Origin of the sequence: Streptomyces sp. NPDC020299, assembly GCF_044387825.1 — a bacterium.
Classification (GTDB): Bacteria; Actinomycetota; Actinomycetes; order Streptomycetales; family Streptomycetaceae; genus Streptomyces.
This window is the reverse complement of record NZ_JBIRWL010000001.1, coordinates 665,871-720,355: the sequence shown is the minus strand read 5'-3', so window position 1 is coordinate 720,355 and position 54,485 is coordinate 665,871. Positions and strand designations below refer to the sequence as shown.

The window sequence follows — 54,485 nt, the reverse complement described above, 5'->3', positions numbered from 1 at the left end:
GACGAAGTGGTCCTTCCGCCCGACGAAGTCCACCGCGAAGCTGCGCACCTTCTCGCCGGGCTCGCCGTGCTCCCCGGACCGGCCCAGCTTGGCGGCGGCCAGCGCGGTGATCGCGCTGGAGTCCAGACCACCGGAGAGCAGAGTGCAGCGCGGGACGTCGGAGACCAGCTGGCGGCTGACGATGTCCTCGAGCAGTCCGCGCACGGTGGCGACGGTGGTCTTCTGGTCGTCGGTGTGCGGACGGGTGGGCAGCGTCCAGTAGCGGTGCTCTCGCAGGCCGGAGCGGTCGACGGTGACCAGGCCGCCCGGGAGCACCTCGTGCATTCCGCACCACACCGCGCTGCCCGGCGTCTGGGTGAGGCCGGCCAGCTCCCGTAGGCCGGCGAGGTCGACCGCGCGGTCCGCCAGCGGGTTGGCGAGGATCGTCTTCGGCTCGGAGCCGAACATCACCCCGTCGTCGGTGCTGGAGTAGTAGAGCGGCTTGACTCCCATCCGGTCGCGGATCATCACGAGCTTCTCGACCCGGGAGTCCCAGACGGCGAAGGCGAACATGCCGTTGAGCCGTTCGGCGACCGCTCCGCCCCACTCCAGGTAGCCGTGAAGCACGACCTCGGTGTCGCTGCGGGTCTCGAACCGGTGACCCCGGCGGATCAGCTCGCTCCTGAGCTCGGTGTAGTTGTAGACTTCACCGCTGTAGGTGAGCGCCACCGGGCCGTCATCGGTGGGCACCACCATGGGCTGGATGCCGCCTTCGAGGTCGATGATCGCCAGCCTCCGATGACCGAGCGCCGCGTGCCGGTCGAGCCAGGCACCTCCGGCGTCCGGGCCCCGGCAGGCCATGGTCTCCGTCATCGCGTCCAGCTGCGTGCGCTGCTGAGTCAGATCCCGGTCGAACGAGATCCAGCCCGTAATTCCACACATCGGCTTGCCTTCCTTCCCCTCGAGTACATGATCCAGAGCACGATCAGGGTTGGAGCTGGTCCGCGCGCCAGCCGGAACCATCACGCTCGTAACGAAGTCTCTGGTGCGACCGGTCTTCCGGTCGGCCTGCCAGACCTCGACCGACCGACACGGCTCCAACAGACAGCCCAGCAGTGATCCTGGCGAGGCAGCGCCGAGCTGCTCCGGCCCAGTTCCCGGGCCTGCTTCCACAACGCGTCCTCGTCCGGCAGCGGCCCGCTCTGGTGCGATGCCACCGACATCGGGTTCGTGCCGACGGGCCGGGCGGCCCCAGGGCGTCGGACTCCTTGTCGGGCAGCGGCCGGGTCGGGCCGCTCACCCTCACCTGGCGGTCGGCTCACGCCCGTAGAAGACGCCCGAGGCCCAGCCCGTGGAGGCCGGCGCCGGCGCCCGGCTCGCGCCCGGCTTTCGCGACAGAGAGTCCGGCGCAGCCCGTACCTTCGTGGCGTTGTCCCTCACGGGCTACTCCTCTTGTATGGGGAACGGTGGTATGCCGAGGGCGGTCGGCTGATGCCGGGTGGACTGGCAGGACCTGGCCGCAGGCCTGCGCGAGTGGGCGGGTGGGTGGGGCCGCGCCGTACGCCGGGCCGGGAGGTTCACTCCGGCGACGCGCCACCAGTGGCGGCTTTGGCGTCCCGCCCGGGGGCTGTCGCGCCTGGCGGATTCCGGGGCCGTCGGCGGCCCGGGCCTTGTCGTCGAACTCCCTAAGGTTGCAGCCTGCTTGTGCGCCAGCCGTCGCCGTGACGGTCGTAGCGCAGCCTGCGGTGCGCCCTGTCCGGGTCCGCGCTCCAGAACTCGACGGCTGCCGGGCACAGCCGGTATCCGACGAACCGAGCCGGGCGGGGCAGCGCGGTACCCGTGGCCGACAGCCGCTCGGCCTCGACGCGCAGGGCCGCGGCGTCCTCGAGCAGCTCGCTCTGCCGGGACGCCGCCGACATGGCGTGCAGGGGGATCGGGCGGCCGAACCACAAAGCGTTCGACTCGGCGTCGGACATCTGCGCCACGGGGCCGGAGAGGATCAGCTGCTGGCCCGTCTCCCGCCAGTAGAGCACGCCGGACGCCCAGCCCGTGGCGGACAGCTCGCGGCCCTTCCGGCTGGTGCTGTGGCTGGTGAACACCAGGCCCTGCTCGGTCGTTTCGAGGACGGCGACGATCCGGTTGGAGGAGCGGCCCTCGGCGTCCGCAGTGGCCAGCGCCAGCGCGAGCGGTTCCCGGACACCGCGCGCGACGGCCTGCTCGATCCATTGCTTCACGAGCGCCATCGGTTCCGGTGGTGGTGCCTCGTATTCGGGGAAGTCGAGACCGATCTCACCGGTGAGACTCTCCAGCCTGCTGGTACCCATCACAACCTCGCTCTCGCGCATTCACACGTAGATGACGCCGCGGGCGACGACAACGCCGTGGCCGCCCACCCGGACGTCGTCGACGTGGTCCCCCGACCCGTGGGCGGTGGCGAACATGTAGGAAGGGCGACCCATGTCGGCCCCCTGGAGGATTTCGATCTCCTGCCCGTACTCAGCGAGTCCGTGCCGGGCGAGGTGGATGGCGAGCGGTCCGGCCGCGGAGCCCGTGGCCGCGTCCTCGACCACGCCGTAGGCCGGCGAGAACATCCGCGTACGCCAGTGCGTGCCGCTGCCGGCGAAGCAGTTGGCGGCCATGTCGGGGAACTGGGCCAGGGCGCGGTGGTCGGGGTCGAGAGCGGACAGAGTGGCCACGCTCGGCAGTCCCACGAAGACGTGGCGGGGCCCGTTGCGGTAGATCTCCACCGGTACGGTCGACCGCTCGACCCCCAGCGCCTGAATGAGCTCCTTGACGCGCTCGTACAGCTTCCACGTCGGCACCGGCTGCCGCATCCGGACGGCTACTCCCCCGTCGTCGCAGAACTCGAACGGGATGATACCCATGGCTGTCTCCAGTCGCAGGGTGTCCGTCTTCTTGACCTCGCCGAGAGCCACGGCCGTTCCGAGCAACGGATGACCGGCGAACGGCAGCTCGTTGACCGGTGTGAAAATCCGGATCCGGGCGTCTGCGCCCTGCTGGGCGGAGAGCACGAAGGTGACCTCCGACAGGTTCATTTCCTTGGCTATGCGCTGCATCCGGTCGCTGGTGAGGTCGTCGGCGTCGAAGAAGACGGCCACGGGGTTGCCTTCGAGCGGAGTGCGGGAGAAGGCGTCCACGACCACGTACTCGTGCATGAGGGTCTCCGTAATGTGTGAGTTGGCCCTAGGCCGTGAACACCGAGCCGGCCCCGTGGAGGGCGGCCACCGCGTACGCGCCCTCCACGACGGCTTCGGCGGTGAAGACCGAGCGGTGGGTCGGCGGATAGCCGATCAGTTCGGACGCCCGGTTCGGCGGGAGGACTTGGGGCCGGTCGTCCTCCCACACCATCACCGCGCCCCACCGGTTGCGGTCCCGGTCCGCCATCCAGAACTTCAGACGCAACCCGCGGACGCCAGCCCATTGCTCGACCGCGTCCTGACGTATGTGCTCCCGGAGCGAGTCGATGGTCGCGGAGGACTGGTCCAGGTCCCACCACACGATGTCAAGCCTCATGACCCAGCGCCCTCCGGATCGAGTCGGCCACGATGCGGGGCCCGTCGACGGTGAGCACCGACTCGGCGTGGAACTGCATCGAGGTGAAACGGGGGCCGCGCAGGGCGTGCACCTCACCGGTCAGTGGGTCGCGGCTCATCTCCACCGGTCCGACGCCGTCGACGTGGCGCCGGTCCTCGGTACTGCGGGCCGCGAACGTGTTGTAGAACCCCACCTGTTCCCGCACACCGAACAGGTCGATCTCCCGTTGCACGCCCTGGTTGGGTGCGTCACGACGTACGAGGTCCAGTCCCAGCCTCCTGCTGAGCACCTGGTGGCTCAGGCAGACGGCGACGAATGGCCGGCGTCCGGCCAGGAGTTCGTCGACCACCGACCGCAGGCAGAGGATCTTCGGATCGTCGTCCGCACGAGGATCGCCGGGGCCCGGGCCCATGACCACCAGGTCGTACCCGTCGAGCGTGGCGTCGTCGAAGCGCTGGGTCGCCACTTGCAGCCCCAGCGATTCCAGCTGCAGGCCCAGCAGCGCGGTGAAGGAGTCCTCCGCGTCGATCACCAGCGTCTTCAGCCCCGCCGGCCGTACCGACTCGGCCACCACCGCCCGGTGTGAGGCGTGGTCCTTCAGCCAGAAGCCCGCGATGTCCGCGTTGCGGCGCCGCAACGCGGACACCACCACCGGGTGTTGTCCGAAACGGGAGGCGCCGCCGGACTGCAGAGCGGAAACGAGCCCGGAGACCTTGGCATGGGTCTCGGCCACCTCCGAGAACGGATCGGAGTGGCGCACGACGGTGGCGCCGACCCCGATCCGGACCCGGCCGCCCGCATCGATGTCGGCGGTGCGGATGAGGATGGCGGAGTCGAGGGTGCGTTCGCCGTCCGTGTCCGTACCGATCAGGGCGGCGATCCCGCTGTAGTAGCCCCGCCCCTGTGGCTCGTACCGGCTGATCACACGCGCGGCGCTCTCCAGCGGGCTGCCGGTGACCGTGGGGGCGAACATCGACTCGCGGAGGATGTCGCGTACGTCGCGGTCGGTTCTGCCGTCGATGAAGTACTCGGTGTGGGCCAGCCGCCCCATCTCTTTCAGGTGGGGCCCGGTCACCCGGCCCCCGCGCTCGCAGATCCGCGCCATCATCTTGAGTTCCTCGTCGAGCACCATGTAGAGCTCCTCGGTCTCCTTGCGGTCGGCGAGGAACTCCGTGACGCCCTGCAGGGTGGGCCCGGCGGGCGGGTAGCGGTAGGTGCCGCTGATGGGGTTCATCACGGCCGTTCCGCCGCTCAGCGAGACGTGGCGCTCCGGGGTGGCGCCCACGAAGGTGCGCTCCCCGGTGTGGATGACGAAGGTCCAGTGCGTGCCCGGCTCCCGGGCCAGCAGGGCGCAGAAGGCGGACAGGGCATGGCGCGGCGAGTAGTCGCTGATGCAGGCCAGGAAGGACCGCCTGATGACGAAGTTGGCGCCCTTTCCGGTGCCTATCTCGTCCGTGACGATCCGGCGTACGGTCTCGGCATACTCGTCGTCCGACGTGTCGAAGTGCTGGTCGACCAGCCGGAGCGGTGTCTGTGGGATGCGGGCCAGGAGTTCGGGCACCGTGGCCGTCTGCTGCGCGGTGACGGTCATGGCGAGCAGCGGTTCCCCGTCGTCGGGGGCGGCGAACCCGCGCTCGGTGAGCTGCCGGTAGGGCACCAGCACCAGGACTTCCTGCCGTGGAACGGGCAAGTTCGCACCGCTGTCGTGGAGCGGGATGTCGGCCAACGACGGGAGCTGGGCCATGTCCCCCACCAGGACGTCGACGGTGGCCGGCGCGGCATGCGCTCCGGGCCGGTGGAGCAGGGCGAACGCGGTCGGCTCCAGGGAGAGAACGCGGTCGAGCGGGGTGCGGTTGGGGTTCTCGGTCGGCGCGCTCATGCCCGGAACACCTCGTCGGTCAGGACGACCGACCCGCAGCGCCGCGCGGTGTAGTCCAGGGCCAGTCGGTGGTCGGCCTCGCAGAAGTCACCGGTGGCGTCGGCGACCAGGAACGGCTGGATGTCGTTGGTGAACGCCTCCAGTGCGGTGGCCAGCACACCGACGTGCGCGTAGACACCGCAGAGCACGAGCTGGTCGCGGCCGGCTGCCCGCATGCGCTCCAGCAGCTCCGAGCGGAAGAAGGCGCTGTAGCGCCATTTGGTCAGGCGCCAGTCGCCGGCGGCGGGCGCAAGCTCGGGCACGACCGCCCGGTCTTCCGGATCCGTGCGCATACCCGGTCCCCAGAAGTGCTTGAGCAGGCCGCGCTCCTGCTCGGTCATCCCGCCGGACTGCGCCGTGTAGACCACCGGCACCCCCTCGGCCGCACAGCGCTCGCGCAGGGTGGCGACATTGTCGATGATCTCGGCGCGCAGCGGGTCGGGGAAGTTCCTGAGGAAGTAGCGCTGCATGTCGTGGATGAGAAGGACCGCCCGTCGGGGGTCAGCAGTCCACTGGGTGACGTTCTCGGGAACGCTCGCGGTTGTGGGCAGGGGGTACGAACGGATGGAAGGTATGCCCTTCATGGTCGGCTTCTTCCGAGAGAGGGAGGATCACCTGGCGTGGTGGGGAGGGACTCCGGGACGTGGGGAGGGGATACGTCGGGGACGCCCCGTGTCGCCGGACCGTCGCCGGAGCGGGCACGTCCTGCTCGGGTGCGTGGGCGGGCTGGTTCGCCAGGAATGGGGGACCAACATTGGGGAGAAGTCGGCGGTGGACAGGCATGCCGGCGCGGGCACGACGTGCGTGGCCGTGTTGTCGGACCGCGCCGGGGAGTCAGGCGCGCGGTGCGGCGATGAGCGCGGTGGTCTCCATCGGAAGCCCGGCGATCCGTTCGACGTCCAGGCCCGCCCGGTCCAGCAGGGACCGGAACCGATCGGCGGAACGGTGCCCGCCACCGGTCGTCATGAGCAGGTGCAGGTCCCACAGCGCGGGCAGCACGGCGGAGCCGTTGTCCACCACCATGCGGTCCATGACCAGCAGCCGGGAGGAGGGGCTGGTCATACTGCGGCGGCAGTGCTCGAACGCCGCGACGGCGTCGTCGTCGGACCAGCCGGCCAGCACCCGGCAGAAGATGTAGACGTCACCGCCGTCCGGTACTGACGTGAACATGTCTCCACCGAAGAGCTCGACCCGGTCCAGGCCGACCGTTCCCGCCAGGTACTCGCGGGCGATCGGGACGACGTGTTCGCGGTCGATCAGTTTTCCGCGGGCGTCCGGGGCCGCTTCAAGGATCACCGAGAGCAGGTGCCCGTTGCCGCCACCGCAGTCCACCACCGTCTTGCCGGAGAAGTCGAAGATCTCCGGTACGTGGTCGAAGAAGAGGTTGCCCGCCTTCATGGTCCGCTGGAACCGATCGGCCAGGTCCGGGTGGCTGTCGAGGTGGCGATAGAGCGGCTCACCGTAGGCCAGCTCGAACCCGGCTGTCGATGTGCGGAAGCACTCCGCGGCACGGCCCCAGGCGGTGTAGAACTCCTCGCCGTACAGCAGGCACATGTCACGCATCGCCCCGGGCCGATCGAGCAGTGCGGTGCTCACCGGGGTGTTGCGGTAACCCGTCTCCGGGCTCCACTCGAACACCCCCATCGCCACCAGCAGCCGCATCAGGCGGTGAATGCCCTGCTCCTCCACCCCCGCCGCCTCGGCGAGTTCGCCGTCGCGAGACAGGCCGGCTTCGATGTGATCGGGCAGCCTGAACTTCGCTGCCGCGTATACGGCCTGTGCGCGCCACCCACCGGTGACGAGTTCGACCACTTCCTGCACGGCCTTCAGATCGTGTTTCATTTGTGAACTCTCCAGGCTTTTGAAACCCTGTGACTGGCCCTATTCATCGCCTTGCGTGAATTTCACCGCTCACTGCCTTGTGAGGAATTCACTGGCTTGGAGCACGCCTCCAAATTATGTGAGTACCGCACCCGCGCGACAACCCCAGAAGATTTCGCAAGAAAGCAGGGGTTGCGAAGGGGGCCCGGCTCCCCGGCGGTGACTTCGTTATTGCGGATCAGTCCGAGGTCACGGCCGATCGCTCGCAGCCCAACTCCCTTGCCGAGGAGGGCATGGACAGCCGCGTGCTGTTCCCGGGTTCGGTCGGACAGGCGGCCTGCTGTCCGCGGCCCCGGAGCAGAGCGCAGTGTTGGACGACGGTCTTCTCGACGGTCTCGGCAAGGTGGGACCAGATGTGCCGCGATCCGCGACATGAACCGTCTCAGGGTCACCGATCCGTCCGGCCTCTAACCTCGCGCTTTCGCGAGTGGGGCTGTCCAGGTCTTGGTCAAATAAGCGGAGAGTGCTCCTGACCTGCAACGATGGGACTTGTCTAAGGGGTGTCCCGTAACTGATCTTCGGCAGCACGAGAGTGGCTGGCCGGGATCGCATCCCCAGGTTCCCTTTGGGGAGGCGCTGACCTCGGTTCACCCCTGCGACCGCACGACGCAGCAACGGGTAGCAGGCGCCTCTGGAGTGACCCCCGAAAATTCCGACACCTGGACGCTGGATGCTTCGTCATCCAGGGGAAGTGATCCAAGGTGGCAAAGCGGAAGAACTGTCCCGAAGAGTTCAAGCGGGACGCGGTGGATCTGGTGCGCTCCTCGACAGACCGCTCCCTCACCGACATCGCCCACAGTCCGGGCGTTCATCTGGAGACCCTGCGAAAGTGGGTCCGCGACGACAAGGCCCGCACCCAGTCGACGGACGGCGGGGGTGATGCCGGTATGACCCCCGACGAGAATGAGGAACTCAAGCGTCTGCGGCGGGAGAACGCCCGGCTGAAGGAGGACAACGAGATCCTCCGGAAAGCTGCCGCCTATTTCGCGCGGGAGACGACACGGTGATCCGCTTCCGTTTCGTTGACGAGTACCGGAGCACCCACAAGGTGAAGCGGATGTGCGATGTTCTCGGCTGGGACCGCTCCGGCTACTACGCCTGGCACCAGAACAGAGAAGCGCGGCAGGAGAAGGCCGATGCGGAAGAGGACCTGGCCGGCAGCATCCGGGCGATCCACACAGATTCCCGGGGAGCCTACGGCGCCCGCCGGATCACTCAGAAGCTACGTGGTCAGGGGCACGTCGTGAACCGCAAACGCGTCGCGCGGATCATGCGGGAGCGTGAGATCGTCGGGATAACGCGCCGGAAGTCGCGGTCGCTGACGAAGCAGGACCGCACGGCGCCGCCTGCGCCGGATCTCGTCCAACGGGACTTCACGGCGCCGATGCCGGGTCATGGGCTGGTCGATGGCCGACCACATGCGCGCGGAACTCGTCGCAGACGCAATCCGGATGGCCCATGCGGGCGGACACACGGCAGGCAACGCGATCTTCCACTCCGATCGCGGATCGCAATACACCTCTCGCCGATTTCAGAAGGTCTTGGCCGAGTTGGATATCCGGCGAAGCGTCGGTCGTACCGGTTCGTGCTTCGATAACGCCGCCGCGGAGAGTTTCTTCGCCGTCCTGAAAACGGAGATCGGCACCACGGTCTGGGAGTCCCGGGCGCAGGCTCGACAGGACGTGTTCCGCTGGATCGCGGAACATTACAACCGGGAGCGGATCCACTCGACCATCGGCTACATCACGCCGTACCAGGCCGCCGAGTGGTCGGCCATTCGCGCGGAGGCCGGATTGGAGTGGTTTGCGTAACTCGGTCACGAGGTGGACGTGGACGCTCGCGAGGTTGACATGGATGACCAGCGGAGGTGGCGGTGCCGCGAGTGTGGCAGTGAGCTCATCCTCACCGGCAAGGGTAAGACGCAGTCGTCGACGGCAAGACGCGATGCTTGGCCAAGGCGGAGGAGTAGGGCTGACAGACGGCTGCCGCCTCTCACACATATCTCACGGACTTTATGAGAGGCGGCAGCCGAGAGGCGGCTGACCTGGTCTTTCCTTGCGCCCAGTGGAACTGATGGACTCCACGGATGCCCCGTAAGCTAGGGGTATGGCCTACGAGATTCCGGTGACGCAAGCCAGGGCTGAACTCGCCGACCTGATCAACCGCGTGGTGTACGGCGGCGAACGCGTCGTCGTGACCCGGCACGGCAAGCCCTTGGTCGCCCTCGTCTCCGCCGCCGACCTGGAGCGACTGGACGCCCTCGACCAGCCGGAGGAGGAGCAGGTGATCAGCTCCCTCTCCCGCGTCCACGAGGCCACGTCCGCCCCCGGCGAACGCCGGCGCTTCGGCATCGCGGCGGAACACCGGGGGCACGAGCGCTCCTAGCGGGGCGCGGTCGGCGCGCCGTGACCGATCGTCCCGACCGGCCCCGGCGGCGTCTCGGGGGCCCGAGGAGGCGCCGGAGAGGGGGTTGAGCGCCCCCATCGTGTCCGCGGCCCCGGCCGCGACGGCTCCGCCCGCCGGAGGAACCGGGTGACGACTGGGGTCGCGGCCCTGACTGATCACGACTCGGTTAACGTCACCGAAACCCGCTCGCACTAGCCTGCCCATCCACGCCAGCAGGGACTTCGGCCCGTGGCCGCGGCAACCGGACCCCGCACGGTCCGGAGCGAGGACGGTGAGGTGGGACGTGCAACTGACCCCGCACGAGCAGGAGAGGCTGCTGATCCACGTCGCGGCGGACGTGGCCGAGAAGCGGCGGGCCCGTGGACTCAGGCTCAACCACCCCGAGGCGGTGGCCCTCATCACCTCGCACCTCCTCGAAGGTGCGCGTGACGGCCGTACCGTCGCCGAACTCATGTCCTCCGGGCGCAAGCTGCTCACCCGGGACGACGTCATGGAAGGCGTCCCCGAGATGATCCACGACGTCCAGGTCGAGGCCACCTTCCCGGACGGCACCAAGCTCGTCACCGTCCACGACCCGATCGTCTGACAGGGGCCGTCGATGATTCCCGGAGAGATCCTGTTCGCCGACGGCCCGGTCGTATTCAACGAGGGCCGCGAGGTCACCCGGATCACCGTCCTCAACGCCGCCGACCGGCCGGTCCAGGTCGGCTCCCACTACCACTTCGCCGAGGCCAACCCGGGACTGGAGTTCGACCGTGCCGCGGCGCGGGGCAAGCGCCTGAACGTCGCCGCCGGCACCGCCGTGCGCTTCGAGCCCGGTATCCCCGTCGACGTCGAACTCGTCCCGCTCGGCGGCGCCCGGATCGTGCCCGGCCTGCGCGGGGAGACCGGAGGTGCCCTGGATGCCTGAGATCTCCCGCGCCGCCTACGCGGACCTGTTCGGCCCGACCACCGGTGACCGGATCCGGCTCGCCGACACCGACCTGCTGATCGAGATCGAGGAGGACCGCTCAGGCGGCCCGGGACTCGCCGGTGACGAGGCGGTCTTCGGCGGCGGCAAGGTCATCCGCGAGTCCATGGGCCAGTCGCGCGCCACCCGCGCGGAAGGCACCCCCGACACCGTCGTCACCGGTGCCGTCATCGTCGACCACTGGGGGATCGTCAAGGCCGACGTCGGCATCCGCGACGGCCGGATCACCGGGATCGGCAAAGCCGGCAACCCCGACACGATGGACGGCGTCCACCCGGACCTGGTGCTCGGCCCTGAGACGGAGGTCATCGCGGGCAACGGGCGCATCCTCACCGCCGGCGCCATCGACGCGCACGTCCACTTCATCTGCCCGCAGATCGCCGACGAGGCCCTCTCCGCCGGCATCACCACGCTGGTCGGCGGCGGCACCGGCCCGGCCGAGGGCTCCAAGGCCACCACCGTCACCCCCGGCCCCTGGCACCTGGCCCGGATGCTGGAGGCGATGGAGGCCTACCCGCTCAACATCGGCTTCCTCGGCAAGGGCAACACCGTCTCGCACGAGGCGATGCTGTCGCAGATCCGCGGCGGCGCGCTGGGCCTGAAGCTGCACGAGGACTGGGGCTCCACCCCGGCCGTCATCGATGCCTCGCTGACCGTCGCCGACCGCACCGGCATCCAGGTCGCCATCCACACCGACACCCTCAACGAGGCCGGCTTCGTCGGCGACACCCTCGCCGCGATCGCCGGACGCGGCATCCACGCTTACCACACCGAGGGCGCCGGCGGCGGGCACGCCCCCGACATCATGACCGTGGTCTCCGAGCCCCACGTGCTGCCCAGCTCCACCAACCCGACGCGGCCGTTCACCGTCAACACCGCCGAGGAACACCTCGACATGCTGATGGTGTGCCACCACCTCAACCCCGCCGTCCCCGAGGACCTGGCCTTCGCCGAGTCCCGGATCCGGCCGTCGACGATCGGCGCCGAGGACATACTGCACGACCTGGGCGCGATCTCGATCATCTCCTCCGACTCCCAGGCCATGGGGCGGGTGGGTGAGGTCGTCCTGCGGACCTGGCAGACCGCCCATGTGATGAAGCGCCGGCGGGGCGCGCTGCCCGGCGACGGGCGGGCCGACAACCGGCGGGTGCGGCGGTACGTCGCCAAGTACACGATCAACCCGGCGCTCGCCCAGGGGCTGGCTCGGGAGATCGGCTCCGTGGAGACCGGGAAGCTCGCCGACCTGGTGCTGTGGGAACCCGCCTTCTTCGGGGTCAAGCCGCAACTCGTCCTCAAGGGCGGCCAGATCGTGTACGCGCAGATGGGCGACGCGAACGCGTCCATCCCGACGCCGCAGCCGGTGCTCCCGCGGCCGATGTACGGGGCGATCGGGCGGGCGCCCGCCGCCAACTCGTTCAACTTCGTGGCCCCGCTCGCCGTCGAGGACGGGCTGCCGGAGCGGCTGCACCTGGGGAAGCGCTTCGTCGCCATCGAGTCGACGCGGGGGGTGACGAAGGCGGACATGAAGGAGAACGACGCGCGGCCTCGTGTCGAGGTCGACCCCGACAGCTTCGCCGTGCGCATCGACGGGGAGCTGGTCGAGGCGACGCCGGCCGCCGAACTGCCCATGGCCCAGCGTTACTTCCTCTTCTGATGTCCAGGGCAGCGCTTCTCGTCCTGGCCGACGGCCGGTTTCCCGCCGGGGGGCACGCGCACTCCGGCGGGGCCGAGGCGGCCGTCAAGGCCGGGCGGATCGACGGGGCCGCGAGCCTGGAGGAGTTCTGCCGGGGGCGGCTGCACACCGCGGGGCTGGTGGCGGGTGCGCTTGCCGCTGCCGCGGCACTCGGGGTGGATCCCGTCGCGCTGGATGCGGCGGCGGACGCGCGGACTCCGTCGCCCGCCTTGCGGGGGGCCGCGCGGCGGCTGGGGCGGCAGATGATGCGGGCCGCGCGGGTGGCCTGGCCGGCCGGGGAGCTGGATGCGCTGGCGCGGGAGTTTCCCAAGGGGGTCCATCAGCCGGTGGTGGTGGGGGTGGTGGCGCGGGTGGCTGGGCTGGGGGGCTTGGATGCGGCGTACTGCGCGGCGTACGAGAGTGTGAGCGGGCCGGCTTCGGCGGCGGTGCGGTTGCTGAGTCTGGATCCGTTCGATGCGACGGGGGTGCTGGCTCGGCTGGCGCCGGAGGTGGACCGTGTCGCGGACCGGGCGGTGGAGGCGGCTCGGCGGGTGGTCGGGGAGGGGGTGGATGTGTTGCCTGCGGGGTCGGCGCCGTTGTTGGAGGTGGGGGCGGAGTGGCATGCGGGGTGGCCCGTGCGGCTGTTCGCTTCGTAGGGGGGCGCCCCCGCCGCCCCTACCCTTCCCGTCCTCCAGGGGCTCCGCCCCTTCGACCCCGCCAGGGGGCTCCGCCCCTGGACCCCCGTTCGGCCTGAACGGCCTCGTCCTCCAACTCCCCCAGAGGGGGGACCCCCAGACGGGCTGACTGATGGAGTTGTTTCTATGCATCTTGATCACACCCGCACTCACGCCACCCCCGCCCTCAGCGCCGACGCCCGCCGTCCCGACGGTGCTCGTCGGGCGTTGCGGATCGGGCTCGGGGGGCCCGTCGGGTCCGGGAAGACCGCCACTGTCGCCGCGTTGTGCCGGGAGCTGCGCGACGAGTTGTCGTTGGCTGTCGTCACGAATGACATCTACACCCGGGAGGACGCCGAGTTCCTGCTCAGGGAGGCGGTGTTGCCGCCGGAGCGGATCGCGGCCGTGGAGACCGGTGCGTGTCCGCATACCGCGATCCGGGACGACATCTCCGCCAACCTCGAAGCGGTCGAGGATCTGGAGGAGGAGGTGGGGCCGCTGGACCTGATTCTGGTGGAGTCGGGTGGGGACAATCTGACCGCGACCTTCTCGCGGGGGCTCGTGGACGCGCAGATCTTCGTCATCGATGTCGCCGGGGGTGACGACATTCCGCGCAAGGGTGGTCCGGGGGTCACCACCGCCGATCTGCTGGTGGTGAACAAGACCGACCTCGCGCCGTACGTGGGCTCCGACCTGGCGCGGATGGCCGCCGACGCGAAGGCGCAGCGGGCCGAGTTGCCGGTGGTGTTCCAGTCGCTCAGGAGCGCGGCGGGCGTGCGGGATGTGGCTGAATGGGTGCGTGGGCGGCTGTCCGCGTGGGTGGCATGAGGGTGCGGGCGACCGCTCGGATCGTCGCCCGGGAGGACGGGCGGGGCGGTACGGCGCTGCCGGTGCTGGAGGGTGAGGGGCCGCTGGCGCTGCGCCGTACCCGGGCGAGCGGGGGCGAGGCGCGGGTCATGCTCGTCGGCGCGATGAGCGGGCCGCTCGGGGGCGACCGGTTCGCTGTGGAGGCGGAGGTGGGGGAGGGCGCCCGGCTGCACGTCGGGTCCGCCGCGGCGACCATCGCGCTGCCGGGGCAGGGGAAGGGGGAGGCCCGGTACGACGTCCGGCTCCGGGTGGCCGAAGGGGGAGAACTACGGTGGCTGCCCGAGCAGTTGATCTCCGCGCGGGGCAGTGACCTGTATGTCACCACCCGCGTCGACCTCGCCGCCGGGGCCCGGCTCGTGCTGCGCGAGGAGCAGGTGCTGGGGCGGGCCGGGGAGGAACCCGGACGGCTCACCAGCCGTCTCACGGTGCGGATCGCCGGACGGACCGTGCTCGACCAGGAACTGGCCTGCGGGCCCGGCGCCCCGGGAGGCTGGGACGGGCCCGCCGTGCTGGCGGGACACCGTGCTGTCGGACAACTCGTCGTAGCACGGCCCGAGTTCGCGCGAGAGCCGGTGGCGGCGCGGATGCTGGGGGAGGGGGCCGTCGTGGCGCCGCTCGCCGGGCCCGCCGTACTGGTGACCGCCGTCGCGGCCGACGCTCTGCGGCTGCGGCGGGTGCTGGACGAGGCGTGTTCCGCTAACGGGACGTGATCATCCGGTTATCGGATTGGCAAAGAAGGTCAACAACCTCTGTTCTCAGACGGCTCACAGCCGCGAGGATCCCCGTGACCATTCGCAGCTATGTACGGGGAGGGGCCCTCTTGAGGGACATCAAACCGAAGAAGCGTGTCCTGGCGCTCGGTTCGGCCGGAGCGCTCGTCACGGCGACCCTGCTGGCCGGCGCCGTCTCGGCGCCCGCGGCCGGCGCGGCCGAGCAGAACGGCCAGGACCGTGAGGGCCGTGGTGCCGCGATCGCCGCGGACCGGGCCGCCAAGGCCGGGATCGACTGGCAGGACTGCCCCGCCGACTGGGGGTTCGAGAAGCCGATCCAGTGCGGCTGGGTCACCGTACCGGTGAACTACGCCGAGCCGGACGGCAAGCAGATCAAGCTCGCCGTCGACCGCATCGGCAACACGGGCACGAAGGAGGAGCGCCAGGGCGCGCTCGTCTACAACCCCGGCGGTCCGGGCGGCTCCGGCATGCGCTTCCCGCGCCGGGTCACCACCAAGAGCGCTCTGTGGGCCAACACCGCCAAGGCGTACGACTTCGTGGGCTTCGACCCGCGCGGCGTCGGCCACTCGGCACCCATCTCCTGCATAGACCCGCAGGAGTTCGTCAAGGCGCCCAAGGCCGACCCGGTGCCGGACACCGAGGCCGACAAGACGGCCCAGCGCAAGCTGGCCCGCGAGTACGCCGACGGCTGCTACGACCGCAGCGGCGGCATGCTGCCGTACATGACCACGCCGAACACCGCCCGCGACCTGGACGTCATCCGTGCCGCGCTCGGCGAGAAGAAGCTCAACTACCTCGGTGTCTCGTACGGCACCTACCTCGGCGCCGTCTACGGCACGCTCTTCCCTGGCCACGTCCGTCGGATGATCGTCGACAGCGTGGTCAACCCGTCCCGCCAGAACATCTGGTACCAGGCCAACCTGGAGCAGGACGTCGCCTTCGAGGGCCGCTGGAAGGACTGGGAGGACTGGGTCGCCGCCAACGACGCCAGCTTCCACCTGGGCACCACCCGCGCCGCCGTCCAGGCCAAGTGGCTCCAGTTGCGCGCCACCGCCAAGAAGAACCCCATCGGCGGGGTCGTCGGGCCGGCCGAGCTGATCTCGTTCTTCCAGAACGCCCCCTACTACGACTCCTCGTGGGTGCCGACGGCGACGGTCTTCGGCAAGTACTTCGCGGGTGACACCCAGGCGCTCGTCGACGCCGCCGCTCCGGACCTGTCCGACACCGCGGGCAACATCACCTCGGAGAACAGCAACGCCGTCTACACGGCCGTCGAGTGCGCCGACGCCAAGTGGCCCACCAGCTGGCGGAAGTGGGACCGCGACAACACGCGGCTCAACAAGGACTACCCGTTCATGACCTGGGCCAACGCGTGGATGAACCTGCCGTGCGCCACCTGGCCGGTCAAGCAGCAGAGCCCGGTGCACGTCAAGACCCACAAGGGCCTGCCGCCCGTTCTCATCGTGCAGTCCACGCGTGACGCCGCCACCCCGTACGCGGGAGCCGTCGAACTGCACAAGAGCTTCAAGGGCTCCCGACTGATCACCGAGAAGGACGCGGGTTCGCACGGCGTGACCGGTCTGGTCAACCCGTGTATCAACGACCGGGTGGACGCCTACCTGCTCACCGGCAAGCTGGACACCGCGGACGTCACCTGCGCCCCGCACGCCACGCCCAAGCCGTAACAGCACCGCACCCGCCACGGCGACGAGGGGCGGCCGGATCTCCGGCCGCCCCTCGGTCGTCCGATGTCAGCTCAGCGGCAGCCGCGGGAAGCGGCGTTCCTTCTCCGCGCGGGCCGCGGCCTGTTCCGCCTTGACGACGGCCGCGTACTGGTCGACGTACTCCTGTTCGGACAGTGACAGGATGGCGTACATGAGCTCGTCGGTGGCCGCCCGCAGGATGGCCTTCTCGTCCTCCATTCCCTGGTAGCGGGAGAAGTCGAGGGGTGTGCCGAAGCGGATGGTGATGGGGTGGACGTGCGGGACGACCCGGCCCGGCGGCTGTGCCTCGAAGGTGCCGATCATCGCGCAGGGGATCACCGGCACCCCGGCCTTCAGCGCCATCACCGCGACGCCGACCTTGCCCTTGTAGAGGCGGCCGTCGTGCGAGCGGGTGCCCTCGGGATAGATGCCGAGCAGTTCCCCCTTGCGGAGCACGCCGAGGCCCTCGCGGATCGCGGCCTGACCCGCGTCCTTGCCCGAGCGGTCGACCGGGATCTGGCCCGCGCTGCGGAAGAAGAACGCGGTCAGGCGGCCCTTGAGGCCCGGTCCGGTGAAGTACTCGGCCTTGGCGAGGAAGGTGATGCGCCGCTTGAGGATGGCCGGCATCAGGAAGTGGTCCGCGAAGGACAGATGGTTGCCGGCGACGATCGCCGCTCCGGAGGACGGCACGTGCTCGAGGCCTTCGATGCGGGGCCGGAAGACCAGTCGCAGTAACGGCCCCAACAGCACGTACTTGAGCAGGCGGTAGAACAACGGGTCGCTCCTCACTCTGGCGGATCGGCTCAACCGCCGCGTTCCAGCAGGTCAACCGGCGCGTTGTGGGGTGTCAGTGTAGGTGGCGACACAGGTGCGCGGAACGGGGCCCGGCCGTATGCGGCCAATCCCGTTCCGGCATCCTGACGGGCGGTCAGGCCGGTCAGTAGGAGGAGCCGCCCGGAGAGCCGCCCGAGGAGCCGCTCCCTCCACCGGTGGTACCGCCACCGACCGTGATGTCCGTCTTCATTCCGAGCCCCTTGTGCCCGTCCACCGGGCAGTACAGCTCGTAGGAGCCCTTCTTCAGCATGACCTTGAGCTGCGCCGACTGGCCCGGCTGGAGACCATGGGACAGCCGCATCTCGCCGCCCGGCCCCTCGATCTCCAGCGAGTGCACGATGTGCCCGTCGTTCTCGGCGACGAAGGTGTAGTCACCGGCCTTGAACGTCTTCGACGACAGCGCCAGCCGGTACTCGGTCAACCGCACGGTCACCGTCGTACCCGCCGGCTTGCCCGCCTGCGACGGGGTGGCCGGCGCCCCGGTTCCCCCGCCGCCCGACCCCGAGTTCCCGCACGCCGTGAGCACAGCGGCCAGCGCCATCGCGCACACCCCCGCCACCGCTCCGCTCCGGCTGATTGTCACAGCCATGGCCCGACCTCCTCGGTCAGCGTGGTGAGAAGTCGGCCCCGGCCGAGACCGCTTCACGGTGGGACCTGTACGGCAGTTCCGGTGCCTCGCCCTGGGCCACCCGGTCGCCGAGCCAGGCGAGGAACGCCACGACGAAGAGTCCCTCGACGAGCAGGGAGGCCGGACCGTACGGGGCCTCCCAGCCGGGCTCGTAGTAGCCGGCCGGCAGGCCGACCGTGCGCGACAGCACAAACCCGACGATCATGCCGAGGCTGACGAGAGTCCCGGTCAGCCAGGCGACCAGGGGGCGCTTCATGACGACCAGTGCCACCGCCACCGCGAGCATGACGGTGCTCCCCACCGCGAACAGGACCCCGATGTAGAACATCTCCTCGAGGTGGTCGGGTACGAGGGCCGTGTGCAGCACCGTGTTGCCGACGGCGCAGCACACCCCCAACCCCGTGAAAGTGATTTCGGCTGCGTGCGGATAGTGCATCGTGACCCCAGGTGTTCCGCCCATCAGGTTGTCCGGAGGTTGTCTCCTGTGAACTGATACGGAATTCAGCCCCGGGCGGATTGCACCTGCCGCGAAACGCGAACTCAGCTCTCCCGGACGAGCACCCGCTCCAACGCGCCCAGCGCGGATCGCAGTTCCTCGGCCGTGATGGTCAGCGGCGGGGCCAGCCGGATCGTGGAGCCGTGGGTGTCCTTGACCAGGACCCCCTCCCGCATGAGGCGCTCGCTGACCTCACGGCCGGTGCCGATCTCGGGGTCGACGTCGACGCCCGCCCACAGCCCGCGCGAGCGGAAGCCGACCACGCCCCGGCCGACCAGATCGGCCAGCCCGTCGCGCAGCACGACACCCAGCTCCGTCGCCCGGCGCTGGAACTCGCCCGTCTCGAGCAACTCGACCACGGCCGTGCCGACGGCCGCCGCGAGTGGGTTGCCGCCGAAGGTGGAGCCGTGCTCGCCCGGCCGCAGCACGCCCAGCACCTCGCGCCGGCCCACCACGGCCGACACCGGCACGATCCCCCCGCCCAGCGCCTTGCCGAGCAGCAGCAGGTCCGGGACGACGCCCTCGTGCTCGACCGCGAGGGTGCGGCCGGTGCGGCCGAGGCCCGACTGGATCTCGTCCGCGATGAACAGGCAGCCCTTGCGGCGGGTCAGCTCACGGACACCGGTCAGATAGCCCTCGCCCGGGATGACGACCCCGGCCTCGCCCTGGATCGGCTCGATCAGCACCGCCGCCGTCGTCTCGTCGACGGCCTCCTCCAGTGCGGCCAGGTCGCCGTACGGGACGATCCGGAAGCCCGGCGCGAAGGGGCCGAAGCCCGCCCGGGCCGTCTCGTCGGTGGAGAAGCCCACGATCGTCGTCGTACGGCCGTGGAAGTTCTCCGCCGCGACCACGATCGTCGCCCGGTCGGCGGGGACGCCCTTCACCTCGTACGCCCACTTCCGGGCCACCTTGATGCCGCTCTCCACCGCCTCGGCGCCGGTGTTCATCGGCAGCACCATGTCCTGGCCGGTCAGCTCCGCGAGCCGCTCCGCGAACCCGGCGAGCCGGTCGTTGTGGAAGGCCCGGGAGGTGAGGGTCAGCTGGTCCAGCTGGCGGTGCGCGGCCTCGATCAGCGCGGGATGGCGGTGACCGAAGTTCAGCGCCGAGTAGCCGGCGAGCATGTCGAGGTAGCGGTTGCCCTCCACGTCCTGAACCCAGGTGCCCTCGGCCCGTGCCACCACCACGGGCAGCGGGTGGTAGTTGTGCGCGAGGACGGGCTCCTCCGCGCGGATCAGGTCGGCGGACGTACGCGTGCGCGCGGGTGCGGTCATCAGCGGATCTCCTGGGTGCAGCACTTGATGCCACCGCCGGCCTTGTGGAACTCCGACAGGTCGACGGGGACGGGGACATAGCCGTGGCCCGAGAGGCGTTCGGCGAGGGCTTCGGCGCGGGGCGCGATGAAGACGTTCCGGCCGTCGGACACGCAGTTCAGGCCGAACGCCATCGCGTCCTGACGGGTGGCGAGCACCGCGTCCGGGTACAGCCGCCGCAGCACCTCCCGGCTGCCCGCCGAGAACGCCTCCGGGTAGTAGCAGATGTTGTCGTCGTCCAGTACGAACAGCGCCGTGTCCAGGTGGTAGAAGTACGGGTCCACCAGGGTCAGGCCGATCACCGGGTGCCCGAGGAACTCCTGCGCCTCCCGGTGCGCCTCGCGGGTGGTGCGGAACCCGGTGCCGGCGAGCACGTACCGGCCCGTCCACACCAGGTCTCCCTCGCCCTCGGACACCGACTCGGGTCGGTGCACGTCGTAGCCCGCCGCCTTGAACCAGGTGTCGTAGTGGGTCGACTCGGGGCGCCGCTCGGGCGCGTGGAAGAGGGAACCGAAGACCCGGCCGCCGACCACGAACGCCGCGTTCGCGGAGAAGACCATGTCGGGCAGGCCCGGGACCGGCTCGACGGACTCGACGGTGTGCCCGTGGGCGCGGTAGGCACGGATCAGCCCCTGCCACTGCTCCCGGGCGAGATCCACGTCGACCGGCCGGTCGGGATGCATCCAGGGGTTGATCGCGTACCGCACCGCGAAATGTCTGGGTTCACAGACGAGAAAGCGCCGAGGGCGCTGCACACGGCTTTCGGACACAGAGGGTTTCCTCCGGTTTCCTGCGTGTCACTGAGGGGTGACTCCCACGGTAGGAAGGGAGGAAGACGGACGACAAGAAAGAAAGACTGCGTGTCCGAGCAGGATTGTTGCGTCCTTCCGGCTCGATACGCAGGAGTGATGCGCATGACCGGGATCATTCCGGTGCCACGATGGTCGCTCCCGCTTCCGGGCTTTCCGGGAGAAGGTGGGACAGCACCAGCACGCTGATCGTCTTCCGGATGAACGGTTCCGTGCGGATCCGCTCCAGCACCTCCTCGAAGTGCTCCACGTCCCGCGCCCGCACGTGCAGCAGCGCGTCCGCGCCGCCCGTCACGGTCATGGCGGCCGTGATCTCCGGATGGTTGCGGACCACCTCCGCCAGGCGCCTCGGGGGCGCCGCCCCCTCGCAGTACACCTCCACGTACGCCTCCGTGCGCCAGCCCAGCGCCGACGGCTTCACGGTGGCCGTGAACCCCGTGATCACACCCGTGTCCCGCAGCCGGTCCACGCGCCGTTTCACCGCGGTGGCCGACAGCCCGATCGCCGAACCGATCTCGGCGAAGCTGGTCCTGGCGTTCGCCATGAGCGCGGTGACGATCTTCCGGTCGAGCTCGTCGAACGGGGCGGTCCTGCTGTTCATGTCGGCACTGTATCCAGCGGGAACGTCCACGCCCGGCACATGTCCAGGCATGCGGATCACCCCTACACTCCACGTACATGCTGCGCGCCCTCGCCGTCGACGACGAACGCCCCTCGCTCGAGGAACTCCTCTATCTGCTCAACGCCGACCCGCGCATCGGCAGCGCCGAGGGAGCCGGGGACGCCACCGGGGCGCTGCGCCGCATCACCCGGGCCCTGGAGTCCGGGCCGGCCGGGCCCGACGCCATCGACGTGGTCTTCCTCGACATCCAGATGCCCGGCCTCGACGGCCTGGAGATGGCCCGGTTGCTGACCGGGTTCGCCCGGCCGCCGCTGGTCGTCTTCGTCACCGCCCACGAGGACTTCGCCGTCAGCGCGTTCGACCTCAAGGCGGTCGACTACGTACTCAAACCCGTCCGCAAGGAACGCCTGGCCGAGGCCGTCCGCCGGGCCGCCGAACTGCGCGGCACGGTCCCGCCGATCCCCGTGCACGAACCCGACCCCGACCAGATACCCGTCGAACGCGGCGGCGTGACCCGCTTCCTCGCCGTCGACGACATCACCCACGTCGAGGCGCACGGCGACTACGCCCGGCTGCACACCGACCGCGGCAGCCACCTCGTCCGCATCCCGCTGTCCACCCTTGAGGAACGCTGGCGTGCCCGCGGCTTCGTCCGCATCCACCGCCGCCACCTCGTCGCCCTGCGCCACATCGGCGAGCTCCGTCTGGACGCCGGCACCGTGTGCGTCCTGGTCGGCGGTGAGGAACTCCAGGTGAGCCGGCGGCACGCCCGCGAGCTGCGGGACCTTTTGATGCGCCGGACCACGGGGTAGACAGGCGCAGTGGAGCCCACCGAACGCCGTGTCACCGTCACCGGACCGCCCCGCCGCACCGGCAGGGCCTCCGGTTACTACCGGCCGCGCACCGAGATCGACGAGCTCACCACCCTCGGCCACACCTACGTCCGCTCCCTGATGCGCACCCAACTGCGCGCCGGCCTCACCGGATTCGCGGTCCTGGTCCTGCTCGTCGGCCCGCTCCCACTGGTCTTCGCGGCCGCCCCCGACGCCCGCCGGCTCGCCTGGGCGGTGCTCGGCTTCTGCCTGTACGCGCCGCTGATCCTGCTCGCCCGCTGGTACGTGCGCCGCGCCGAACGCAACGAGCGGGACTTCGTACGCCTGGTGGAAGACCGGTGAACTCGGGTTACGCGGTGCCCGCCGTCGCCCTCGTCGTCGTGACCACCGTCCTCGTCGGCGCCTTCGGCCTGCGCGTCTCCCGCACCACCTCCGACTTCTACGTCGCCTCCCGCGCCGTCGGGCCCCGCCTCAACGCCGCCGCGATCAGCGGCGAGTACCTCTCCGCCGCCTCCTTCCTCGGCATCGCGGGGCTGGTCCTCGTCCAGGGCCCGGACATGCTCTGGTACCCGGTCGGCTACACGGCCGGCTACCTCGTCCTGCTCCTCTTCGTCGCCGCCCCGCTGCGCCGCTCCGGCGCCTACACCCTGCCGGACTTCGCCGAGGCCCGGCTCGCCTCACAGGGTGTGCGGCGGCTGGCCGGGGCCTTCGTGGTCGGCGTCGGCTGGCTGTACCTGTTACCGCAACTCCAGGGCGCCGGGCTGACGTTGGCGGTGCTCACCGGGGCTCCCGATCCGCTCGGCGGGGTCATCGTGGCCGTGGTCGTGGTGGCGACCGTCGCCGCGGGAGGCATGCGCAGCATCACCTTCGTGCAGGCCTTCCAGTACTGGCTCAAGCTCACCGCCCTCCTCGTCCCCGCCCTCTTCCTCGTCCTCGCCTGGCAGGCCGACGGCGGCCCGAGACCCGCCTTCGCGGAACCGGCCGCCTTCCGCGAGCAGCGCACCGTGCGCGTGGACGACACCGTCGACCTCCGGCTCGACAAACCGCTCACGGTCACCGTCAGCGGCACGGTCGACGGCCGCCCCCACGACCACACCCGGCTCCGCCTGCCCACGGGCACCCACCGCGTCGAGGGCGGCACCCGCCTGACCTTCGCCCGGGGCACACCCGTGCCCGCCGCCGACCGGGGCAGCAACGGCGGCATGTCCACCTCGCTGGCGGCGAGCCGCGAGGAACGCCCGCTGTACGCCACGTACGGGCTGATCCTGGCCACCTTCCTCGGCACCATGGGCCTGCCGCACGTCGTCGTCCGCTTCTACACCAGCCCGCACGGGGGCGCCGCCCGCCGCACCACGGTCGCCGTCCTCGCCCTGATCGGCGGCTTCTACCTGCTGCCGCCGGTCTACGGCGCCCTCGGCCGCCTGTACGCCCCCGAGCTCACCCTCGGCGGCGACGCGGACGCCGCGGTCCTGCTGCTGCCCGGCCGCATGATCGGCGGTGTCGGCGGCGACCTGCTGGGCGCGCTGGTCGCGGGCGGTGCCTTCGCCGCGTTCCTGTCCACGGCCTCGGGGCTGACCATGGCGGTCGCCGGGGTGCTCACCCAGGACGTGCTGCCCTCACGCGGGGTACGGCACTTCCGGCTGGGCACGGTGCTCGCCATGGCCGTGCCGCTGGCGGCGAGCATGCTGGTGGGCGGGCTGCCGGTGGCGGACGCGGTGGGGCTGGCCTTCGCGGTGTCGGCGTCCTCCTTCTGCCCGCTGCTCGTCCTCGGCATCTGGTGGCGGCGGCTGACCCCGCCCGGCGCGGCGGCGGGCATGCTGGTGGGCGGCGGCTCGGCGTTCCTCGCCGTCGCCGCGACCATGGCGGACTTCCCCGGCACCGGATCACTGCACGCCCTGCTCGCCTGGCCCGCCCTGTGGTCGGTGCCGCTCGGCTTCCTCACCATGATCCTGGTGTCCCTGGCCACCCCGACCCGGGTACCCCCCGGCACGGCGGCGATCCTCGCGCGCTTCCACCTGCCCGAGGAGTTGCGGGCCGAGGTGACGGCGTGAGGGGGTTCCTGGTGGGCCCCGGCGCGGGTGCGCCGCATGGCCTGCTCGTCTGGCCCGCGTCGGGGCCGGTTCGGCCGGTCGGGGCCGGGTGCCGTGCGGGTTCCGGCCGGCGGAGGTGACGGCGTGAGCGGGTTCCTGGCGGGGCTCTGTGTTGCCGTGCTGCCGCTGCTGGCGGGCGGCTTCTGGCTCGGGCGGCGTACCGTCCGGCCCGGGACGCTCGGGGATCTCGGGACGCCCGTCGAGCACGCCACCTTCCAGACCCTGCACACCGCCTCGCTCGCCGCGCCCCCGCTGCGGGCCGGGCTCAGCGGGGAGACCGCCCGCAAGTCGGTGCGCGGCCTGCGCACGCTGCTCGGTACGGACGCGCTGTGCCTCACCGACCTCGAGGAGGTACTGGTCTGGGACGGAGTGGGCGGCCACCACCGCGCCGAGGTCATGGGACGGCTGGCGGGGCCGCTGGAGACCGGGCGCGGCGAGGCCTTCCGGCTCACCTGCGCCACCCCCGACTGTCCCGTCCGCTGGGCCGTCGTGGCGCCCCTCACCGTCGACGACCGGGTGCACGGCGCGCTCGTCGCCTGCGCCCCGCGCGAGTCCGCGGTCCTGGTCCGGGCGGCCGGCGAGGTCGCCCGCTGGGTGAGCGTCCAATTGGAGCTCGCGGACCTCGACCGGTCCCGGACCCGGCTCATCGAGGCAGAGATCAAGGCCCTGCGCGCCCAGATATCCCCGCACTTCATCTTCAACTCGCTCGCGGTGATCGCCTCGTTCGTGCGCACCGACCCGGAACGGGCCCGCGAACTACTGCTGGAGTTCGCCGACTTCACCCGCTACTCGTTCCGCAGGCACGGCGACTTCACCACCCTCGCCGACGAACTGCACGCCATCGACCACTACCTGGCGCTGGTCCGGGCCCGCTTCGGCGACCGCCTCTCCGTCACCCTCCAGATCGCCCCCGAGGTGCTGCCGGTCACCCTGCCCTTCCTGTGCCTGCAGCCCCTCGTGGAGAACGCCGTCAAGCACGGGCTGGAGGGCAAGGCCGACGCCTGCCACATCCAGATCACCGCGCAGGACGCGGGCGCCGAGGCGCTGGTCGTCATCGAGGACGACGGCGTCGGCATGGACCCGGGCCTGCTGCGCCGCATCCTGTCCGGCGAGGTCGGTCCCTCCGGTGGCATCGGCCTGTCCAACGTCGACGACCGGCTCCGCCAGGTCTACGGCGACGACCACGGCCTCGTCATCGAGACCGCGGTCGGCGCGGGCATGAAGATCACCGCACGGCTGCCGAAGTACCAGCCGGGGGTGCACTGAGAACCGCCGAGCTCAGAAGGCTCAGGGGCTCTGCGTCACGATCATCGCCAGCGTGAGCAGCCCCAGCACGACCCAGCCGAACCACAGCCAGCCGTTGCTGCCGAGCGCCACCGTGTAGGCCGTCACCACGACGAGCCCGCCGACGGTGAGCACCCCCATGGCCTTCGTGGAACCGTTCGTGGAACCGGGCATCGCACCAGCCTCCTCAGGGTCCGTGCCCCCATGGTGCCCCGAACGGACCGGCTACGGCATACCGGTGACTCAGCTCTCGCGTGCGTTCAGTGAGGCGAGGTAGGCGTTGTACGCCTCCAGCTCCTGGTCCCCGTCCCGGTCGGCGGCCCGGTCCTTGCGCCTGGCCTGCCGCTGCTCCGAGCCGTACCACTGGAACAGCAGCGCGATCAGCACCAGCACGGACGGGATCTCGCTGAACGCCCAGGCGATCCCGCCGGCCGCGTTCTGGTCGGAGAGCGCGTCGATGCCGAGCGAGGCGGGCGGGTTCCGGAACGTCTCCACCATCGGCGTCGAGGCCATCATCAGCGCGATCCCGAAGAACGCGTGGAACGGCATGCCCGCGAACAGCTCCAGCATCCGCATCAGGTACCCGGGCCGGTACGGTCCGGGGTCCACGCCGATGATCGGCCAGAAGAACACCACGCCCACCGCGAGGAAGTGCACCATCATCGCGACGTGCCCCGTCTTCGAGCCCATCAGGAAGTCGAAGATCGGCGTGAAGTACAGCGCGTACAGGCTCGCGATGAACAGCGGGATCGTGAACACGGGATGCGTGATCACCCGCATGTACCGGCTGTGCAGCAGCATCAGCAGCAGCTCGCGCGGACCCTTGCGGCCCTTGCCCGCGACCGGCAGCGCGCGCAGCGCCAGGGTGACCGGGGCGCCCAGCAGGACCAGGATCGGCGACAGCATGCTGATCACCATGTGCTGCACCATGTGCACGCTGAACATGACCATGCCGTAGTCGTTCAGCCTGGTGCACATCATCAGCCCGATGGTCAGCACACCGACCACGTACGACACCGTCCGGCCGACCGGCCACGCGTCACCGCGCCGCCGCAGCCGTACGACGCCCCACCCGTACAGCCCGAGCCCCACCAGGCAGGCCACGAGGAAGAACGGGTCCGCCGACCACTGAAGACCCCGCCCCAGCGTGAACGGCGGCAGATCCATGACCATGCCGTGGCCGCTGTGATCCATCCGCCGGCTCCTGATTCGTGGGGGTTGTACGCGTCTGTCCGCCCCCAAGAGTAGAACCGCCCCCGGTCACGTCCGCGACCGGGGGCAGTCAGGTCCGCTCGGACCGGGACGTCAGAGCACGCACTCCGCCTCGTCGTACCGCTGTGAAGGCACGGTCTTCAGCGTCTGCACGGCCTCGGCCAGCGACACCATCACGATGTCCGTACCGCGCAGCGCGGTCATCCTGCCGAACTCCCCACGGTGCACCGCCTCCACCGCGTGCCAGCCGAAACGCGTGGCCAGCACCCTGTCGTACGCGGTCGGCGTGCCACCGCGCTGCACGTGCCCGAGGATGACCGGCCGCGCCTCCTTGCCGAGCCGCTGCTCCAGCTCGACGGAGAGCTGCCGGGCGATCCCCGCGAAGCGCTCGTGGCCGTAGATGTCCTTGCCGCCCTCGTCGAACTCCATGGAACCGGCCTGCGGCTTGGCACCCTCGGCCGCCACCACGATCGCGAACCGCTTGCCCGCCTCGAACCGCTCGCCGACCTTCCGGGTCAGCTCGTCGATGTCGAAGGGCCGCTCCGGTACGACGATGGCGTGGGCGCCGGCCGCCATGCCCGAGTGCAGCGCGATCCAGCCGGTGTGGCGGCCCATGACCTCCACGATCAGCACCCGCTGGTGGGACTCGGCGGTGGTCTTCAGCCGGTCCAGGGCCTCGGTGGCGACGCCCACGGCCGTGTCGAAGCCGAAGGTGACATCCGTGACGGCGATGTCGTTGTCGATGGTCTTCGGCACACCCACGATGGGCAGACCGCTGTCCGACAGCAGGCGGGCCGCCTTCAGCGTGCCCTCACCGCCGATCGGGATGATCGCGTCGAGACCGAGCTCGTCGACGTACTCCTTGGCCCGCGCCACACCGTCCCTCAGATGCTCCGGGCGGACCCGGGAGGAGCCGAGGATGGTGCCGCCGCGCGCCAGGATGCCGCCCACGGCGTCGAGGTCGAGCTTGAGGTAGTCGCACTCCAGGAGGCCCTTCCAGCCGTCCCGGAATCCGATGACCTCGTCGCCGTGGTCGGCGACGGCACGGTGCACGACGGACCGGATGACGGCGTTCAGGCCGGGGCAGTCGCCGCCGGACGTGAGGACACCAATGCGCATAGCCCGAATACCTTCTAGACGTGGGCCGGGGACCGGACCACGCTGTCCGGCTGGATCCCGGCCACCCTACCGGCGTGAGGGGGTGGCTCCGTAGCAGGCGTCCGCCTGCTGGACGTGCCCGCACATGTGAGCGGACGCGCCGTCAGGCGGGCCTGCGGACAACCCTGGCGGAGGGTGCTCGAAGGCGGCTTCAGTATTTCTGGACCGGACCTCGGGGCTACCGGACCGGGCCGCCTAGGCAGGCTGCTGAGCAGCCGCGATGCGCTCGTCGCGGAGCGCCTCGTACCACCGGTCGTCGATCGGCGGCAGCGCGTTGACGTCCAGCGCCAGCTTCAGCAGCAGGTCGGCGATCTGCGGGTTGCGGGCGAGGGCGGGCCCGTGCATGTACGTACCGAAGACGGTGTCGTTGTACGCGCCCTCGGTGCCGTCCCCGGTGCCGTTGCCCTTGCCCAGGCGGACCTTGGCGAAGGGGCGGGCGGTGGGGCCGAGGTGGGTGATGCCCTGGTGGTTCTCGAAGCCGGTCAGCTGGGGGAGACCCAGGCGCGGGTCGATGTCCGCGAGGACGTCGCCGACGCACCGCTCGCCCTCGTTGCGCACCGTGGTGACGTCGAGCAGGCCGAGGCCGGGCTCGCGCTGACCGAGGTCGTTGACGAACTCGTGGCCGAGGATCTGGTAGCCGGCGCACACCGCGAAGACGATCGCGCCGTTCTGCACCGCCTGGTACAGGTGCCCGTCGCGGCGCAGCCGCTCCGCGGCGAGCCGCTGGGGCCGGTCCTCACCGCCGCCGATCAGGTAGATGTCGCCCGAGGTCGGGATCGGCTGGTCGCTGCGCACGTCGAGCCGCGCCACGTCCAGACCGCGCTGCCGCGCCCGCCGCTCGATGACCAGCGCGTTGCCCTGGTCGCCGTAGGTGCTCAGCAGATCCGGGTAGATCCACACCAGCCGCAGTTGGTTGTCGCTCATCAAGTGATCGTCCTTTGTGGTCAGTTGCCGACGCGGCGGCGCAGGTCCTGGAACGCGGTGTAGTTCGCGATGACCTCGACCCGGCCCGGCGGGCACAGCTGCACGGCCTGGTCCAGGTTCTCGCAGACCTGGAAGTGCTGGTTCGCGACCTCCAGACGCACCGCGAGGTCGAGCTTCCGGTCGCCGATGACGAAGATCGGGTGGCCGGTCAGCCGCGTGTAGTCGACGTCCCACAGCCAGGAGGTGTCGGTGCCGTCGGCACCGCGGGCGTTCACGGAGAGGATCACCGGGGCGGGCGGCGGGTCGATGAGCGAGAACGTCTCCAGCCAGCCGGCCGGGTTCTTCGCCAGCAGCAGACGCAGGTCACGGCCCTCGAACTGCACGACGTCGTACCGCCCGGCGACCGCCTGCACCTGGTACATCCGCTCCAGGGCGACCTGCGGCGGCACCCCGAAGACGGCGGCGACGGCCGCGGAGGAGGTGGCGTTGGCCTTGTTGGCGCGGCCCGGCAACTGGAGGTGGATCGGCCAGGCGGAGCCGTGCGGGTCGAGGACGTGGTCCCCGGACAGCGCCCAGCTCGGCGTCGGACGGCGGAAGCCGCACTCGCCGCAGAACCAGTCGTCGCCGGGCCGCTGCATCACACCGCCGCAGGACGGGCAGGACCAGGCGTCGTCCTTCCACATCTGCCCGGCGGCGACCCAGATCACATTGGGGGAGGAGGACGCGGCCCACACCACCAGCGGGTCGTCGCAGTTGGCGACGATGACGGCCTTGGTGCCGGCCAGGCCCTCGCGCCAGTTCTCGGCGAGCATCCGGGTCTCGGCGGCGCGGTCGAGCTGGTCGCGGGAGAGGTTGAGCAGCGCGATGCACTTGGGGTCGGTGTCCCGGGCCACACCGGCCAGGTACTTCTCGTCGACCTCGATCACACCGAACTTGGCTTCCGAACCGCCCGCCAGCGCCGAGGTGATACCGGCCGGCATGTTGGCGCCGAGCGCGTTGGACACGACCGGGCCGGCCGCCCGCAGAGCCTCGGCGATGAGCCGGGTGGTCGTGGTCTTGCCGTTGGTCGCCGAGACCAGGACGACGTCCAGGTTCTGGGCGAGCCGGGCCAGGAGGTCGGGGTCGAGCTTGAGTGCCACCCGGCCGCCGATCACCGATCCGCTGCCGCGCCCCGCTGCGCGCGACGCCGCCGCGACCGCCTTGCCCGCGGTCACGGCCAGCTTGGCCCGCGGCGAGAGCGGGTCCGAGTTGCCTGCCATCAGTTCTCGATCCTCCTTGCGTACGCGCCGCGCCTGAAGCCAACCGGCAACGTGGTGAGGCCTCAGCCTATCGAGATCCACTCACGTGCCCGAACCGCGGCCCACGTCCGCGCGGCGGGCATGGGCTCGAAGGAACCGTACCCTTGCCGCCATGCGACACGGTTTCATCCCGGGCGCCCGCGGGCGGGTCCGGCCTCTCACTCTGCTCGGAGACGCGGTGCTGCGCGAGCCCTGCGAGGAGGTCACCGACTTCGGCCCCGGACTCGCCGCGCTCGTGGAGGACCTGTTCGCCACGATGTACGCGGCGCAGGGGGTGGGGCTGGCCGCCAACCAGATCGGCGAGCCGGTGCGGGTGTTCGTGTACGACTGCCCCGACGACGAGGAGGTCCGCCACCTGGGGCATGTGGTGAACCCGCGGCTGGTGGAGGCGGACGGTGTGGTGATCCGCGGCCCGGAGGGCTGTCTGTCCCTGCCGGGGCTGGAAGCGGGGACGGAGCGGTACGACCATGCGGTGGTCGAGGGCTTCACGGTGACCGGGGAGCCGGTCACCGTGCACGGCACGGGGTTCTTCGCCCGGTGCCTGCAGCACGAGTGCGAGCACTTGGAGGGCGGTCTGTACGCGGACCGCCTCACGGGCCGGCGTCACCGCAGGCTGATGCGACAGGTGGCGCGGGCCTCCTGGGGGAGATGAACCGGACCGGGGAGGACCGGGGCGGGGTCTCAGAACCCCGGTCCGCCCACCTTGTCCCCCGCCGCCGCCAGGCGGCCCCACAGCAGGTCGGCCAGGCTGCGCACCAACTCCGCCCGGGAGCAGGGGCGTTCACCCAGCCACCAGTCGCCCGCCGCATGCATCATCCCGACGATCCCGTGCCCCCACACCCGGGCCAGCTGCTGACTGCCGGGCCCGAGGTCCAGCCGGTCCTCGATGACCTGGGCCAGCTCCTCGCCCATCCGCCGCAGCAGCGGCGCCGAGTGCTTGCCGACGTCGAAGCCCTGGTCGCCTCCCTGACCGCCCTCCGACGGGTGCATCAGGAACCGGTACACCTGGGGCCGGGCCTCGATCGCGGCGAGGTACGTGTCCAGCGTGGCCTCGACCCGCTCCCGTCGATCGGCGGGAGCGTCGAGTGCGGCCCGCAGCGAATCGAGCAGGGCGTCCGTGTGCCGCTTGGCCAGGGCGGCGTAGAGGCCGCCCTTGTCGCCGAAGTGGCGGTACAGGATCGGCTTGGTGATGCCCGCCTCCGCGGCGATGGCGTTCATCGAGGCCTGTGGGCCGTCGCGGAGCACCACCCGGTCGGCGGCCTCCAGCAGCTCGCGCCGTCGGCGGTCGGCGGATCGCTGCTGATCGGTCCGCTGTGTGGTGTCCATGTACTCTCCCCACCCGTGCTGTTTCGGTGACGCCAGCGCAAACTAACACTGACGATGCCCCTGACATCGAACGGGATGCCGAGGAGCCCTCTGGAGTTGACTTTTCCTACCGACGAGTAACAGACTCGTGTTACCGCTAGTAACACGCACGTGCCGCCGCTGGAGGGGACATGGCCGAGTTCACCATGGAGCTCAACGACGAACAGAAGGAGGTCCGGGACTGGCTGCACGGCTTCGCCGCCGACGTCATCCGGCCCGCGGCCGCCGAATGGGACGAGCGTGAGGAGACTCCCTGGCCGGTCATCCAGGAGGCCGCGAAGGTCGGCATCTACTCCCTCGACTTCTATGCGCAGCAGTACTTCGACCCCACCGGACTCGGTATCCCGATGGCCATGGAGGAACTGTTCTGGGGCGACGCGGGCATCGCCCTGTCCATTGTGGGCACCGGACTGGCCGCCGTGGGCGTTCTCGCCAACGGAACCGAGGAGCAGATCGGCACCTGGATCCCCCAGATGTACGGTGACGCCAATGATGTAAAGGTGGCCGCCTTCTGCTCCTCCGAGCCCGACGCCGGCTCCGACGTGGCCTCCATGCGCACGCGTGCGGTGTACGACGAGGCCAAGGACGAGTGGGTGCTCAACGGCACGAAGACCTGGGCGACCAACGGCGGCATCGCCAATGTCCATGTCGTCGTCGCCGTCGTCGACCCGGAGCTGGGCTCCAAGGGTCACGCCTCCTTCATCGTGCCGCCGGGCACGCCCGGTCTCTCCCAGGGCCAGAAGTTCAAGAAGCACGGCATCCGCGCCTCGCACACCGCCGAGGTCGTCCTGGAGAACGCCCGGGTCCCCGGCTCCTGCCTGCTCGGCGGCAAGGAGAAGCTGGACGAGCGCCTCGCCCGGGCCCGGGAGCGGGCCAAGGCGGGCGGCGAGCGGGTGAAGAACGCGGCGATGGCCACGTTCGAGGCCTCGCGTCCGGCCGTGGGCGCGATGGCGGTGGGCACCGCCCGGGCCGCGTACGAGGTCGCCCTCGACTACGCGAAGACCCGTGAGCAGTTCGGCCGCCCGATCATCGACAACCAGGGCGTCGCCTTCCAGCTCGCCGACATGCGGACGCAGATCGACGCCGCCCGGCTCCTCGTCTGGCGGGCGTCCTGGATGGCGGTCAACGGCAAGCAGTTCACCGCGGCCGAGGGCTCGATGTCGAAGCTGTACGCCAGCGAGACCGCGAAGACGGTCACCGCCCAGGCCATACAGATCCTCGGCGGCAACGGCTACACCCGGGAGTACCCGGTGGAGCGCATGCACCGCGACGCCGCGATCTACACCATCTTCGAGGGGACGAGTGAGATCCAGCGCCTGGTGATCGCCCGGACGCTCGCCGGGATGCCGATCCGGTAGCCGTGCCTCACCGGTGCCGCAAGGGCGTGAGCTGCTCGATGTCGTAGCGCTTCCGCAGCGCCTCGATCGCCTCGTGGTCCGGCGGCCCCCCGTCCCCCAGGATCTCGAGCAGCTCCTCGAAGTAGCGCTCGTGGTCCGGGGGCGGGGAGGCCTGGAAGAACATCCTCGCCGGCGCCTCGGTCGGGTTCGCGAACGCGTGCGGGCATCCCGGCGGTACGACGATGACCGTGCCCGGGGTCGCCCGGACCACCCGGCTGCCCGAACCCGACTCCCACTTCCGCCAGTTGTCAGGGGTCCGCACGCGCGGCTCGAAGGCGAGCACGTCCAGCTCGCCCTCCAGCACGTAGAACAACTCCTCGCTGCGGGTGTGCACATGGGCGCCCACGTCGAAGCCCGGCGGGACCTCCACCTCGAAGGTGGAGGCCGTCCGCGAGTGCGTGCCGGTCACCTTGAAGGTCACGCGCTGGGCCGGCGTCTGCACCACCCGGCCGTGACCCGGCGGCACCAGCAGCCCCTCAGGCGCCGTCATGCCGCGCCTTCGTCCTCGAAGCTCCAGCGGCCCAGCGTCATCTCCGCGGTGATGCCGGGGCCGAACCCGGCCAGCAGCCCGCGCGCCCGGTGCTCGGCGCCGCCCTCGTCGAACAGCCTGCGCAGGGCGTCCAGTACGACGGCGCTGGCGATGTTGCCGTACTCGGTGAGCGTGGCCCGGCTGAAGCGGAACGCGTGCGGTTCGACCTCCAGGAACTTGCTGAGGTCGTCGAGTATTCGGGGCCCGCCCGCGTGGATGATGTAGAAGTCCAGGTCGGACGCGTCCCAGCCGTGCCTGCCGGCCAGGGCCTGCAGCGCCGGGGCGAGCGGCTCCATCGTCGCCGGCACCCGCTTGTCCAGCAGGAAGTGGAAGCCGGTGGCCCGGACGTCGTACATGATCCAGTCCTCGGTCTTCGGGATCAGGTACGAGCCGTTGCGCTCGAGCTCCACGCCGGTGCCGCCCCTGCCGCGGACCACGGCGGCGGCGATGCCGTCCCCGAACAGGCCGTTGGAGAGCAGCGATCCGACGCCGAGGTCGGTGGGCTGGTAGCAGAGCGAGCAGAACTCGCATGCCACGATCAGCGCGTTGGCCTGGGGGTAGGCCGTGCAGAAGTCGTGGGCGCGGTTGATCGCGGCGCCACCGGCGGCACAGCCCAGCTGGGCTATGGGCATCTGCCGGGTGGTGCTGTCGAAGTCCATCTCGTTGATCAGCCAGGCCGTGAGCGAGGGCATCATGAAGCCCGTGCACGAGACGAAGACGATCACGTCGATGTCGCTGGTGAGCAGCTCCGCGTCGTCGAGCGCGCGCTGGATGACCGCGGGGACCCGGGCCTTGGCCTCGGCCTCGTAGATCTTGTTGCGGTCCTCGAAGCCCGGGTGCTTCAGGGTTTCCTCGATCGGCTGCACGATGTGCCGGGTCTTGACGCCCGTGTTCTCGATCAGCCGGAGAGCGAGCGGCAGCTGTGGGTGGTCCGCGTGGCGGGAGCGCGCCAGCTCAAGCGTCTCCTCCATCGTGATCACGTGCTCCGGAACCGACACCGAGGGTTTGCACAAAGTCGCCATGAACCGTGCCTGCTTTCGCCGTCCGGCGGGCTCTCACCCACCGGTCAGAAGGTGGTTCACCTCAGGGGGTGGTCCATCCACGATCACCCGAGAGAGCGACGATCTCGCGCCGGACTACTCCAGACCGGTGACACCGTTCCCTACGGCGCACCCCCGCTGCTGTGGGCGATACACGCGACATCGATCCGATCGGCCAGCTTCGCCAGCTCGATGGTCAGCGCGGCCACCGTGTCCTCGTCGAGGCCGTCCTCCCCGGCCTCCACGAGACGCAGCCACCGCCCACCGACCGTCCGCAACAGCTTGCTCACTTCGGTGGCGGCCACCTGCAAGGTCCCGCGGTCGTCGACGATCAGAGGCAGAGTCACTTCGCGGTTCACAGACGGGATGGTAGTCGTGCAACCGTCACGCACCCTGCCAAACAGTCGTGATGTTGCAGAACTCCCGGATTCCGTGCCCGGACAGCTCACGTCCGTACCCCGACCTCTTCACACCGCCGAACGGAAACGCCGGGTGGGACGCCGTCATGCCGTTGACGAACACACCGCCGGCCTCCAGGTCCCGGGCGAACCGGTCCACCTCGGCCTCGTCACGCGTCCACACGTTCGAACTCAACCCGAACGACGAGTCGTTGGCGATGAGCACCGCCTCGTCCAGGTCACCCGCCCGGTACAGGGTCGCCACCGGTCCGAACGCCTCCTCGCGGTGGATCCGCAGCTCGCGGGTGATACCGGCGAGGACGGTCGGCGCGTAGTACCAGCCGGGCCCCTCCGGCCTTTCGCCGCCGCACAGCACCTCGGCTCCGCCGCGCCGCGCGTCGTCGACCAGTTCCTCCAGATCGGCCCGCCCCTGCTCGCTGGCGAGCGGCCCGATCTCCGTGTCCTCCTCCAGCGGGTCGCCGACCTTGAGGGCCTTCATGCCCGCGACGAACCGCTCGGCGAAGCGGTCGTAGACGTCGGTGTGCACGATGAACCGCTTCGCGGCGATGCACGACTGCCCGTTGTTCTGCACCCGCGCGGTCACCGCGACCTCGGCGGCGCGGTCGATGTCGGCGGACGGCATCACGACGAACGGGTCGCTGCCGCCCAGCTCCAGCACCGTCTTCTTGATCATCTCCCCGGCGGTGGAGGCGACCGCCCGGCCCGCGGGCTCACTGCCGGTGAGTGTGGCCGCCTTCACCCGGTCGTCGCGCAGGATGTCGTCGACCGCGCCCGAGCCGATCAGCAGGGTCTGGAAGCAGCCCTCCGTGAAGCCTGCCCGGTGGAACAGGTCCTCCAGGTAGAGCGCGGTCTGCGGGACGTTGGAGGCGTGCTTGAGCAGGCCCACGTTGCCCGCCATCAGGGCCGGGGCGGCGAAGCGGATCACCTGCCACAGCGGGAAGTTCCACGGCATCACGGCGAGCACCGGGCCGAGCGGCCGGTAGCGCACCCGGACCCGGGAGGCACCGGAGTCCTTCACATCGGACTGAGCGGGCTCGTCGTCCGCCAGCAGCTCCTCGGCGTGCTCGGCGTACCAGCGCATCGCCTTGGCGCACTTCGCGGCCTCCGCGCGGGCCTGCTTGACCGGCTTGCCCATCTCCGTGGTCATGACACGGCCGATCTCCGCCTGGTCCTCGTCGAGGAGGTCCGCGGCCCGGGTCAGCAGCCGGGCCCGGTCCGCGAAGGACGTCGTCCGGTAGGTGCGGAACGTGGCCTCGGCGAGCTGGAGCCGGCGCTCCAGTTCTTCCTCGCCCATGGCCTCGTACGTCTTGAGCGTCTCACCGTTCGCCGGGTTCACCGTCGCGATGGGCATGGCTGACCTCCCTCGGAGCAGGGCTTGATACGACCTTCCCGCGCGGCGGTCGGCGCCGCAACGCGGAGCGGACGTGTCCGTCCGGGCGAGCCGCGGGGTGGCTCACCTGTGCTCCGAGTGCTCCGCCAGCCGGTCCAGAAACGCGGCCTGCGCCGCGACGATCACCACACGGGCCCCGTCCAGGCCGAACCACGCCACGCGGTCCAGCTCGGGGAACTCCTGGCGGCGGCCCGACCTCGGCGGCCACTCCATGGTGAAGGTGCCGGGCACGACGGCCTCCGGGTCGAGGTCGGCCTCGACCGCCCAGGCCGTGACGATCTTCCCGCCGGTCTGCCGGACCTCGCCCAGCGCCACGGCCTCCCCGTCGGGCGGAGGCAGGCCCAGCTCCTCCTGGAACTCCCGGCGGGCCGCGTCCCAGGCGGGCTCCTCGGGCTCGTACTCACCCTTGGGGACGGTCCAGGCGCCGGCGTCCTTCTTGCTGAAGTAGGGGCCGCCCATATGCCCGAGCAACACCTCGAGGCCGCCGTCCGTGTGCCGGAACAACAGCAGTCCGGCGCTGCGCCTGGGCGCGCTCGGGCTCACGGCCTCACCTCCGGGTGCGCGGCCAGCAGCGTCTCGACGGTGTCCGCCTCCTCGGGGCGCTTGTCGTCACGGTAGCGGACGACCCGGGCGAAACGGAGGGTGACGCCGGCCGGGTAGCGGGAGGAGCGCTGGAGGCCGTCGTAGGCGATCTCCACGACGAGTTCGGGGCGTACGGTCACCCCCCAGCCGTGCTCCCGGACCGTCAGTCCGGCGAGCCGCTCGGTCTGCCAGCTGAGCATCGCGTCGGTCATGCCCTTGAAGGTCTTGCCGAGCATGGCGAAGCCGCCGTCCCCGGTGCGGGCGCCGAGATGCAGGTTGGACAGCTTGCCGGTGCGCCGGCCGTGGCCCCACTCGGCGGCCAGGACCACCAGGTCGAGCGTGTGCACGGGCTTGACCTTCAGCCAGGACGCGCCGCGCCGGCCCGCGCTGTAGGGAGCGTCCAGGCCCTTGACCACAACTCCCTCATGGCCGCGGGCGAGGGTGTCGGCTAGGAATCGTTCCGCCTCGGTGACGTCCTGCGGCCCGGACACCAGCGTCCTGCGCACCCGCATCGGCTCGGGCACCAGCCGGGCCAGCTCCCCGTGCCGCTCGGCGAACGGCAGGTCGAGCAGCTCGCGGTCGCCGACCGCGAGCGCGTCGAAGAAGACGGGGGAGACGGGCACCTCCCCGGCGGCCTTCGCCACGTCCACCCGCGAGCCGACCCGGCCTGCCGTCTCCTGGAAGGACCGGGGGCGCCCGGACGCGTCGAAGGAGATCACCTCGCCGTCCAGGATGAACCGCTCACCCGCCAGTCCCAGCGCCGCCGAGGTCACTTCGGGCAGCCGGTCGGTGATGTCGTCGAGGGTGCGGGTGACCACCCGGATCGCGGCCCCGTCCCGGTGGACCTGCACGCGGATGCCGTCCAGCTTCTCCTCCACCGCGCAGGCGCCGAGCTTGGCGACCGCCTCGGCGACCGACGAGGCGCTGTGCGCCAGCATCGGCAGCACCGGCCGGCCGACGGTCAGCCGGAAGCGGTCCAGCGCCCCGGGCCCCTCGGCGAGCAGCGCCTCGGCGACCGTCTGCAGGGAACCGGCGAGCATCACCGCCCGCCGTACGGCCGCCGCGTCCGCGCCGGTCGCCCCGGCCAGCCCCTCCACGGCGACCGCGTCCAGGGCGCCCTGCCGTACCTCGCCGGTGATCAGCCCGAGCAGGAAGCGCTGCTCGTCCTCGGTGGCCGCGCCCATCAGCTCACCGACCAGCCGCGTCCGCTCCGCCTGTGAGCCGGGCCCGGAGACCTTGCCGAGCTCGGTGAGCCGGGCGTCGACCGCGGCCACGGTGAGGGACGGCTCGGCGGCGGGCGGGACGCTGCGGGAGAGCACCTTCCAGCCGACCCCGAGCCGCCCCTGCGGCAGCCGACCCGCCAGATACGGGATGACGATCGGCACGTCGTCCGCCTCCGCCTCCCTGAACAGCTCGGCGAGCAGGGCGGTCTTCCGGGACCGCGCCGAGGTGGCGGCGACCTCGCGGGACACGTGGGCGAGCCGGGACAGCAGCATGCGGCCATGGTGCTACGGGAGCGCCGGGCCCTACACCCCCACGGCCGCGTCGAGGTCGGCGAACAGCAGCTCGCCGTTGATCGCCGCGCCCGCCCGGTAACCCCGGCTCGCCGCGTTGACCACCTGCTCCGCGAACCCGCTCGCGTTGCCCGCCGCCCACAGCCCGGGCACGGTCGTCAGACCGCGTTCGTCGATCACCGGGTAGCTGCCGAAGGGCGTCTCGGTCAGCTCCGCGCCCAGAGCGGCCGGCAGACCGGTGCGCGGCACGGCACGGGGCGCGACGAAGAGCACCTCGCGCTCGTGCACCGACCCGTCCGCGAGCCGGACGCCGGTGAGCCGGTCGTCGTCGGTGAGCACGTCGGTCACCTCGCCGCGCACCGTGCGGACTCCGGCCGCCGCCAGTCTGCGCAGGTCGTCGCCGGTGAGCAGCTCCTCGGCGACCTCGTGCAGGAACAAGGTGACGTCCTTGGACCACTGGCTCACCATCAGCGCCTGGTGGACGCTCATCGGCGTGCCGGCGAGGACGCCGAACGCCCGGTCGCGCACCTCCCAGCCGTGGCAGTACGGGCAGTGCAGCACGTCCCGGCCGAAGCGCTCGGCGAGGCCCGCGACCGGCGGCAGCTCGTCCTTCAGGCCCGTGGCGACGACCAGGTGCCGGGCGCGGACGGTCCGCCCGCTCTCCAGCAGCACGGTGAAGCCCGTCCCCTCGGTGGCGTCCCGGGTGGCGTCCACCGCCCGGTCCCGGACCAGCTCCACGCCGTACCGCGCGATCTCCTCGCGGCCGACGGCCAGGAACTCGGCGGGCGCCATGCCGTCGCGCGACAGATAGCCGTGCATGTGCGCGGCGGGGGCGTTGCGCGGCTCGCCCGCGTCCACGACCAGGGTCCGGCGCCGGGCCCGGCCGAGGACCAGGGCGGCGGACAGTCCGGCAGCGCCGCCTCCGACGATGACGACGTCGTAGGCGTTGTCCTGGTAGCTGTTGTCGCTGTTCTCGGTCATGGTGGGACGGTCACACCCGACCTGCCGCATTGACAAACGTTGTTGCCGGTTCTGCAATAACGGCCATGACGACCGATGACGTACTGGCCGAGGTGGGTCCGAGGCTCCGGCGCATCCGCAAGGAGCGGGAGGTGACCCTGGCCGCGCTCTCCGAGTCGACCGGGATCTCCGTCAGCACCCTCTCCCGGCTGGAGTCCGGTCTGCGCAAGCCCAGCCTCGAACTGCTGCTGCCGATCGCGCAGGCCCATCAGGTGCCGCTGGACGAACTGGTCGGCGCGCCGCCGGTCGGGGATCCGCGGGTGCGGTCCGAGCCGATCGTGCGGCACGGGCGTACCCACTGGCCGCTGACCAGGCAGCCCGGCGGCCTGCAGGCGTACAAGGTGCTGGAACCGCGGCGGACGCCGGCCCCGGACCCGCGCACCCACGAGGGCTACGAGTGGCTGTACGTGCTGTCCGGACGGCTGCGCCTGGTGCTGGGCGAGCACGACGTGGTGCTCGCGGCCGGGGAGGCCGCCGAGTTCGACACCCGGGTGCCGCACTGGTTCGGGTCGACGGGGGAGGGGCCGGTGGAGTTCCTCAGCCTGTTCGGGCCGCAGGGGGAACGGATGCACATACGGGCGCGGCCCCGGAAGGCGTGACGCACGCTACTGTTCCCCGATCGACAAGCGACCGCTTAGTATGCAGATGACCCCGTCAGACGAAGCAGTCGTGTGGAGGCACCCGCATGCAGGCATGGCAAGTGCACGAGAACGGCGAGCCGAGCGAGGTGATGCGGCTGGCCGACGTGGAGCGGCCCACGCCCGGCGACGGCCAGGTCCTGCTGAAGGTGCGTGCCGCCAACATCAACTTCCCGGACGTGCTGATGGCCCGGGGCCAGTACCAGGTCCGCCCGCCGCTGCCCTTCACACCGGGCGTGGAGATCTGCGGCGAGACCGAGGACGGACGGCGTGTGATCGCCAACCCGGCGCTGCCGCACGGCGGATTCGCCGAGTACGCCGTCGCGGACGCCGCCGCTCTGCTGCCCGCGCCGGACTCGCTGGACGACGCCGAGGCCGCCGCCCTGCACATCGGCTACCAGACGGGCTGGTTCGGCCTGCACCGCCGGGCCGGGCTCGAAGCCGGTGAGACGCTGCTCGTCCACGCTGCCGCGGGAGGGGTCGGCAGCGCGGCCGTGCAGCTCGGCAAGGCGGCCGGCGCCACCGTGATCGGCGTGGTCGGCGGCGCCGACAAGGCCGCCGTCGCCCGCGAGCTGGGCTGTGACGTCGTGATCGACCGGCGTGCCGAGGACGTCGTCGCGGCGGTCAAGGAGGCCACCGGCGGCCGGGGCGCCGACGTGATCTACGACCCGGTCGGCGGTGAGGCGTACACGCAGTCCGCCAAGGTCGTCGCCTTCGAGGGCCGTATCGTGGTCGTGGGCTTCGCCAGCGGCAGCATCCCCAGCCCGGGCCTGAACCACGCCCTGGTGAAGAACTACTCGATCCTCGGTCTGCACTGGGGCCTGTACAACACCAAGAACCCCAAGCTGGTCCAGCACTGCCACGAGCAGCTCACCGAGCTGGCCGCCCGGGGTGCGATCAAGCCGCTGGTCAGCGAGCGGGTGCCGCTGGCCGACGCGGCGGCGGCCGTGCAGCGGGTCGGCGACGGGGTCACCATCGGCCGGGTAGCCGTCGTGCCGTCCCTGGAGAACGGAGCCGCAGCATGACCGACGCAGCCGAACTCAAGCGCCGCACCACGGAGTTGCTGGCCGCGTATCCGCCCGCCGGCACCGACCGGCTGGACTTCCTCCGAGCCCGGTTCGACGCGGGACTCGCCTGGGTGCACTACCCGGAGGGCCTCGGCGGACTGGGCGCGCCCCGCTCCCTCCAGGGCGTGGTGGACGCCGGACTGGAGGCCGCCGACGCCCCCGACAACGACTCGCGCCGCAACGGGATCGGGCTCGGCATGGCCGCGCCGACGATCCTGAAGTACGGCACCGAGGAGCAGAAGCAGCGGTTCCTGCGCCCGCTGTGGACGGGCGAGGAGGTCTGGTGCCAGCTGTTCAGCGAGCCGGGCGCCGGGTCCGACCTGGCCGCACTCGGCACGCGGGCGGTGCGTGAGGATGGGGGCACCTCCCGCTCGAGCGAAGCCGAGAGTGGGGGAGACTGGGTGGTCAACGGGCAGAAGGTGTGGACGTCGGGCGCGCACAACGCCCGCTGGGCCATCCTCATCGCCCGCACCGACGCGGACGTGCCCAAGCACGCCGGCATCACCTACTTCCTCTGCGACATGACCGACCCCGGCGTCGAGGTCCGCCCGCTGCGGCAGATCACCGGCGAGGCCGAGTTCAACGAGGTCTTCCTCACCGACGTCCGCATCCCCGACGCCCACCGCCTCGGCGAGATCGGCGACGGCTGGCGGGTCGCGCAGACCACGCTGAACAACGAACGCGTCGCCATCGGCGGCATGCGGCTGCCCCGCGAGGGCGGCATGATCGGCCCGGTGTCGAAGACCTGGCGCGAGCGCCCCGAGCTGCGCACCCACGACCTGCACCAGCGGCTGCTGAAGCTGTGGGTCGAGGCCGAGGTCTCCCGCCTCACCGCCGAACGCCTGCGCCAGCAGCTCGTCGCCGGGCAGCCCGGCCCCGAGGGCGCCGGCATGAAGCTCGCCTTCGCCCGCCTCAACCAGGAGATCAGCGGCCTGGAAGTGGAACTCCGCGGCGAAGAAGGCCTGCTGTACGACGACTGGACCATGCGCCGCCCCGAGCTGGTCGACTTCACCGGCCGCGACGCCGGCTACCGCTACCTCCGTTCCAAGGGCAACAGCATCGAGGGCGGGACCACCGAGGTCCTGCTGAACATCGTCGCCGAGCGCGTCCTGGGCCTGCCCGCCGAGCCGCGCACCGACAAGGACGTCGCGTGGAAGGACCTCGCCCGATGACAACACAGCCCGACCTGCTGTACTCGGAGGAGGAAGAGGCGCTGCGGGCCGCCGTACGGGACCTGCTCGCCGACCACTGCGACGCGCCCGGTGTCATCGCGCGCACCGAGTCCGACGCCCCGCACGACCTCAAGGCATGGAAGGCACTGACCGACGGCATGGGCCTCGCGGGCCTGCTGGTGCCCGAGGCGCAGGGCGGTCAGGGCGCCACGCACCGCGAAGCCGCCGTGGTCCTGGAGGAGCTGGGGCGTGCCGTCGCTCCGGTGCCGTTCCTCACCAGCGCCGTCGTCGCCACCGAGGCCCTGCTCGCCTGCGACGTCGCCGACGACCTGCTCGCCGAGCTGGCGTCGGGGCGCATGACCGCAGCCCTCGCCGTCGCGCTGAACGTCGCTCCGGGCGGCGCCTTCAAGGCCGTACGCTACGAGGACGGCATTCTGGACGGGGAGCTGACGGGTATCGCGGACGCGGCCGCCGCCGACGTGCTGCTGGTGCCGGCCGAGGACGGCGGACTGTACGCCTTCGACATCGCCGCCGACGGCGTGACCGTCACCCCGCAGATCTCCTTCGACCTCACCCGGCCGCTCGCGACCGTCACCCTCGACGGGGCGGCCGCCCGCCGGATCGGTGACGCCGAACCCGCCGTACGCCGGGCCCTGCGCGCCGGGGCCGGGCTCCTCGCCTCCGAGCAACTCGGCCTCGCCGAGTGGACGCTGACGGAAACGGTGCGCTACCTCAAGGAGCGCAAGCAGTTCAACCGGCCCGTCGGCGGCTTCCAGGCGCTCAAGCACCGGCTCGCCCAGCTGTGGCTGGAGGTCGTCAACCTCCGCGCCGCCGCCCGCAACGCGGCCGACGCGCTGGCGACCGGCGCGGACATCGACGTGGCGGTCGCCGTGGCCCAGGCGTACGCGGCGCCGGTCGCCGTGCACGCCGCCGAGGAGGCGCTCCAGCTGCACGCCGGTATCGGCATGACCTGGGAGCACCCCGTCCACCTGTACCTGAAGCGGGCCAAGGCCGACTCGATCGCCTACGGCACGGCGGGCGCCCACCGTGCCGCGGTGGCCGAACTGGTCGACCTGCGAGCCCCCTGACGTACACGAGGGAAAGCCCGCCCCACCTGGGGCGGGCTTTTTCGTGTGCCCGGCGCGCAGGCGGTGAACACACAGCGGCAGTCCGGCCAACTCCTGTCAGGTGCAGGTCCTTTGGGAACCCGAGGACTCCATACTCTCTGAGGTCCCACAGGCCCTCACAGGGAGGCACGGCATGGCCCTCACCACCCGTCGCAGAGCCCTCACCACCCTCGGCGCCGCCCTCGCGGGTTCGCTCGCCCTGCCCGGCGCGCAGGCGTCGGCGGCGCAGGGGAAGCACGGCCCGCGCCCGCTGTGGCGTGCCCACGCGCACAACGACTACGAGCACACCCGCCCCCTCTTCGACGCCCTCGACCACCGCTTCGGCAGTGTCGAGGCGGACATCTTCCTCGTCGGCGACCAACTGCTCGTCGCCCACGACGCCACCGAGCTCGACCCGTCCCGCACCCTGGAGTCCCTCTACCTCGACCCGCTCGCCGCCCGGGTCAAGGCCGACCACGGCTGCGTCTACCGCGGTTGGCGCAGGCCGCTGCAACTCCTCATCGACATCAAGACCGAGGGCTCCTCGACGTACCTCGAACTCGACCGCCACCTCCTGCGCTACAAGCACCTGTTCACCACCTACGCCCACGGACGCGTCCACGCCGGGCCCGTCACCGCGGTGATCTCCGGCGACCGCGCCGCCCGCACCCCCATGGAGGCACAGACCGTCCGCCGGACCTTCTACGACGGCCGGCTCACCGACCTCGGCAGTGCGGCGCCCGCCTCCTTCATCCCGCTGATCAGCGACAACTGGACGCTCAACTTCAGCTGGCTGGGCGACGGCCCGTTCCCCGACGCCGAGCGGCAGAAGCTGCGGAGCATCGTCGCGGACGCGCACGCCCAGGGGCAGCGGGTCCGGTTCTGGGCCACCCCCGACACGGCCGGTCCGGCGCGGGACGCGCTGTGGACGCAGCTGCTCGCCGCCGGCGTCGACTACTTCAACACCGACGACCTCGCGGGGCTGGAGACGTTCCTGGACAGCCACCCGAACTCGTAAACATCACACGAACGGCGGACATGTCAGCTCACGGGACGAACCCTCCGCTACGCCACACTTACGGGCGAAAGCCGCGATGTGGTTGTGGCGGAGGAGGTTCGCGATGGCCGTTTCCATCTCTGTGGTGCTGCTGTTCCTGATCATGGCAGTGATCTTCATCCGCAACGGCGCACTGAAGATCTCCCATGCCCTGGTCTGTGCCATGCTCGGCTTCTACCTGGCCAGTTCGAGCATGGCCCCCACCATTCACAGCGGCCTGGCCGCGACCGCCGAACTGGTCGGCAGCCTGCGGCCGTGAGCCGCCCGCGCGTCACGGAGCCGAGAACACCCCGATGCCGTTGGGCACGGGGCGCTCGGCGCCACCGCTCGGGTGGTTGCGTACCGACACCGTGGTGGCGCCGGGCTCGCGCGCGACCAGCTCGGTCGAGCCGCCGCCGTCCAGGCTGAAGGCGTCTACCGAGCCCAACGCCCGCATCTCGTCGGCCACTTCGGCGATCGTCAGACCGCTGCGGTAGTCCGGCGCACCGTCGAGCGCCAGGAGCAGCAGCCGCCGCCCGCCGCCCGCGATGCCCACGGCCGTCCGCACCGCCGAGGCGACGCGGTCAAGGCCGGGCAGCGGCTGCCCGCCCCGCAGCACCGGATAGCCGCCCAGCGCGAAGCGGTAGCGGACCCCGGAGGAGGACGCCACCAGCCGGTGCCACACGCTCACCCGCTCGCCGGTGGACAGCTTCCGCAGCCGCTGCGCGCCCGCCTCCCGGCCGACCAGTACCGTGGTGCCCGCGGCGATGGGGCCGCTGCCGGGCTTGTCGGAGGCGGACACCACCCGTCCGTGACGGACCGTCACCTCATAGGTGTCCGTGCTGCACGGGGCCGCCCGGTCGGTGTCCGTGCCGCAGGTGGCGCGGACCCGGGAGGCGCTGCCCCACCACGAGGTGAACGCGCCGACGGAGTCCACCGGCAGCGCGTACTGGTTGAGCCCGCCGAGCCGCAGCCGGCCCCCGGGCGTGCGCACGGAGCCTTCGAGGCGGAGCCGGCCGAGACGGGCCCGCCGGTCGGTGCCCACTCCGAGGACGTCCTCGGTGGTCGTGCCGGGCGGCAGCGCGGGGCCGAACCGCTGTCCGTCCGGCACCGCCGCCTTGAGCACCCGGCCGTGCGCGATCGCCGGTCCCACCGTGGCGCCGGTCGCCTCGACGCCCGGATGCTGGGTCTCGGTGATGTTGAAGAAGTCGCCGTTGACGCCCGCGACGGCGCCCGCCGTGTCGGCCAGCTGGGAGACCGGGGCGCGGGCGGCCACCGCGCCCGGGTGGAGCAGGTCCAGGGTTACGTGCTTGTCGCGCAGGTCCACGGTCAGCAGGTGGGCGTGGGTCATGCCCTTGGCCGCGGGAAGGTCGAACTGCTCGTAGGTGACGCCCGGCGCGATCTCGGTGCCGGTGTCCCACACGGCGGCGGCCGGTGCCGCGCCCGTCAGGGCGGCACCGGCCAGCACCCCGAACGCCGTGAGAACCGTGCCGACCGCTCTGCCCGCCGCATACCGTTTCCGACGACGCGTCACTGTCCCCCCTGATGTCTCGTCAAATGTCCCAGGACTCGGGGGAAGTGCACCAGACCGCGGTGTCCGGCGGGGCCGCTACGGGTCGACTACGCGAGAACGGGTGAGAAAACGCACCCCCTCGGGTGCCTCCAGGGAGAAACCGCTGCCCCGTCCGGGCACCACGTCCACGATGAGCCGGGTGTGGCTCCACACCTCGTGCTGGCTCCGCGACATCCAGAAGGTCACCGGCTCCTCGACGCCCTCGACCGTCAGTTCGGCCAGCAGTACGTCGGAGTCGCCGGTGCGGAACTCGCCGTCCGGGTAGCACATGGGCGCGCTGCCGTCGCAGCAGCCGCCGGACTGGTGGAACATCAGCGGCCCGTGCTCGGCGCGCAGCCGGCGCAGCAGGTCGGCGGCCCGCGGGGTGAGTTCGACGCGCGGCGCTGTCTTTTCCTGGTCCATGGTCACCGTCCCGGAGCCTGGGAGAGCTGGCTGACGCCCCAGTCTCACGGCTCGTCGGGCAGGCGTCCAGGGTCGGCCCGCGCGTGATCGGCCGCCGAGATGGTCCCCTGGGCCACGGCGCACAGGGTCTCCGGGCCCTCCGCGTCGACCGTGAAGACGTCGCACCGGCAGACCGCGAGGGTGCGACCGGCCCGGACCACCTCGGCCCGGGCCCGCAGGAGCGTTCCGCGGGCCGGGCGGAGGTAGTCGATGGTGTAGCCGGCGGTGATCAGCCGGGGACCGAGGACGGAGCCCGCGGCGAAGGTCAGGGTGTTGTCCGCCGCGTACCCGAGGACTCCGCCGTGCACGAAGCCGTACTGCTGGAGCAGTTCGGCGCGGATGTCCAGTTCGAGCTCTGCCGAGCCTTCGCCGAACGCCGTCAGGCGGGTGCCCAGCAGCACGCTGAAGGGCTGCCCGGCCAGGGCCTTCCGGGCGCTTTCCAGTTCCAGGGTCTCCACGGTCGCCACGGTCTCCCTCGCGGTGCGGTTCTCACTTCACTAGTGAAGTCAGGCTGGCGCGGGACCGGTCCGTCTGTCAAGATCGGCCCATGTCCGAGCCGTCCGACCAGCGCCTTTTCTTCCTGTTGCAGCGTGCCGCGCACCAGTTGCGCACCACCGCCGACCGGCGCTGCCTGGCCGCCGCGGGGGTCACCACGGCCCAGCTCGGCGCGCTGTACGCGGTGCGCGACACGCCGGGGGTGACGCAGGGGGAGCTCGCCCGGACGCTCGGCCTCGGGGAGCCCGCCGTCACGGCGCTGGTCCGGCGGCTCACCGCGGCCGGGCTGGTGGCCAGGAACCCGCACCCGCGTGAACACCGGGCGGTCGCCCTGGAGCTGACCGACGCCGGGGAGGCCGCCCTGACCGCCGCGCAGCCCGAGGTCGACCGGTTCAACGCCGAACTGCGCGGCCTGCTGGGGGACGACGGGTTCAGCCGGACCGCCGCCGCGCTGCACCGGCTCGCGGACTGGGAGGCCACGGGCCCGTGAGCGCTCGCGTCCGGGTCAGCCGCCTGGCGGCGGGACCGGCTTCGTCCAGTCCGGGTCGGCCCACCGGGCCCCGTCCGCCGGGCCGGGCAGGTCCGGGCGGTATCCGGGTTCCCGTTCCCGCCGCAGCCGGACGCTGGCGTGCAGCACCGCGTCCGCGGGCACGGGACGGGTGCGCCGGCCCGCGAGGGTCCACAGCGGGCCGTTGGTGTGCACGGCGGCGGTGGCGAAGTCCTCGGTCAGGGCGCAGGTCCTGGTGTAGGCGCCGGGGCGGAACAGCAGATCACGCGTGATGCCGTCGGTGATCCACTTCAGCGCGATGGTGGAGAGCAGCGGCTCGCCCTCCTCGTGCACGAACGTGCCGCCGACGTCGGAGTGCACCCCGGCGAACCAGACCTCCTCGACGGTGCGGGGCCGGGGCGTCACCAGGTACTCCCGGAAGGGCCGGCGCTTCTCGTCGAGGGACACCGCGTGCCGGACGCGGGCGGCGTTGGGCAGCAGGCGGGTGTACGGCCAGAGCAGGTCGCCCAGGCGCAGCAGGCCGGCCGCCTTCACGGTGTCCCAGACGCCGAGGCAGGCGACCGGAAGCGCGTGGTGCGAGACCTGCCGTGGATCGTTCCGCTCGGCCTCCGCCCACAGCGGCTCGAACTCGGTCCGCCGGCAGAACGCGTGCGAGAACCGCGCGACCTTCCGCTCGCTCTCGCCGATGTCCTGGTTGAAGGCGTACTTCGCCACGGCGTAGGGCACCAGGTTCTCCGCGCCGGGGCGCATCAGCCCGGGCTTGTTGAGCATGCCCACCAGGGCCCGGGCGGTGTAGGCGCCGCGGCTGAAGCCGAAGACGTACACCAGGTCGCCCGGCTGCCAGTGCCGCATCAGATAGGTGTACGCCTCGGCGAGGTTGGCCCGCAGCCCGGTGCCGAACGCCAGACCGCAACCGCGGGACAGCGCCCGCCCCGCCGGCCCGTGCGCGGTGGCCGACGACATGGTCCCGACCCCGGGGTCGTAGTAGAGCAACTGCCGTCCAGGATCGTCGGCTTCGAGCATCTCCAGCAGCCGGACCACGTTGGTGGGATGGCTCGCGCCCACCTGGTTTCCGGTGCCGTCGAGGCAGACGACGATCCTGCGCGGCATCACGGAGCCCCGGTCAGCGGGCGGGCGGGCCGGACGCGGTGTGCCGCCCGGGAGCGATCTGCCGCGCGAACGCCTCCAGCGCGACCGGGCTCTCCGGGGGCAGGACCGCCATCTTGCCCTGCTCCTCCGCCTCGGCCAGGGCGTGCGCCGCCTCGCTGCCCTCGGGCACGAAGGCCAGCCGCACATGCCCGTCGCCGGAGCCGCGCCGGTCCACCGGGGCCACGGCACCGTGGGTTCCGTCGGGCAGGGTGACCCAGAGCTGGAAGTCGTCGTACCGGATGTAGTCCGCGCCCTTCACCGGCCACGGGTAGTGGTGTTCACCGGGCGGCACGGTGGGCAGGATCGCCTGGTGGTTGGCGTGGCTCAGCGGCACGCACGAGTTGAACAGGGAGTCGGTCCACGCCTCGACACCCTTGGCGTCCTTCACCGGGGTGCGCAGCAATGCCTCGGCGTCGTCGTACCCCAGTTCCGCCAGCGCGGGCAGGGTCAGCGGGAAGGCGTCGACGAGTTCGGCGGCCTCCTGCCGGAGGCGGTCCACCTTCGCGGGGTCGGCGCAGAACTGCATGCTCCACTCGATCCCGACCCGGGCGCGGTACATCCGCCAGCCCCGGGCTCCCTTCACCCACAGGCTGCCCCCGTGGTGCATCTCCCAGTGCTCGGTACCCACCGGACGCGGCCCGTACGGCAGTTCCTCGTCCGCCGCCGCGGCGAGGATCTTGTGCGCCGTCCGTTTCGCGGCCTTGAAGAATTCGGAGTCGAAACGCGGGGGGTGGTCGACGAGACGTATCTTCCACGGATGGTTCTCGGACTCGACGCCGCCCGGCCGTACGTCGGCCATGGCTGACCTCCTCGGCAGAGTGCCCCTGCCTCCATCGTGCGCCGCTCACCGGCTCGTCGCGACTCGGCCGGCAGAGCGCGCGGGAAGGCCCTCATGCGCCGGTGCCGAGCGGCCGGCGTTCCGCGGCACAGTGCGCCACGTAGAGCCGTACCGCATCGTGCAACCGGTAGCGGATCCCGCCGTCCCGCCCGGCCTCGGCGACGTGGATCATCTGGCGGTGGAGCAGGTCCTCGAGGAGGTCGACGGCGAGGTCCGGGGACGGTGTCACCCGGGTCAGCATGTCGTCCACGCCGAAGTCGCCCCGCACGGGCTGCAGTCGGCGCAGCGACTCCTTGAGCGGGGGTGGCAGCGACCGGTGGTAGGCCGTCACGCTCGCCCGCAGGGACAGGTCCCCGACGCGCAGGAACGGGACGCGGGCCCGCTCGTCCGCGAGACGGTCCGCGAGGTCGCGCAGGGACCGGTGCGGTCGGGCGGTGAGCCACAGACCGGCGATGTGCAGGGCCAGCGGCAGCCCGGCGCAGGAGCGCAGGATGCTTATGGCGGCGGACCGTTCCGCCCGGGTGCGCGCGGCCCCGACCAGGTCTTCCAGGACCCGGTGGGCGTCCGGTTGCGCCAGGGCACCCACCTGATGACGTAACTGCCCTGGTAGCGCTGGCAGTTCGCGCCGCGCGGCCACCAGGACGGCGCTGCGCACCTCGTCCACGAGCAACGGGCGGACCTGCGCCTCGCTGTCGACGTTGTCGAGGACGACGAGGACGCGGCGCCTGCTCAGCGCGTCGCGCAGCCGGGCGGCGGCCTCCTCCGCGCTGTCCGCGGTCGACGCGGCGCCGAGGGAGCGCAGGACGCGGCGGACGACCGCGTCCGAGGTGAAGGGGAGACAGGAGGCGGGATGCAGGTCCACGAAGACCTGCCCGTCGGGGAAACGGGCGCGCACGCCGTGGGCGGCCCGCAGGATCAGTGAGGTCTTGCCCGAGCCGGGCGGTCCGACGACGACGGCGGGCCCGCCGGCCTCGCGGCGTTCCTCCCCGCGGAGGTGACCCGTCAGGGAGGCGATGAACAGTTCCCTTCCGGCGAGCCGGTGACGGGGTGCCGCGGGGAGTTCCGCGGGCACCGGACCGGCGGGACCGGCGGGACCGGCAGGACCGGCGGGACCCGCAAGACCGGCCGGACCGACCGGACCGAAGGGGCGCGGCGGCCTCAGCAGCCGTCCGGGCGGCAGACCGAGGGCCCGGGCGAGAAGGAGCAGGGACTGCTTGCGGGGGCGGGCGGTGTGGCCGGTTTCGAGGTTGCGGATCGCCCGCACACTCAGTCCCGAGCGCTCCGCCAGTCCCTCCTGCGTGAGGCCCAGCGCCTCGCGCGCGTCGACCAGAGCTGCCGCGAGCGTCTCCGGGTTCGGCGTTTCGGTCACGACAAGCCCATCTTGTTGTGCGGTCCCGGCCGGGAGGTGCGTCAACCGTGTCCCGCTGTGCGGCCGCGGCCGGGAAATGCGTCAACCATGTCCTGCTGTTGTGAGGTTCCGGTCAGGGCTGCCGTCAGCCGTGTCCTCGCTCCGCGGGACGCATCAGCGCGGCGACGAACTTGTACCGGGAGCCGCGGTACACCGAGCGGACCCACTCCACCGGGGTGCCGTCGGCGTCCCGCGAGTGCCGGGAGAGCAGCAGCATCGGCAGTCCCACGTCGGTGGCCAGGAGCCCGGCCTCGCGCGGTGTCGCCAGGGAGGTCTCGATGGTCTCCTCGGCCTCCGCGAGACGCACTCCGTACACCTCGGCGAGCGCCGTGTACAGCGAGCCGCAGGTGTTCAGCGACTGTCTGAGCCCGGGGAAGCGGCGCGCGGACAGGTGCGTGGTCTCGATCGCCATGGGCTCGCCGCTGGCCAGTCGCAGCCGTTCGATGCGCAGCACCTTGTCGCCGACGCCGATCCCGAGCAGGTCCGCGAGCTTCGCGTCCGCGGCGACGTGGCCGATGTCCAGCATCTGCGAGGCGGGGTCGAGACCCTGGGCCTTCATGTCCTCGGTGTGCGAGGTGAGCCTGAGCGTGCGGTACAGCTTCGGTCTCGCGACGAACGTGCCCTTGCCCTGGATGCGGTCCAGCCGTCCCTCGCCGACGAGTTCCTGCAACGCCTGCCGGACGGTGGTGCGCGAGGTGTCGAACCGTACCGCGAGCAGCCGCTCGGCCGGCATGGCCGAGCCGGGCCTCAGGGCCTCGGTGATCTCGAGGATCTGCTGCTTGATGCGGTAGTACTTCGGCACGCGCGCGCCGCGACCGGGCGTCCCCCCGCGGTGGGCGCTGCTGACGTCGATGGTCATGACCTGCCTTCCCGGCTCACTCGGCGGTCTCCCGTTATAGCCCCCAACTGCCCTATGGTCTAGTCCAACCAGAAGGGCGCCGCGGATGTCGCGCGAGCGGCCCGCCGGCCGTCCGGTGACTTTCTCGTAACGGACCACACGGCTTCCTGAACCACCCTTGACACCCCTAAAGGTCTAGGCCAAGCTCCACCGTACTGGTCTACACCATTAGTGGCCAGGTCCCGAGTCCCACGTGCGGCAGCGGCATACGCAGGTCACGGCAGGGGGCGTGGGGGGTCAGTGGCATCCCTGAGGAGGGTGGCGTGAAGCGCAAGCTGATAGCCGCGATCGGTATCGCAGGCATGATGTTCTCCGTCGCGGCGTGCGGCGGCGACGACGGCGACAGCGGCAAGAACGCGGGACCGGACAGCTTCAAGGGCCAGACGCTGCGGGTCTGGACGATGGACGGATCCGCGCCGGCCCAGTGGACCAAGGACGTGCAGGCCGCCTTCGAGAAGAAGACCGGCGCCAAGCTGAAGTTCGAGATCCAGAAGTGGGACGGGATCCAGGAGAAGATCACCACGGCCCTCTCCGAGGACAACCCGCCGGACGTTCTCGAGATCGGCAACACCCAGACCCCGGCCTACGCGGCCACCGGCGGCCTCGCCGAAGTCGCCGACCTCAAGCAGCAGATCGGCACGGACTGGACCCCGTCCCTCTCCCAGTCCTCCGTCTACGACGGCAAGCAGTACGCGGCGCCGTGGTACTTCGCCAACCGCGTGGTCATCTACAACAAGAAGATCTGGGCCAAGGCCGGCATCAAGTCGACCCCGAAGACCCGCGCCGAGTTCTACAAGGACCTCGAGGCCATCGGCAAGAAGACCGACGCCGACCCGATCTACCTGCCGGGCCAGAACTGGTACTTCTTCGACGGCCTGACCATCGGCCAGGGCGCCGATCTCGTGAAGAAGGACGGCGACAAGTACGTCTCCAACCTGGCCGACCCCAAGGTCACCCAGGCCATGGAGATCTACAAGAAGTACGCCTCCTACTCCACGGCCCCCAAGGACAAGGACGAGGCCACCCCGCAGCAGGCCGAGGTGTTCGCCAAGGGCAAGACCGGCGCCTTCATCGGCATGGGCTGGGAGGCCGGCACCGCCGTCACCGCCAACAAGTCCATCGAGAAGGACCTCGGTTACTTCACCATCCCCGGTGAGACGGCCGGCAAGCCCGAGGGCGTCTTCCTCGGCGGCTCCAACCTGGCGGTCGCACAGGGCAGCAAGAAGCAGGCGCTGGCCAAGGAGTTCCTGAAGATCGCCCTGTCCGACACGTACGAGGGCGAGCTGGCCAAGCTCAACGGCGTCATCCCCAACAAGGAGTCGCTGCAGACCAACCTCAAGGGCAACGCCGTGGCTGAGGCGGCGGCTCCGGCGGCCGCGGCCGGCGGCACCACTCCGCTGATCCCCGAGTGGGCCGCGGTGGAGAACACCCCGAACCCGATCAAGTCCTACATGACCGCCGTGCTGAACGGTAAGTCCCCCGCGGACGCCGCCAAGCAGGTGGAGGGCGACATCAACAAGCGTCTGGCCCAGCAGAACTGATGAACCCGCGCCGGGGGCGCCGCACGTCGCCCCCGGCTCATTCGTGTCGTTCGTACGGCCGGCAGCACGCATCAGCATCACGCACGCATACGGCCGGTACGGCCATGGAAGAGATGGCAACTCATGTCAGTGCAGACCCAAGGCACGGACACGGCCGGGGAGCCCGCTGTCCGCAAGGCCGAGGCGCCGGTGCCCCCGAGGGGTGAGGCACGTGGTGCCGGCCGGCCGGCCCGGCGCGGTGCCGCCGCTCCCTACCTGCTCCTGCTGCCCGCGCTGCTGGCCACACTGATCCTGCTCGGCTGGCCGCTGGTGAAGAACGGCATGCTGTCGTTCCAGAACCTCAACCCCCGGCAGCTCATCCAGCACCTCACCGAGTGGAACGGCGTCGAGAACTACAAGTCCGTGCTGAGCGGTTCGGACTTCTGGCACGTCGTCGAGCGCTCCGTGGTGTTCACGGCCGTCAACGTCGTGCTGATCATGCTGCTCGGCACCCTGATCGGCCTGCTGCTGGCCCGCCTCGGCCGGAAGATGCGGCTGACGCTGATGCTGGGTCTCGTCCTGGCTTGGGCCATGCCCGTCATCGCGGCCACGACCGTCTACCAGTGGCTGTTCGCCCAGCAGTTCGGCGTCGTGAACTGGGTGCTGGACAAGCTCGGCTGGCACTCCATGGCCGACTACAACTGGCTCGGCGGCCAGTTCTCCACCTTCTCGGTGATCACGCTGCTGATCGTCTGGCAGTCGATCCCGTTCGTGGCGATCAACCTCTACGCCGCCACGACCACCATCCCCAGGGAACTGTACGAGGCCGCCTCGCTGGACGGCGCCGACGCCTGGAAGAGCTTCACCTCGGTGACCTTCCCCTTCCTCAGGCCGTTCCTGTACGCCACGACCTTCCTCGAGGTCATCTGGGTCTTCAAGGCGTTCGCGCAGATCTTCGCGATCAACGCGGGAGGCCCCGACCGGCTCACCGAGACCCTGCCCATCTACGCCTTCGTCGAGGGCGTCGGCAACCAGCACTTCGGGGTGGGCGCGGCGATCTCGTTCCTCACCATCGTGGTGCTGCTCGTCATCACCTCGTACTACCTGCGCATGGTGCTCAAGCAAGAGGAGGACGAGCTGTGAAGCGCTCACTCTTCGGCCGTATCTGGCCCAACGCGACCGCCCTCGTCCTCTTCGTCGGCTTCGCGTTCCCCGTCTACTGGATGTTCGCGACGGCGTTCAAGCCGGCCGGTGACATCATCGCCGACAACCCGGTGTGGTTCCCGACGGACGTCACGTTCGGCCACTTCACCAAGGCCGTGCACGCGGACCACTTCTGGACCCTGGTCGCCAACTCCGTGATCGTCACGGTGTGTTCGGTGGTCTTCTCGCTCGTGATCTCGCTCTTCGCGGCCTTCGCCCTGGCCCGGATGCGGTTCAAGGGGCGGCGCGGCCTCATCGTGACCTTCATGCTGGCGCAGATGGCGCCCTGGGAGGTCATGGTCATCGCCATCTACATGCTGGTC

General features: G+C 71.0%; 58 protein-coding genes and 2 pseudogenes (2 of these 60 cut by a window edge). 27 read left to right on the top strand and 33 right to left on the bottom strand.

Annotated features, from left to right (window positions below):
* The 7 genes from asnB to ACH45E_RS03355 form a co-directional block, all read right to left on the bottom strand.
* Positions 1-921, bottom strand: partial view of an asparagine synthase (glutamine-hydrolyzing) gene (gene asnB, locus ACH45E_RS03385; protein WP_361435644.1) — the beginning only. 936 nt of this gene lie to the left of the window's left edge; 921 of the gene's 1,857 nt are visible here — the first part of the coding sequence; it begins with the start codon at positions 919-921; its stop codon lies beyond the left edge, outside the window.
* Positions 922-1,664: 743 nt separating this feature from the next.
* Positions 1,665-2,303 (bottom strand): phenazine biosynthesis FMN-dependent oxidase PhzG, encoded by a 639-nt coding sequence (gene phzG / locus ACH45E_RS03380; protein ID WP_361435647.1) that lies wholly within the window; start codon positions 2,301-2,303, stop codon positions 1,665-1,667.
* Between the two features lie 21 nt (positions 2,304-2,324).
* Complete coding sequence (locus ACH45E_RS03375; protein ID WP_361435650.1) at positions 2,325-3,155, bottom strand: PhzF family phenazine biosynthesis isomerase; 831 nt, start codon at positions 3,153-3,155, stop codon at positions 2,325-2,327.
* 28 nt (positions 3,156-3,183) lie between these two features.
* Positions 3,184-3,513: a hypothetical protein gene (locus ACH45E_RS03370; RefSeq protein ID WP_361435653.1), complete on the bottom strand. Its 330-nt coding sequence runs from the start codon at positions 3,511-3,513 to the stop codon at positions 3,184-3,186.
* Positions 3,503-5,413 carry an anthranilate synthase family protein gene (locus ACH45E_RS03365; protein WP_361435656.1) on the bottom strand — a complete coding sequence of 637 codons (1,911 nt, stop codon included), beginning with the start codon at positions 5,411-5,413 and terminating at the stop codon, positions 3,503-3,505. The genes ACH45E_RS03370 and ACH45E_RS03365 overlap by 11 nt, the downstream gene beginning before the upstream one ends.
* Positions 5,410-6,036: an isochorismatase family protein gene (locus ACH45E_RS03360; protein WP_361435659.1), complete on the bottom strand. Its 627-nt coding sequence runs from the start codon at positions 6,034-6,036 to the stop codon at positions 5,410-5,412. Before ACH45E_RS03360 ends, ACH45E_RS03365 begins: the two co-directional genes overlap by 4 nt.
* 250 nt (positions 6,037-6,286) lie before the next feature.
* Positions 6,287-7,294, bottom strand: coding sequence for a methyltransferase (locus tag ACH45E_RS03355; RefSeq protein WP_361435662.1), 1,008 nt, complete (start codon positions 7,292-7,294; stop codon positions 6,287-6,289).
* 740 nt (positions 7,295-8,034) lie between these two features.
* On the opposite strand from ACH45E_RS03355, the gene ACH45E_RS03350 reads away from it, so the two are divergent.
* The 11 genes and pseudogenes from ACH45E_RS03350 to ACH45E_RS03300 all read left to right on the top strand — a co-directional run bounded on the left by ACH45E_RS03350 (position 8,035) and on the right by ACH45E_RS03300 (position 16,338).
* Positions 8,035-8,340 (top strand): transposase, encoded by a 306-nt coding sequence (locus ACH45E_RS03350; protein ID WP_361435665.1) that lies wholly within the window; start codon positions 8,035-8,037, stop codon positions 8,338-8,340.
* Between the two features lie 50 nt (positions 8,341-8,390).
* Positions 8,391-8,630, top strand: a pseudogene (locus ACH45E_RS03345) (IS3 family transposase); the annotation flags it as partial.
* A gap of 97 nt (positions 8,631-8,727) precedes the next feature.
* Positions 8,728-9,144 carry a DDE-type integrase/transposase/recombinase gene (locus ACH45E_RS03340; RefSeq protein WP_361435668.1) on the top strand — a complete coding sequence of 139 codons (417 nt, stop codon included), beginning with the start codon at positions 8,728-8,730 and terminating at the stop codon, positions 9,142-9,144.
* 295 nt (positions 9,145-9,439) lie between these two features.
* Positions 9,440-9,718 carry a type II toxin-antitoxin system Phd/YefM family antitoxin gene (locus ACH45E_RS03335; RefSeq protein ID WP_361435671.1) on the top strand — a complete coding sequence of 93 codons (279 nt, stop codon included), beginning with the start codon at positions 9,440-9,442 and terminating at the stop codon, positions 9,716-9,718.
* A 304-nt stretch (positions 9,719-10,022) separates the two neighbouring features.
* Complete coding sequence (locus tag ACH45E_RS03330; RefSeq protein WP_361435674.1) at positions 10,023-10,325, top strand: urease subunit gamma; 303 nt, start codon at positions 10,023-10,025, stop codon at positions 10,323-10,325.
* A gap of 12 nt (positions 10,326-10,337) precedes the next feature.
* Positions 10,338-10,649 carry an urease subunit beta gene (locus tag ACH45E_RS03325; protein ID WP_361435677.1) on the top strand — a complete coding sequence of 104 codons (312 nt, stop codon included), beginning with the start codon at positions 10,338-10,340 and terminating at the stop codon, positions 10,647-10,649.
* Complete coding sequence (locus tag ACH45E_RS03320) at positions 10,642-12,363, top strand: urease subunit alpha (RefSeq protein WP_361435680.1); 1,722 nt, start codon at positions 10,642-10,644, stop codon at positions 12,361-12,363. The genes ACH45E_RS03325 and ACH45E_RS03320 overlap by 8 nt, the downstream gene beginning before the upstream one ends.
* Positions 12,363-13,037, top strand: coding sequence for an urease accessory UreF family protein (locus ACH45E_RS03315; protein ID WP_361435683.1), 675 nt, complete (start codon positions 12,363-12,365; stop codon positions 13,035-13,037). The genes ACH45E_RS03320 and ACH45E_RS03315 overlap by 1 nt, the downstream gene beginning before the upstream one ends.
* A gap of 165 nt (positions 13,038-13,202) precedes the next feature.
* Positions 13,203-13,883: an urease accessory protein UreG gene (gene ureG / locus ACH45E_RS03310; RefSeq protein WP_361435686.1), complete on the top strand. Its 681-nt coding sequence runs from the start codon at positions 13,203-13,205 to the stop codon at positions 13,881-13,883.
* On the top strand, positions 13,880-14,632 hold the full coding sequence (locus ACH45E_RS03305) for an urease accessory protein UreD (RefSeq protein WP_399039857.1): 753 nt from the start codon (positions 13,880-13,882) through the stop codon (positions 14,630-14,632). Before ureG ends, ACH45E_RS03305 begins: the two co-directional genes overlap by 4 nt.
* A gap of 110 nt (positions 14,633-14,742) precedes the next feature.
* Positions 14,743-16,338 carry an alpha/beta hydrolase gene (locus tag ACH45E_RS03300; protein WP_361435692.1) on the top strand — a complete coding sequence of 532 codons (1,596 nt, stop codon included), beginning with the start codon at positions 14,743-14,745 and terminating at the stop codon, positions 16,336-16,338.
* Between the two features lie 66 nt (positions 16,339-16,404).
* Here ACH45E_RS03300 and ACH45E_RS03295 read toward each other — a convergent pair whose 3' ends face one another.
* From ACH45E_RS03295 to ACH45E_RS03270, 6 genes are all read right to left on the bottom strand, one after another.
* Positions 16,405-17,130 carry a lysophospholipid acyltransferase family protein gene (locus ACH45E_RS03295; RefSeq protein ID WP_361435695.1) on the bottom strand — a complete coding sequence of 242 codons (726 nt, stop codon included), beginning with the start codon at positions 17,128-17,130 and terminating at the stop codon, positions 16,405-16,407.
* A 163-nt stretch (positions 17,131-17,293) separates the two neighbouring features.
* Positions 17,294-17,779 carry a copper-binding protein gene (locus ACH45E_RS03290; protein ID WP_361435698.1) on the bottom strand — a complete coding sequence of 162 codons (486 nt, stop codon included), beginning with the start codon at positions 17,777-17,779 and terminating at the stop codon, positions 17,294-17,296.
* A 16-nt stretch (positions 17,780-17,795) separates the two neighbouring features.
* Complete coding sequence (locus ACH45E_RS03285) at positions 17,796-18,254, bottom strand: hypothetical protein (protein WP_361435701.1); 459 nt, start codon at positions 18,252-18,254, stop codon at positions 17,796-17,798.
* A 104-nt stretch (positions 18,255-18,358) separates the two neighbouring features.
* Positions 18,359-19,585, bottom strand: coding sequence for an ornithine--oxo-acid transaminase (gene rocD, locus ACH45E_RS03280; protein WP_361435704.1), 1,227 nt, complete (start codon positions 19,583-19,585; stop codon positions 18,359-18,361).
* Positions 19,585-20,394, bottom strand: coding sequence for a dimethylargininase (ddaH, locus tag ACH45E_RS03275; RefSeq protein ID WP_361435707.1), 810 nt, complete (start codon positions 20,392-20,394; stop codon positions 19,585-19,587). The genes rocD and ddaH overlap by 1 nt, the downstream gene beginning before the upstream one ends.
* A gap of 154 nt (positions 20,395-20,548) precedes the next feature.
* Positions 20,549-21,034: an Lrp/AsnC family transcriptional regulator gene (locus tag ACH45E_RS03270; RefSeq protein WP_361435710.1), complete on the bottom strand. Its 486-nt coding sequence runs from the start codon at positions 21,032-21,034 to the stop codon at positions 20,549-20,551.
* Positions 21,035-21,111: 77 nt separating this feature from the next.
* On the opposite strand from ACH45E_RS03270, the gene ACH45E_RS03265 reads away from it, so the two are divergent.
* The 4 genes from ACH45E_RS03265 to ACH45E_RS03250 all read left to right on the top strand — a co-directional run bounded on the left by ACH45E_RS03265 (position 21,112) and on the right by ACH45E_RS03250 (position 25,244).
* The gene (locus ACH45E_RS03265) at positions 21,112-21,867 is read left to right on the top strand and encodes a LytTR family DNA-binding domain-containing protein (RefSeq protein WP_361435713.1); all 756 of its coding nucleotides are present in this window, start codon (positions 21,112-21,114) and stop codon (positions 21,865-21,867) included.
* Positions 21,868-21,876: 9 nt separating this feature from the next.
* Positions 21,877-22,230 (top strand): hypothetical protein, encoded by a 354-nt coding sequence (locus tag ACH45E_RS03260; RefSeq protein WP_361435716.1) that lies wholly within the window; start codon positions 21,877-21,879, stop codon positions 22,228-22,230.
* Positions 22,227-23,939, top strand: coding sequence for a cation acetate symporter (locus ACH45E_RS03255; protein WP_361435718.1), 1,713 nt, complete (start codon positions 22,227-22,229; stop codon positions 23,937-23,939). The genes ACH45E_RS03260 and ACH45E_RS03255 overlap by 4 nt, the downstream gene beginning before the upstream one ends.
* A gap of 123 nt (positions 23,940-24,062) precedes the next feature.
* The gene (locus ACH45E_RS03250) at positions 24,063-25,244 is read left to right on the top strand and encodes a histidine kinase (RefSeq protein WP_361435720.1); all 1,182 of its coding nucleotides are present in this window, start codon (positions 24,063-24,065) and stop codon (positions 25,242-25,244) included.
* Positions 25,245-25,265: 21 nt separating this feature from the next.
* On the opposite strand, the gene ACH45E_RS03245 is transcribed toward ACH45E_RS03250, so the two are convergent.
* The 5 genes from ACH45E_RS03245 to ACH45E_RS03225 form a co-directional block, all read right to left on the bottom strand.
* Positions 25,266-25,436, bottom strand: a complete 171-nt coding sequence (locus tag ACH45E_RS03245) for a hypothetical protein (protein ID WP_361435722.1) — start codon at positions 25,434-25,436, stop codon at positions 25,266-25,268.
* Positions 25,437-25,505: 69 nt separating this feature from the next.
* A complete protein-coding gene (locus ACH45E_RS03240; RefSeq protein ID WP_361435724.1) occupies positions 25,506-26,456 on the bottom strand; it encodes a cytochrome c oxidase assembly protein in 951 nt (316 codons plus the stop codon).
* A gap of 111 nt (positions 26,457-26,567) precedes the next feature.
* On the bottom strand, positions 26,568-27,593 hold the full coding sequence (locus ACH45E_RS03235) for a 6-phosphofructokinase (protein ID WP_361435726.1): 1,026 nt from the start codon (positions 27,591-27,593) through the stop codon (positions 26,568-26,570).
* A gap of 234 nt (positions 27,594-27,827) precedes the next feature.
* A complete protein-coding gene (locus ACH45E_RS03230) occupies positions 27,828-28,556 on the bottom strand; it encodes a glutamine amidotransferase (protein WP_361435728.1) in 729 nt (242 codons plus the stop codon).
* A 20-nt stretch (positions 28,557-28,576) separates the two neighbouring features.
* Complete coding sequence (locus ACH45E_RS03225; RefSeq protein ID WP_361435729.1) at positions 28,577-29,815, bottom strand: MurT ligase domain-containing protein; 1,239 nt, start codon at positions 29,813-29,815, stop codon at positions 28,577-28,579.
* A 151-nt stretch (positions 29,816-29,966) separates the two neighbouring features.
* Here ACH45E_RS03225 and def point away from each other — a divergent pair, with 151 nt between their 5' ends.
* Positions 29,967-30,506, top strand: a complete 540-nt coding sequence (gene def, locus ACH45E_RS03220; protein WP_361435731.1) for a peptide deformylase — start codon at positions 29,967-29,969, stop codon at positions 30,504-30,506.
* A 29-nt stretch (positions 30,507-30,535) separates the two neighbouring features.
* Here def and ACH45E_RS03215 read toward each other — a convergent pair whose 3' ends face one another.
* Positions 30,536-31,180: a TetR family transcriptional regulator gene (locus ACH45E_RS03215; protein ID WP_361435733.1), complete on the bottom strand. Its 645-nt coding sequence runs from the start codon at positions 31,178-31,180 to the stop codon at positions 30,536-30,538.
* A 170-nt stretch (positions 31,181-31,350) separates the two neighbouring features.
* Here ACH45E_RS03215 and ACH45E_RS03210 point away from each other — a divergent pair, with 170 nt between their 5' ends.
* Entirely contained in the window at positions 31,351-32,577 is a 1,227-nt protein-coding gene (locus tag ACH45E_RS03210; protein ID WP_361435735.1) for an acyl-CoA dehydrogenase family protein, read from the top strand.
* Between the two features lie 7 nt (positions 32,578-32,584).
* Here ACH45E_RS03210 and ACH45E_RS03205 read toward each other — a convergent pair whose 3' ends face one another.
* From ACH45E_RS03205 to ACH45E_RS03175, 7 genes and pseudogenes are all read right to left on the bottom strand, one after another.
* On the bottom strand, positions 32,585-33,106 hold the full coding sequence (locus tag ACH45E_RS03205) for a cupin domain-containing protein (protein WP_361435737.1): 522 nt from the start codon (positions 33,104-33,106) through the stop codon (positions 32,585-32,587).
* Positions 33,103-34,176 (bottom strand): annotated as a pseudogene (locus ACH45E_RS03200) (type III polyketide synthase); the annotation flags it as partial. The pseudogene ACH45E_RS03200 and the gene ACH45E_RS03205, both read right to left, overlap by 4 nt.
* A gap of 131 nt (positions 34,177-34,307) precedes the next feature.
* Positions 34,308-34,544 (bottom strand): DUF6213 family protein, encoded by a 237-nt coding sequence (locus ACH45E_RS03195; protein ID WP_361435739.1) that lies wholly within the window; start codon positions 34,542-34,544, stop codon positions 34,308-34,310.
* 25 nt (positions 34,545-34,569) lie between these two features.
* Complete coding sequence (locus ACH45E_RS03190; protein ID WP_361435741.1) at positions 34,570-35,955, bottom strand: NADP-dependent succinic semialdehyde dehydrogenase; 1,386 nt, start codon at positions 35,953-35,955, stop codon at positions 34,570-34,572.
* Between the two features lie 102 nt (positions 35,956-36,057).
* Entirely contained in the window at positions 36,058-36,537 is a 480-nt protein-coding gene (locus tag ACH45E_RS03185; protein ID WP_361435743.1) for an NUDIX domain-containing protein, read from the bottom strand.
* Positions 36,534-38,072, bottom strand: coding sequence for an ATP-dependent DNA ligase (locus ACH45E_RS03180; protein ID WP_361435746.1), 1,539 nt, complete (start codon positions 38,070-38,072; stop codon positions 36,534-36,536). Before ACH45E_RS03180 ends, ACH45E_RS03185 begins: the two co-directional genes overlap by 4 nt.
* A gap of 30 nt (positions 38,073-38,102) precedes the next feature.
* Positions 38,103-39,071 carry an NAD(P)/FAD-dependent oxidoreductase gene (locus ACH45E_RS03175; protein WP_361435748.1) on the bottom strand — a complete coding sequence of 323 codons (969 nt, stop codon included), beginning with the start codon at positions 39,069-39,071 and terminating at the stop codon, positions 38,103-38,105.
* Positions 39,072-39,136: 65 nt separating this feature from the next.
* On the opposite strand from ACH45E_RS03175, the gene ACH45E_RS03170 reads away from it, so the two are divergent.
* From ACH45E_RS03170 to ACH45E_RS03145, 6 genes are all read left to right on the top strand, one after another.
* Positions 39,137-39,709, top strand: coding sequence for an XRE family transcriptional regulator (locus ACH45E_RS03170; RefSeq protein ID WP_361435750.1), 573 nt, complete (start codon positions 39,137-39,139; stop codon positions 39,707-39,709).
* Between the two features lie 86 nt (positions 39,710-39,795).
* The gene (locus ACH45E_RS03165; protein WP_361435752.1) at positions 39,796-40,773 is read left to right on the top strand and encodes an NADPH:quinone oxidoreductase family protein; all 978 of its coding nucleotides are present in this window, start codon (positions 39,796-39,798) and stop codon (positions 40,771-40,773) included.
* Positions 40,770-41,987, top strand: a complete 1,218-nt coding sequence (locus tag ACH45E_RS03160; RefSeq protein ID WP_361435753.1) for an acyl-CoA dehydrogenase family protein — start codon at positions 40,770-40,772, stop codon at positions 41,985-41,987. Before ACH45E_RS03165 ends, ACH45E_RS03160 begins: the two co-directional genes overlap by 4 nt.
* Positions 41,984-43,075 (top strand): acyl-CoA dehydrogenase family protein, encoded by a 1,092-nt coding sequence (locus tag ACH45E_RS03155; protein WP_361435755.1) that lies wholly within the window; start codon positions 41,984-41,986, stop codon positions 43,073-43,075. Before ACH45E_RS03160 ends, ACH45E_RS03155 begins: the two co-directional genes overlap by 4 nt.
* A 172-nt stretch (positions 43,076-43,247) precedes the next feature.
* Entirely contained in the window at positions 43,248-44,111 is an 864-nt protein-coding gene (locus ACH45E_RS03150; RefSeq protein ID WP_361435757.1) for a phosphatidylinositol-specific phospholipase C/glycerophosphodiester phosphodiesterase family protein, read from the top strand.
* A gap of 103 nt (positions 44,112-44,214) precedes the next feature.
* Positions 44,215-44,409, top strand: coding sequence for a hypothetical protein (locus ACH45E_RS03145; RefSeq protein WP_361435758.1), 195 nt, complete (start codon positions 44,215-44,217; stop codon positions 44,407-44,409).
* A 12-nt stretch (positions 44,410-44,421) separates the two neighbouring features.
* Here ACH45E_RS03145 and ACH45E_RS03140 read toward each other — a convergent pair whose 3' ends face one another.
* The 3 genes from ACH45E_RS03140 to ACH45E_RS03130 form a co-directional block, all read right to left on the bottom strand.
* Positions 44,422-45,663, bottom strand: a complete 1,242-nt coding sequence (locus tag ACH45E_RS03140; RefSeq protein ID WP_361435759.1) for a phosphodiester glycosidase family protein — start codon at positions 45,661-45,663, stop codon at positions 44,422-44,424.
* Positions 45,664-45,738: 75 nt separating this feature from the next.
* Positions 45,739-46,104, bottom strand: coding sequence for a DUF779 domain-containing protein (locus tag ACH45E_RS03135; protein WP_361435760.1), 366 nt, complete (start codon positions 46,102-46,104; stop codon positions 45,739-45,741).
* Between the two features lie 44 nt (positions 46,105-46,148).
* Positions 46,149-46,601, bottom strand: coding sequence for a PaaI family thioesterase (locus ACH45E_RS03130; RefSeq protein ID WP_361436822.1), 453 nt, complete (start codon positions 46,599-46,601; stop codon positions 46,149-46,151).
* Between the two features lie 89 nt (positions 46,602-46,690).
* Here ACH45E_RS03130 and ACH45E_RS03125 point away from each other — a divergent pair, with 89 nt between their 5' ends.
* Entirely contained in the window at positions 46,691-47,128 is a 438-nt protein-coding gene (locus ACH45E_RS03125) for a MarR family winged helix-turn-helix transcriptional regulator (protein WP_361435762.1), read from the top strand.
* A gap of 15 nt (positions 47,129-47,143) precedes the next feature.
* On the opposite strand, the gene ACH45E_RS03120 is transcribed toward ACH45E_RS03125, so the two are convergent.
* The 4 genes from ACH45E_RS03120 to ACH45E_RS03105 form a co-directional block, all read right to left on the bottom strand.
* A complete protein-coding gene (locus ACH45E_RS03120; protein ID WP_361435764.1) occupies positions 47,144-48,256 on the bottom strand; it encodes a DUF2235 domain-containing protein in 1,113 nt (370 codons plus the stop codon).
* Between the two features lie 13 nt (positions 48,257-48,269).
* Positions 48,270-49,094, bottom strand: a complete 825-nt coding sequence (locus ACH45E_RS03115) for a DUF6424 family protein (RefSeq protein WP_361435766.1) — start codon at positions 49,092-49,094, stop codon at positions 48,270-48,272.
* 91 nt (positions 49,095-49,185) lie between these two features.
* Positions 49,186-50,502: an NB-ARC domain-containing protein gene (locus tag ACH45E_RS03110; RefSeq protein WP_361435768.1), complete on the bottom strand. Its 1,317-nt coding sequence runs from the start codon at positions 50,500-50,502 to the stop codon at positions 49,186-49,188.
* 124 nt (positions 50,503-50,626) lie between these two features.
* A complete protein-coding gene (locus ACH45E_RS03105) occupies positions 50,627-51,400 on the bottom strand; it encodes a GntR family transcriptional regulator (protein ID WP_361435770.1) in 774 nt (257 codons plus the stop codon).
* A 302-nt stretch (positions 51,401-51,702) separates the two neighbouring features.
* On the opposite strand from ACH45E_RS03105, the gene ACH45E_RS03100 reads away from it, so the two are divergent.
* The 3 genes from ACH45E_RS03100 to ACH45E_RS03090 all read left to right on the top strand — a co-directional run.
* Positions 51,703-52,980 carry an extracellular solute-binding protein gene (locus ACH45E_RS03100; RefSeq protein WP_361435772.1) on the top strand — a complete coding sequence of 426 codons (1,278 nt, stop codon included), beginning with the start codon at positions 51,703-51,705 and terminating at the stop codon, positions 52,978-52,980.
* Positions 52,981-53,103: 123 nt separating this feature from the next.
* The gene (locus ACH45E_RS03095; protein WP_361435774.1) at positions 53,104-54,102 is read left to right on the top strand and encodes a sugar ABC transporter permease; all 999 of its coding nucleotides are present in this window, start codon (positions 53,104-53,106) and stop codon (positions 54,100-54,102) included.
* Positions 54,099-54,485, top strand: the 5' portion of a protein-coding gene (locus tag ACH45E_RS03090) for a carbohydrate ABC transporter permease (RefSeq protein ID WP_361435776.1). It continues 444 nt past the right edge of the window; 387 of the gene's 831 nt are visible here — the first part of the coding sequence; its start codon is at positions 54,099-54,101; its stop codon lies beyond the right edge, outside the window. Before ACH45E_RS03095 ends, ACH45E_RS03090 begins: the two co-directional genes overlap by 4 nt.

What these genes read in the sequence shown, in the direction of transcription:
- ACH45E_RS03335 (WP_361435671.1), top strand. Translation starts at nt 9,440, where the DNA reads ATGGCCTACGAGATTCCGGTGACGCAAGCCAGGGCTGAACTCGCCGAC.
- ACH45E_RS03155 (WP_361435755.1), top strand. Translation starts at nt 41,984, where the DNA reads ATGACAACACAGCCCGACCTGCTGTACTCGGAGGAGGAAGAGGCGCTG.
- ACH45E_RS03170 (WP_361435750.1), top strand. Translation starts at nt 39,137, where the DNA reads ATGACGACCGATGACGTACTGGCCGAGGTGGGTCCGAGGCTCCGGCGC.
- def (WP_361435731.1), top strand. Translation starts at nt 29,967, where the DNA reads ATGCGACACGGTTTCATCCCGGGCGCCCGCGGGCGGGTCCGGCCTCTC.
- ACH45E_RS03205 (WP_361435737.1), bottom strand. Translation starts at nt 33,106, where the DNA reads ATGACGGCGCCTGAGGGGCTGCTGGTGCCGCCGGGTCACGGCCGGGTG.
- ACH45E_RS03355 (WP_361435662.1), bottom strand. Translation starts at nt 7,294, where the DNA reads ATGAAACACGATCTGAAGGCCGTGCAGGAAGTGGTCGAACTCGTCACC.
- ACH45E_RS03285 (WP_361435701.1), bottom strand. Translation starts at nt 18,254, where the DNA reads ATGCACTATCCGCACGCAGCCGAAATCACTTTCACGGGGTTGGGGGTG.
- ACH45E_RS03375 (WP_361435650.1), bottom strand. Translation starts at nt 3,155, where the DNA reads ATGCACGAGTACGTGGTCGTGGACGCCTTCTCCCGCACTCCGCTCGAA.
- ACH45E_RS03165 (WP_361435752.1), top strand. Translation starts at nt 39,796, where the DNA reads ATGCAGGCATGGCAAGTGCACGAGAACGGCGAGCCGAGCGAGGTGATG.
- ACH45E_RS03210 (WP_361435735.1), top strand. Translation starts at nt 31,351, where the DNA reads ATGGCCGAGTTCACCATGGAGCTCAACGACGAACAGAAGGAGGTCCGG.
- ACH45E_RS03105 (WP_361435770.1), bottom strand. Translation starts at nt 51,400, where the DNA reads ATGACCATCGACGTCAGCAGCGCCCACCGCGGGGGGACGCCCGGTCGC.
- ACH45E_RS03225 (WP_361435729.1), bottom strand. Translation starts at nt 29,815, where the DNA reads ATGGCAGGCAACTCGGACCCGCTCTCGCCGCGGGCCAAGCTGGCCGTG.
- ACH45E_RS03240 (WP_361435724.1), bottom strand. Translation starts at nt 26,456, where the DNA reads ATGGATCACAGCGGCCACGGCATGGTCATGGATCTGCCGCCGTTCACG.
- ACH45E_RS03095 (WP_361435774.1), top strand. Translation starts at nt 53,104, where the DNA reads ATGTCAGTGCAGACCCAAGGCACGGACACGGCCGGGGAGCCCGCTGTC.
- phzG (WP_361435647.1), bottom strand. Translation starts at nt 2,303, where the DNA reads ATGGGTACCAGCAGGCTGGAGAGTCTCACCGGTGAGATCGGTCTCGAC.
- rocD (WP_361435704.1), bottom strand. Translation starts at nt 19,585, where the DNA reads ATGACCGCACCCGCGCGCACGCGTACGTCCGCCGACCTGATCCGCGCG.
- ACH45E_RS03125 (WP_361435762.1), top strand. Translation starts at nt 46,691, where the DNA reads ATGTCCGAGCCGTCCGACCAGCGCCTTTTCTTCCTGTTGCAGCGTGCC.
- ACH45E_RS03320 (WP_361435680.1), top strand. Translation starts at nt 10,642, where the DNA reads ATGCCTGAGATCTCCCGCGCCGCCTACGCGGACCTGTTCGGCCCGACC.
- ACH45E_RS03235 (WP_361435726.1), bottom strand. Translation starts at nt 27,593, where the DNA reads ATGCGCATTGGTGTCCTCACGTCCGGCGGCGACTGCCCCGGCCTGAAC.
- ACH45E_RS03315 (WP_361435683.1), top strand. Translation starts at nt 12,363, where the DNA reads ATGTCCAGGGCAGCGCTTCTCGTCCTGGCCGACGGCCGGTTTCCCGCC.
- ACH45E_RS03365 (WP_361435656.1), bottom strand. Translation starts at nt 5,413, where the DNA reads ATGAGCGCGCCGACCGAGAACCCCAACCGCACCCCGCTCGACCGCGTT.
- ACH45E_RS03215 (WP_361435733.1), bottom strand. Translation starts at nt 31,180, where the DNA reads ATGGACACCACACAGCGGACCGATCAGCAGCGATCCGCCGACCGCCGA.
- ACH45E_RS03290 (WP_361435698.1), bottom strand. Translation starts at nt 17,779, where the DNA reads ATGGCTGTGACAATCAGCCGGAGCGGAGCGGTGGCGGGGGTGTGCGCG.
- ACH45E_RS03145 (WP_361435758.1), top strand. Translation starts at nt 44,215, where the DNA reads ATGGCCGTTTCCATCTCTGTGGTGCTGCTGTTCCTGATCATGGCAGTG.
- ureG (WP_361435686.1), top strand. Translation starts at nt 13,203, where the DNA reads ATGCATCTTGATCACACCCGCACTCACGCCACCCCCGCCCTCAGCGCC.
- ACH45E_RS03325 (WP_361435677.1), top strand. Translation starts at nt 10,338, where the DNA reads ATGATTCCCGGAGAGATCCTGTTCGCCGACGGCCCGGTCGTATTCAAC.
- ACH45E_RS03245 (WP_361435722.1), bottom strand. Translation starts at nt 25,436, where the DNA reads ATGCCCGGTTCCACGAACGGTTCCACGAAGGCCATGGGGGTGCTCACC.
- ACH45E_RS03150 (WP_361435757.1), top strand. Translation starts at nt 43,248, where the DNA reads ATGGCCCTCACCACCCGTCGCAGAGCCCTCACCACCCTCGGCGCCGCC.
- ACH45E_RS03180 (WP_361435746.1), bottom strand. Translation starts at nt 38,072, where the DNA reads ATGCTGCTGTCCCGGCTCGCCCACGTGTCCCGCGAGGTCGCCGCCACC.
- ACH45E_RS03135 (WP_361435760.1), bottom strand. Translation starts at nt 46,104, where the DNA reads ATGGACCAGGAAAAGACAGCGCCGCGCGTCGAACTCACCCCGCGGGCC.
- ACH45E_RS03360 (WP_361435659.1), bottom strand. Translation starts at nt 6,036, where the DNA reads ATGAAGGGCATACCTTCCATCCGTTCGTACCCCCTGCCCACAACCGCG.
- ACH45E_RS03230 (WP_361435728.1), bottom strand. Translation starts at nt 28,556, where the DNA reads ATGAGCGACAACCAACTGCGGCTGGTGTGGATCTACCCGGATCTGCTG.
- ACH45E_RS03305 (WP_399039857.1), top strand. Translation starts at nt 13,880, where the DNA reads ATGAGGGTGCGGGCGACCGCTCGGATCGTCGCCCGGGAGGACGGGCGG.
- ACH45E_RS03120 (WP_361435764.1), bottom strand. Translation starts at nt 48,256, where the DNA reads ATGCCGCGCAGGATCGTCGTCTGCCTCGACGGCACCGGAAACCAGGTG.
- ACH45E_RS03265 (WP_361435713.1), top strand. Translation starts at nt 21,112, where the DNA reads ATGCTGCGCGCCCTCGCCGTCGACGACGAACGCCCCTCGCTCGAGGAA.
- ACH45E_RS03340 (WP_361435668.1), top strand. Translation starts at nt 8,728, where the DNA reads ATGGGCTGGTCGATGGCCGACCACATGCGCGCGGAACTCGTCGCAGAC.
- ACH45E_RS03190 (WP_361435741.1), bottom strand. Translation starts at nt 35,955, where the DNA reads ATGCCCATCGCGACGGTGAACCCGGCGAACGGTGAGACGCTCAAGACG.
- ACH45E_RS03270 (WP_361435710.1), bottom strand. Translation starts at nt 21,034, where the DNA reads ATGAACAGCAGGACCGCCCCGTTCGACGAGCTCGACCGGAAGATCGTC.
- ACH45E_RS03175 (WP_361435748.1), bottom strand. Translation starts at nt 39,071, where the DNA reads ATGACCGAGAACAGCGACAACAGCTACCAGGACAACGCCTACGACGTC.
- ACH45E_RS03370 (WP_361435653.1), bottom strand. Translation starts at nt 3,513, where the DNA reads ATGAGGCTTGACATCGTGTGGTGGGACCTGGACCAGTCCTCCGCGACC.
- ACH45E_RS03160 (WP_361435753.1), top strand. Translation starts at nt 40,770, where the DNA reads ATGACCGACGCAGCCGAACTCAAGCGCCGCACCACGGAGTTGCTGGCC.
- ACH45E_RS03115 (WP_361435766.1), bottom strand. Translation starts at nt 49,094, where the DNA reads ATGGCCGACGTACGGCCGGGCGGCGTCGAGTCCGAGAACCATCCGTGG.